The following is a 52,860-nucleotide window of genomic DNA, read 5'->3' on the forward strand; positions in this document are numbered from 1 at the left end:
TCGGTTGAAAACGGCTTGGATGAGCTGTGGATAGGAGTGAAAGGCTAATCAAACCTGGAGATAGCTGGTTCTCCCCGAAATATATTTAGGTATAGCCTCAGGAATTGCTAGCAGAGGTAGAGCACTGGATGGGCTAGGGGTCCTACCAGATTACCAAACCCAACCAAACTCCGAATGCTGCTAAGTATAATCCTGGGAGTCAGACTACGGGAGATAAGTTCCGTGGTCGAGAGGGAAACAACCCAGACCGCCAGCTAAGGTCCCCAAATATGTGCTAAGTGTAAAAGGATGTGGAAACGCCCAGACAACCAGGAGGTTGGCTTAGAGGCAGCCATCCTTTAAAGAAAGCGTAACAGCTCACTGGTCAAGTGGGTCTGCGCCTAAAATGTAACGGGGCTCAAGCACATTACCGAAGCTGCGGTCCGCCATACTTCTGGCGGAGGTAGGGGAGCATTCCAGTAATCAGTGAAGGCAGACTGTGAGGACTGCTGGAGAAACTGGAAGAGATTATGCTGACATGAGTAGCGATAATGCCGGTGAGAAACCGGCACGCCGTAAGCCTAAGGTTTCCTGAGGAAGGTTAATCCTCTCAGGGTTAGTCGATCCCTAAGCCGAGGCCGAAAGGCGTAGGCGATGGAAAACAGGTTAATATTCCTGTACCACCAGATTAGCATTTGAGTGATGGGGGGACGTAGAAGGGTAGGCCATCCTACTGTTGGAATAGTAGGTTCAAGCTCGTAGGAGGATATTCCAGGCAAATCCGGAATATCATAACTCCGAGAAGCGATGAGGAGTCCATTTGGACATAAACTGGTTGAGCCCATACTACCAAGAAAAGCCTCTAGCGAGTTAATTTGGTGATCGTACCGCAAACCGACACAGGTAGGCAGGGAGAGTATCCCAAGGCGCTTGAGATAACCCTCGTTAAGGAACTCGGCCAATTGACTCCGTAACTTAGGGAGAAGGAGTGCCCACACTAGGTAAAGGAACTTGCTTCTAGAGCCGAAGTGGGTCGCAGAGAAATGGCTGTAGCGACTGTTTATTAAAAACACAGGTCTCTGCTAAGTCGTAAGACGATGTATAGGGACTGACGCCTGCCCGGTGCTGGAAGGTTAAGGAGAGATGTTATTTCCGTCTTTGGCGGAGAGAAGCTTCGAACCGAAGCCCCAGTAAACGGCGGCCGTAACTATAACGGTCCTAAGGTAGCGAAATTCCTTGTCGGGTAAGTTCCGACCTGCACGAATGGCGTAACGACTTCAGCACTGTCTCAACGAGGGGCTCAGCGAAATTGAAGCGGCGGTGAAGATACCGTCTACCCGCAACTAGACGGAAAGACCCCGGCACCTTTACTATAGCTTGACATTGGATTTTGGGATAGCTTGTGTAGGATAGGTGGGAGACTGAGAAATCCTGACGCTAGTCGGGATGGAGTCACCCTTGAAATACCACCCTGGTTATTCGGAAATTCTAACTCAGATCCGTTATCCGGGTCGAGGACAGTGTCTGGTGGGTAGTTTGACTGGGGCGGTCGCCTCCTAAAGAGTAACGGAGGCGCACGAAGGTTCCCTCAGGCTGATTGGAAACCAGCCGTAGAGTGTAAAGGCATAAGGGAGCTTAACTGCGAGACCTACAAGTCAAGCAGATGCGAAAGCAGGTCTTAGTGATCCGGCGGTCCCGAATGGAAGGGCCGTCGCTCAACGGATAAAAGGTACGCCGGGGATAACAGGCTTATCTCCCCCAAGAGTCCACATCGACGGGGAGGTTTGGCACCTCGATGTCGGCTCATCGCATCCTGGGGCTGAAGCAGGTCCCAAGGGTTTGGCTGTTCGCCAATTAAAGCGGTACGTGAGCTGGGTTTAGAACGTCGTGAGACAGTTCGGTCCCTATCTGTTGTGGGCGTAGGATACTTGAGGGGTTCTGTTCCTAGTACGAGAGGACCGGAATGGACGAACCTCTAGTTTACCAGTTGTCACGCCAGTGGCATCGCTGGGTAGCTATGTTCGGAAGGGATAACCGCTGAAGGCATCTAAGCGGGAAACCCACCCCAAGATTAGGTATCCCCTCCACCCAAGGGTGGACTGAAGACCCCTTGTAGACCACAAGGTTGATAGGTTGGATGTGTAAGTTCGGTAACGAACTCAGCTAACCAATACTAATAGGTCGTGAGGCTTGACCATAACCTTATTAAAAATTAATTTAATTTTTCGGTGGTTATAGCAGAGAGGATACACCCGTTCCCATCCCGAACACGGAAGTTAAGCTCTCTAGCGCCGATGGTACTGCTCTGGCAACGGGGTGGGAGAGTAGGTCACTGCCGAGAAATTATTTATGAAAGGCCATTTTAGGAACCTATAAGATGGCCTTTTTTTGTTATCCTTCTTTTTCCCTTTGATATTTACATTCCTTATTTAAACATTCAAGTATCGTCCTGTTGTTTTTTACAACCTTTTCTACCAGAAATGGAGATCCACAATCGGGACATTTATCAGGCACAGGTCTGTTCCAAAACATCAAGTTACAATCAGGATATTTACTGCATCCAAAGAAAAGCTTTCCTTTTTTTGACCCCCTCTCTACTATATCCCCATTGCAATCAGGCATTGAACATTTAATCCCAGTGCTTAACGGCTTGGCATTATCACATTTTGGATAATTCTGACAAGATAGGAATCTGTTTCCATAACGGGTTGTTCTGATTACAAAATTACTGCCACATCTTTCACACTTTTCAGCAGTTATTCCCTGTTGTCCGGCTTGAGAATCTCCATTTTTACTTTTAGAGACCCGCTTGGTGTTTTTACACTCGGGATATCCTGAGCAAGCAAGGAATTTACCAAATCTCCCATTTTTTATTGTCATAGATTTGCCACATTTTTCACACCTCTCTGCATTGGAAGACACCTCTTCGACTATTTCTCTTTTCTCTTTTAAAGGTCTTACAAACTTACATTTAGGATACCTTTTACAAGCATAGAATTTACCATATCGTCCTAATTTAATAACAAGATCACCATCGCATTGAGGGCACTTTTCTTCTGTCTTTTCATCAATTACATCTGACCTTTTAATTTCAACATCTTTCTCTCTGATCAACTCAATAAACGGGGTCCAAAATTGCTGTATGACTGGTTGCCATTGCGCCTTCCCCTTAGCTACCTGATCAAGGTCCTCTTCCATTTTAGCAGTAAAATTATAATCAACATATTTATTGAAATGGTTAACAAGTAACCTGTTAACGGTTATTCCGGTATCTTCTGGATGAAAATTCCGGTCTATTATCTTAACGTAATCTCGAATTAGAAGGGTGTTTATAATTGCAGCATAGGTAGAAGGACGTCCTATCCCGTATTCTTCTAAAATCTTTACCAGAGAGGCTTCAGTATAACGATAGGGTGGCTGGGTAAAATGTTGGTTAGGAAGGATCTCTATTAGATAAAGACTTTGTCCTTTTGTAAGATAAGGTAATACCTCCTCTTTCTCTTCCTTGTCAATGTCTCTGCTTTCCTCGTATACCTTCATAAACCCCGAAAATATTATTATCGAACCTGAGACACGAAATGTATGAGTTTTTTTTGCGGCTATATCAACAGAAACAGTATTTAGAACAGCTTTAGCCATTTGACATGCAATGGTTCGTCTCCAAATAAGTTTATATAACTTCCATTGATCGGAAGTCAAGAAAGCCTTCATATCCTCTGGTTTCTTTGCTAAATCAGTAGGTCTTATAGCCTCATGTGCCTCCTGTACATTTTTCGCCTTATTTTTAAAATAACGGGGGGTTTTCAATGCATATTTATCTCCAAAAAACTGGGCTATTATATCTTTCGCATGCTTTAGGGCACCTGAAGAAAGATTTACACTATCTGTTCTCATATAGGTAATTAAACCGACACTTTCCTCTTGAATTTCTATTCCTTCATAGAGTTTTTGAGCGATTGACATGGTTTTTTTTGCAGAAAAATGCAACTTTTTAAATGCCTCTTGTTGTAAAGTACTGGTAGTAAAAGGAGGGGGGGGGGATTTTGTAACCTCTTTTTCCTTTATTTCTACAACCTCATACTCTGCACTTTCAAGTTCTTTAATGATCCTTTTAGCAGACTCTTCATTACTGATTGAAAATTTACTTTGTTTCTTGCCATCTATCGCAACTAACGTGGCATTAAAGCTAGTTGCCGGTGTTGGTTCTTTTGCTGTTGAAAGCCTGGCAGTGACGGTCCAATATTCTTTGGGTTTAAATGCTTGAATCTCCTCTTCTCTCTCACAAATTAACCTTAGGGCAACAGATTGAACTCTTCCGGCAGAAAGCCCATAACGGACCTTTTTCCACAAAAGCGGACTCAGGTTAAATCCATAAAGGTAGTCTAAAATTACCCTGGCTTGCTGAGCATCTACCAAGGAGCGGATGACATGCCGAGGGGATTTCATCGCTTCTTGAATAGCGTCTTTTGTAATTTCATAAAAGGTTATTCTCTTGACTGAAGGGGAAGATGAACCCTTTCTTTTGCTGTAAGCATTTCCATTAGTTAGATTCAATATCTCCAACAAATGCCAGGCAATAGCCTCTCCTTCTCGATCCAAATCGGTAGCCAGGTAGAGATTTTCACATTTTTCTAATGTCTTCTTTATTTTAGAGATATCCTTCCTCCGCTGAGGCAATATCTGGTATTTTGGTTCAAAGTCATTTTCTATGGCTACAGAACCAGGCTTGCTGGGAAGGGCTCTTACATGTCCCATGGATGCCAAAACTATAAAATCCTTACCCAGGAATTTGTTAATAGTATTTGCTTTAGCAGGCGACTCAACGATAACCAGAGATTTAGGCATTTTTTCTCCAAGAAGTATATCCCCCCAAGAAAAGGTAATTCCAATGGGGTCTATGAGTTTCGTGCAAACATTTTCCCAGGTAGCTGGGTAATTAAGCCACTGAGCTCCAGGTTCAATAATATACTTGAAACCTCGTTAATATTTAATTTGCTTTTAGTAGCAACAGTATCGATATGTAAAGGGCCCTCAGTCAAAGCAGTCATGACCTGTTTGGCATCATTAGACAAATTCTCCTCTTTCCTAGCTCCTTCCTTGTCCTCTTTATAATCCCTGTATCGGGGTAAAACTTGTCTTGAACGAAAGCTGAAGATTGCACCCACAACATCATCAGCACTCTCTACTAACCTTGCTCCCTCTTTTATAAGCTTGTTTGTCCCTCTACTTCCCACAGACCCTATCTGCCCTGGAACAGCAAAGACCTTTTTACCCTGACTAACAGCAAACTTTGCAGTAATTAGAGACCCGCTCTTTACCCCAGCCTCCACAATTACCACCCCTAGGGATAGACCACTTATTATCCTGTTTCGATTTGGAAAGTTTACAGCATCAGGGGGTGTTGAAACTGGTAACTCAGTAATAACAGCTCCGTTCCGGCAAATCTTATTGAAAAGTTCCCTATTTTCAGGTGGATATATCACATTTATTCCACTCCCCAATACAGCAATGGTCCTTCCTCCTGCAGATAATGCCTCTTTGTGCGAAATGGCATCAATTCCCCTAGCCATACCGCTGACAATGGTTATTCCTTCTGCTGCCAGGTCATGACTTATAGACCTAGCAGCTAATTCCCCGTATCCTGATGGGGTTCGCGATCCAACAACAGCAACAGCAAAGTGATCATCCTTTTTAATTTCGCCTTTTACATAGATGATCGGTGGCGGATTATTGATCTTCATTAGATTCGCGGGGTAATCTCCGTCTTCCAAAGTCAATATCCGGGCATTGGTCTTCTTTGCCATCAATAGCCAATTCTCAACCAGGTCTCCTTGATCAAAGTTTTTAATTGCCAAAGCAGTTTCATGCCCTATTCCATCAATATTCATCAATTCCTGCAAAGATGCATCGAATACAAGTTCGGCTTTTTTGAAATAATCAATCAGCCTCTTATACAAAACGCAACCTATTCCAGGAACAAAACTCAGTCCTATCCCAAAAAAATTCTTATCCATTCTGCTTCTAATATTGGCAGCTTTGTAAAAAGTCCATATGTTCGCCTGATTTTTGAGTTTTTATGACTTCATCAATATAAGGACATTTCAGAAATCAATCGGTCTTTCTAAAAAAATAGGGATTAGAGCAATGCTTGCTGAAATCCCCATCCCCTAATTTTTATATCAGCCTTTTTTGCCGCATTATTAAAGGGACACATGCCTATATCTTTCAATTTTTGAATCAATAAATACCTGCTAACCTTATATTTGTCAAGGGAAAATTCCTGATCCCAGTACAATAGAAAGTAAACTCTTGTCTTTCAAATATGACTATGATAGTTTTTATAAACACGTCGGAACTGGGTCTAATATTTGGAAAAGGGTTTTAATGAAACTTACATGCCTCAAAGAGACACATAGAATAAGGAAAATGTCTTTGCGAGGAGCGAGTGAACCGAAGCCCTGAACGAAGTAAATGGGACGAAGCAAACTCAAAGGATGGGATTGCTTCATCCGCCTCTGGCGGATTCGCAATGACAGGAATAGGTGCATTTTCAAGTGAAAAGACCGGAACTACTTGCACCAGCAGGAAATTTAGAGAAACTCAAGACTGCTATTCATTATGGTGCTGATGCAGTCTATTTGAGCGGAAAATCATACGGTCTCAGAAACCTTGCCGGAAATTTTACCATTTCCCAAATGGAAGAAGGTATTAAACTTGCGCACAAAAAAGGGGTTAAAGTATACGTTACAGTCAATATATTTCCACGTAATGAAGATGTAGAAAAGCTTCCTGATTATTTAACTAACATGGAAGAACTAGGAGTAGATGCCATAATTGTATCAGACCCTGGAATTATTCTTATAGCAAGAAATTTAGTTAATTATGTTCCTCTCCACCTAAGTACTCAGGCAAACACTACCAACTGGCGAAGTGTGGAGTTCTGGAAAAATCAAGGGATTTCTCGTGTCAATCTGGCACGAGAACTCTCTTTCTCAGAAATTAAATATATCAGGGGAAAGGTAGACATAGAAATCGAGGTCTTCATCCATGGGGCTATGTGTATTTCATACTCCGGCAGGTGTTTACTCAGCAATTATCTTACTCACCGGGATTCCAACCGTGGGGAGTGCTCGCAACCATGTCGATGGAAATACATGCTTATGGAAGAAAGCCGTCCTGGTATTTATCTTCCAATCTTTGAAGACGACAGAGGGAGTTACATCCTGAGTTCTGAAGATCTTTGCCTCATAGAATATATACCAGATATGATAGATGCCGACGTAGATTCCCTTAAGATCGAAGGAAGGATGAAAGGAATAAACTATGTGGGAAATGTGGTAAGGGTTTATCGTAAGGCAATAGACGAATACCTCGACAATCCTGACAAATACGAATTTCGAAGGGAATGGCTGGAAGAGTTGAAAAAGGTTAGTCACCGCAATTATACGACAGGCTTTTTTTGTGAAAAATCTACTAAAGGGTCACAGAACTATTCGTCATCTTCTTATATTCAAACCCATAACTTGATTGGGGTAGTCAGAGGGGTCTCAGGAAATAACGAGATAAAGGTTGAGGTTAGAAACCAGATAAGATTGGGCGATGAGGTCGAATTTATCGGTAAGTCAGGAGAGATTAATCACCTTTTTTTGGAGAAAATAATAAATGAAGATGGCAAGATAATCGAGATTGCTCAGCCAAATCAGATTGTCATCTTAACAGTCAACTTTCCTACATCCGTAAGTGACCTTATTCTAAAACAAAAATAAATGGTCTGCTAATGGATATCTTCACACACTCTAAAACCAACAGATTGGTCCTTATCTGAGGTTGCTACAGTTTTTTGGCAATCTCAACATAATTTCTTGACTAGATTTCCGAATCTTTTACCATAGCGCAAACACTCATCACGGACATCTTCATTTGGGGTCCCGATCGACACAGGGCCATAGTGATTCCCTTTATGGTCACCATGTACAATCATGCCGTGGATGAGGAGTGCCTGAAGGATACTCATAATGGTGGTTTCATTCCCTCCGCCGACCATTGCAGATGATGTAAAGGCACCCCCAGCTTTCCCAGCCAATTTCCCAAAGCATTTTATGCTTCTGTCAATAAGGTCCTTTACCTCTGTTGACATAACTCCAAAATAGGTAGGACTGCCTATTATTATTCCATCAGATGAACAAAGGTCATCAATCGTTGTATCCTCAACTCCCTTTAAGTCAACCTCAATATCTTCAGATGAATTTAACCCCTCTCTGATATACTCAGCCATCCTCTTTGTATTACCCGATTTCGAAAAGCAGGTTATCAATACCTTCGGCATATTACCCTCCTTTCTCCTCATACAAAATTTCTTTGCCCCCTATTTTGCAAAAGACAGGGTTTTAATCCTGTAAACTCTTCCTGTAATAATTGTTATTAATGATCTCGTAAAAGTCGGATCTGCTGAATCCGTCATTTTGGGGACGCCTTTTTGTATATCTTAAGATTCAAGTATTTTTCGGGCAATTATCATCTTTTGTATCTCGCTTGTCCCTTCTATAATCTGGGTACATTTGGCATCCCTCATAAACCTCTCTACTGAATGGTCTCTCATATAACCATAGCCACCTAAAATCTGAACAGCATCGGTTGTCACCTTCATAGCCACCTCTGAAGCGAAGTATTTAGCCATTGAAACGGGCGTAGTCACATCTTCAACCCCTTTATCTATTAACTGGGCTGCTTCATATACCAGTCCCCTTGCCGCTTCTATTGATGTCACCATATCCGCAAGCTTGAACTGGACACCCTGAAACTGGGATATAGGCTGCCCAAATGCAAATCTGGTCTTTGAGTACTCAAGGGCATATTTATATGCCCCCTCAGCTATCCCTAAAGCCTGGGCTGCAATCAGTGGCCTAATCCTATCAAAGGTCTTCATCAGGACCTTAAACGCTTCACCCTCAGTACCAACCCGGTTCTCGACCGGAACCGACGCATTATCAAAGATGATCTCAGCAGCGGATATCCCCCGCATTCCCATCTTCTTTTCATCTTTTCCTACACTTACCCCGGGGAAACCCTTCTCAACTATAAATGCTGATATTCCCTTGGAACCCTGCCCTGGTCCGGTTACTGCAAAGGCAAAATGGTAATCAACCACAGCCCCCTGAGTTATAAAACATTTTGTTCCATTAACTATATAGTGTCTCCCATTCAAAACGGCTTTGCTACGAATGCCAGCTGAATCCGATCCTGCATGGGGTTCTGTAAGACACAAAGACATTAGCTTATTATCTGCCATCTTAGTGAGATATTTCCCCTTTTGCAATTCATCAGCATTAAGCATTAAAAGTGTTGTTGCATAACATACATAAGCTATCTGTGATACCGCAGGGGATACCTTATTTATTTCTTCCACAACAAGGCAGGCGGTGATTATGTCCCCTCCAAGTCCTCCATACTGCTCAGGAACAAGGAGTTTCAACACCCCCTGTTCTCTTAATATCTCTTCTAAATCTTTTGGATACTCCTCGTTTTCATCAATCTCTGCTGCTCTTGGCGCTATTTTATCAATAGAAATCTTTCTAACGGTTTCTACCATTGCCTGCTGTTCCTGATTAAAATCCATTATCTACCTTTCTCCTTTCCACACCTGTATTGAAATTATACACCCACTATTGTTGAGCATATAAAAAGAAAAAGAGGTTTTTAACACCGCCAGTTTGTTTTTAGATTTATTATCTGTCTCTTTGATCTCTCTTTAGTTTGGGTTCATCTGGATGGGGATAGGGATGATACCACCTATCTATTGGAAATATGCTAGAGAGTTTTTCTATGCCTTCTTTATGCTCTCTAATTAATCTGTCTTCAGTTTCATAGTCAAAACGATCATTTAACCTCTTTTCGATTTCCCCTCCTCGATCAGGTGGATTATCCAAATAATATTGAATAGTCTTCTTTAGGCCCTCTTTTGCCTTGAAGAGATCTTTATAGCCTAACTGGGCTTTAATCTTAGTTAAATCAATTACCCTGTGATGCAGTTGCCCTGTTTCACTTACTAATGGTCGAGCCCACATTCCATAGGGCATGGAAGGCGATGCAAGTTTTGCTGGCATGTCTATCAATTCCCATTCATGATCCATCATCCTTGAGATAGCTCCTATCCATTCCCTTAAACTCAAGGCATCTTCATCTGCTATGTTATAAACCTGCCCGGCTGATTTCTCCGGATAATCTACACATAACAACAATGCATAAGCCATATTTTCTGCATATCCTCTTGATTCGATAGTAAGTCCCCCATCAGGCACAATTAATTGCTTCCTGCCATCAAGTATACGACGCACTACACACCACTCAGCAGGGATAAGCTGCCTTGGACCATAAACCATGGGGAACCTCAGAACAGTACCATTATAGAAGCCTAAATGGTGGCCTTCTAATACCGCGAGTTCACTTTGTACCATCAGGTAGGAGAAACTATCAATTTCTGGGCCGGTAGTTAAAGGGGCATTTTCCGTAATAGGATAATGAAGTCCTTCTGGGTTTTGAGTAGGGTCGAACCAACCCCTGTACACAGCGACCCCCCCTGCACATATCAACCTTTCAGTTCTTCCCCTCATCACCTCTGCCACATAACGTAACCTTCCGTACATGGCTACCACCAAATCAAAGGTACGTGAACCTAATGTCTCGTTAAGGGTCTCCACAAAATGGGCATCTCCATGGAGATGCTCGATTTCAGAAGGAAGATCTATTTCGTGAGTTCCACGATGAAGAATAGTCACCTTATAGCCTCTATTCAATAATCCTTCCAATACAAATGGGCCTGTTGGACCGGTTCCTCCGACTACCAATGCCTTCATAAGAATCTCCTTATATTTTATTTCTGGTCACTATCGTCACCACCGAATTTGATATACCCCTTCCGCCTACATTGTGCTGTAACCCATAGCCGTTCTTTATCTTCACCTGCCGCTTCTCATTGATGCTGGGATCGCCGGAACCATTCGAGCCCCTAACATCTTCCCTCAACTGCCAGAACAACTCTGCTATCTGAGCAATACCTGTAGCACCCAACGGATGACCTTTGGACATGAGACCACCACTGGGATTGACCGCTACCTCACCATCAAGGTCAGATTTACCCTGCTCAATGAACTTACCCCCTTTACCCTTTTCACAGAAACCCAAATCCTCATAGTTGATTATCTCTGTAATTGAAAAACAGTCATGAACCTCTGCCACATCTATATCCTTCGGCTCTATACCAGCCATAGTATATGCCTGCTTCGCCGCCCTGACAGATGCTACAAACTCTGTAAAGTTCTCCTTCTCATGGACGTAAAATACATCGGTCCCCATCCCAAAACCAGCAACATATATGGGTTTGTCAGTATACTTTTCAGCCAAATCAGCCCTGCATATTATTGCCGCAGCCGCACCATCTGTCTGAGGACAACAGTCCAAAAGGTTCAATGGACTGCAAACCATGGGTGATTTGAATACATCCTCTATGGTTATCTCATATCTGTAGTGAGAGTACGGGTCGTATACGCCATTTTTGTGGTTTTTGACAGCTACCATAGCCATCTGTTCTTTGGTGGTACCAAATTCATGCATATGACGCATCGCCTGGGGAGCAAACATGGTCATTGCCGTCTCGCCCCGCTGAATCACAGGGTGTCCCTGGGCAGCCAGAGAAAGCATCTCTGCTGTTGATTTGTCCCGCATCTTCTCTGCCCCAAGTACTAATGCTACGTCATAGACGCCGGAAGCAACTCCAAGACAGGCATTCCTGAATCCATCACTTCCTGTAGGACAACCGTTCTCTATATGGCTGCAGGGAACTCCCGCAAGCCCGATATTCCCCACAAGGGATACCCCGGCAATGGTCTGTGTCCCATGGGCACCAGGCCTGCAATCGGCTATCCATGCAGCCTGAATGTCTTTAGGATTAAAACCTTTGTCTACGTTGCTGATGGCATTGAGGTAAGCTTCCTCAACCATAATCTCCCAGCCTTTGTCGAACAGCTCTCCAAACTTTATTATCCCTACTCCAACTATCGCTATCTTATTCCATCCCATATCTAGTACCTCCAGTATTCCATCTATTTTATTCTTATTGGCCTGAATACGTTTCCGTACAGGTTTACATTATCCTCGGAAGTCAATCTCCTCAAAACCAATTCTACCGGCATATCAATCTTTACTTCCTCAGGACTCATCTCTGTACCCAATGCCCTGTGTCTAACTCCGTCATCAAGATCAGCAATTATTATAGGTAAAGGAGATTCAAAACCTGCTGGCATGTAATAGTTTACACAGAAGGTATGTATCTTCCCTTTCCTGCTGAATACTACTTCTTTAAACTTTGTATTGCCGCACCTTATACAAATTTTTCTTTCAGAAGGCGGAAAGTTCACGTAACCACAGTTTAAACACCTGGCACCGATCAGTCTGTAAAGCTCGGCACTTGCCCTCCACATAAGAGGAGACAAGGGAGAAACTCCCAAATCCGCAGGTGATTCGTCTTTTTTCAGAACCCCTTTACTCCTCAGATACCGTGTATAATCCATATAGACCTTGCTAGCCAGATATGATTGATACGATTTACACCTGCCTTTTGCCTTCTCTATTGGTTCTCTTACGGTCAGGTAGAGGGCATCACTTGTCCCTGAACCATAGGATACAGCAAGAACCTTGTCTCCCGAAATTGCCCTGTCAAAAACCGATGACAGGCCTATAAACAAGCAAGCTGCCCCTGTATCTCCTATGTCATTAAATATGGACCCCAGCTTTGTCTGTTCAGACGTTAGCTTTAGCTTTCTGGCTATTTCCATGGGAAGTCTAGCATCAGGCTGCTGGAATACTATGTGCTGAAACTGGTCGATGGTTAATCCTGTTTTTGATAAAAGCCCCTTAAGGGAATTGTGTATGTGCTCTGTATAACCATACTGCCGGGTAAACCTCGGCTCATAGTCTCTTACATAGGTGTCTGCCAAGCTCCTCCAGTTATCTCTAAAGTTACCCGAATAGGTATAAACTTCTTCAAGATCGGCTATAGTATCCTTATCTCCAACTATAAAAGCCCCCGCTCCACCACCGAAGAACATTTCCATATTGCTCCCCGGTGAAGCCGGACGATAATCCGAAGCTATTACCAGACCATATCTAACCCTGCCAGACTTTACCGCATCAATACATGCCTTCAACGCCGCAATACCTGCCCTCGGGGTTGTGGTAAAGTCCATTACTTCAATATCCCGTTTTGCCCCCAATGTCTGAGCGATAACACCTATAGACGAATGCTCTATATTGGGAGGGGAATCAGTACCTAAATATATGGCATCTACCTCTCTGACATCAGCCAGCCCCGAATGTTCAATCGCATTGACAGAAGCCTCTACCGCCATTGTTATAACATCCTCGTTGTCATTAAGGGCAGCGTTTTCACCCCTCCCCCCGCCACCCCATACCTTTGCTATATCTTCTCTCTTAATGCGACATTTGGGGATATAAACTCCATAACCCACTATTCCTACTGCCATACTTACCTCCTTTACATTATTCAATAGCTAAACTGCTCTATCGATTAGATCTCAGAATTCCCCCAAAATGCTCAGGTATACTATGAGACCATTAAAAACTGTGTTTGTTTTGAAAAATGTCCCTTAGAGCCATTCATAAAACGGATGTTAAAGCAAAAAGGATTTTAATTTTTATCACAACAAAAAGGATTATTACAAGTATTTTTTACTAGTTTTTTTATCTATACTTATACGGCCATTTTTTCCAATAAACCTTTATCTTTTGCCAGCGACCATTGATACCATCTGGTTCAAAAATCAAAAACAAGATTATGATCAGACCAAAAACGATAGCCTTCAACTCCAGTATCCTTTCAGTGAGAAATGGTGCAGACCCTCTAAATAAATCGGAGAACATTCTTATACCCTCAGGTAACATGGTTACAAATATAGCTCCATATACAGAGCCCAGGATAGAACCCATACCTCCTATAATTATCATTGCAATATAGTCTATAGAGAGAGTTATCGGAAAATGTTCCGGGCTTATCTCTCTTGTATAGTGGGCATAAAGGCTTCCAGCTATTCCTACATAGAAGGAACTTATAAAAAAAGCCATGACTTTGAATCTAGCAATATTCACTCCGATAATTTCAGCAGCTATATATCTGTCACGGATGGCTACAAATGCTCGACCTGGTTTTGTCCTTGTCAGATTTTTAGCAAAAAGGACTGCTAAAGCAGTAATTGGCATTATGAGAAAATAGAATGAGAGATCCGACCGTATTGTATAACTAAATATAGTTGGTAGGGGAACACTGTGTCCTTTCGAACCACCTGTCATGCTTTCCCAATTGATAACTACAAATTGGCAGATAAAAACAAGGGCCAGAGTGGTCATGACCAGATATAGCCCCTTAAGTCTTAAAGAGGGTATTCCGACCAGCAATCCAGCAAAGGCAGTAATAAAGCCGGATAGAGGCATAGCCATCCAGAATGAAAGACCCACTTTTGCAGAAAGTATAGCCGAAGTATATGCCCCTATAGCGAGAAAAGCCGCCTGGCCAAAGGATATCTGCCCACAATAACCGGTTATTATATTGAGTCCTAAAGCACCAATAACTGCAATGGCTGTGATGTTTATTACATAAATCAGGTATGGACTGGCAGTAAATGGGAAAATTATTAAAAATACTATAAATCCTATAATCCAGTTTCTTATCCAGTTGGTCTGGAAGATTGCCATATCCTTGCTGTAAGACGTCTTAAAATTTCCGCACCCCATATTTTCTCCATTCCTGTTATTGTTTAAACTTCATAACTCGTAGCCACTTTCGTACGTTTCTCTAATTAAGTCCCTGTACATTTCCCTAATAGCCGTCCTTCTTACCTTTTGAGTGGCTGTCAACTCATCTTCATCATGGTCCAGTTCCTTGGTAATCAAATTAAATTTTTTAATTTGTCTATCATGTGCCAACGACCTATTTACCTCCCTTATTTCTTCTGCAATTAAATCATATACGGCAGAGTTCAAAGAGAGGCTTTTAAAAGTAGTATACGCTATCTTATTGTTCATAGCCCATTTTCCAACATTAGAAAAGTCTATCTGGATCAAGGCAATTAGATATTCCATCCCCTCTCCTACCACTACAGCCTCATATATATATGGACTGAATTTCAGTTTGTTCTCTATCTCATCCGGGGCTATAATTCTTCCGTCAGAGGTAATAAAAACGTCCTGTCTTCTGCCAAGGACGTGGAGATAACCTTCATCGTCAACATAGACAAGATCGTTTGTGCGCATCCATCCATCTCCCTTTGCAGATTGGGTAGCCTCCGGGTTTTTATAATAACCGGCAAAAAGGCTTTTCACCTTACACAACAACTCACCCTCCTGGGTAATCTTCCACTCTACACCGGGAAGAAATTTCCCAGCGGTTCCAATCTTTATATCCCTCCCCTGATGTGTTGCCACTATTCCTATCTCTGTCATACCGTAAAGCTCTCTTAACTTGATTCCGACAGCATAAAAGAATCGGTTCATCTCAGGGGCTACAGCCGCCCCTCCGGTATAGGCAATTCTCAACCTCAGAAATCCCATCTGATCTTTGATTGCCCTAAAGCATGCCAGGTAGGCTACAAAATAGAGAAACCGCCAATACCATCGTACCTTCCTTCGAGCCATTTCCATATCCGTCACCTTATATCCCACAGGCATAGCCAACTTGAAGGCTAACCTTTTTAACCATGTAGAATCCTGGACATTTATTTTGACTTCAGAACACAGTTTCTCGTAAATCCTCGGCACCGCCAGCAGGAGTGTTGGAGCGATTTCGTACATATTCTCCTGGACAGTCTCTGTACTTTCAGAAAAGTTGACGGTACACCCAAAGCACAAAGGGATAACAACAGACATGAGCCGCTCAATACCATGATTAAGAGGCAAAAAGGAGAGCACTATGTCTCCTTCTTTAACCGGATTGGCAGCCTGCAATCCATCGATCCAAGCCAGATAAATCCTGTGGGTAATCATAACACCTTTAGGTACAGAAGTCGTCCCCGAAGTGTAAAGCATCATACACACATCATCGGGTTTTACTTCATCAAGACGGTCATAGAAGATGGAAGGACTGGTCTCATATAATCTCTTCCCCATCTCCTCGACCTCGTTAAAACTCATTATAAAAGGGTCATTATAGTCCCTTAATCCTTTCATATCCATAACGATGCACTTCTTGAGATGGGGCTGTCTTTCCTTAAACTCCATTACCTTATCGGTCTGTTCCTGGTCCTCAGCAACAATAAACTTCGCTTCACAATGGTCCACGATGTATCTCACACCTTCAGCATAATCAATTGAGTATATACCCACAGAAATACCACCTGCAGATTGAATCCCTAAATCTGCGTACAGCCATTCCCGACAATTTTCCCCAATAATACATACATGATCACCTTTTTCCAGACCAAGACTTATAAGCCCCAGGGCAAAATTCCTGACGTGATCACCATATTCTTTCCATGTTATTTCATCCCAAACACCAAAATTTTTTTCCCTCAGTGCAACTTTTTTATTTCCATATTTCTCCACTTGGGCATGAAGTATATGCGGCAAGGTATCTTTTCTCATAGGAATTCTCCTATAGCAACCTAAACCCGTCTCTTATCACCCAAAACACTCGCAGACTCCGTGATGTCCCCAGTATTCACCAACAAAATATCCCCAAAGGGGGGATTCTTTTTCTGATTCTTAATAAGATCGTTCTTCGTTGAAAAGGGTATCTTATAATAATCTTCTGATTATCTATCAAACAATCCCTTTTTCTTCTAAATCTCTTATATCATCTTCAGTATAGCCGAAATTAGCCAATACCTCATTTGTATGTTGGCCCAGCACAGGTGGTGGCGTTTTAATTTTGCCCGGGGTTTCGGAAAATTTGTACGGGAACCCTATCTGTTTTATCGTACCCTCCACAGGATGGTCTGTCTCAAGAATCATCTCGCGGGCATTAACCTGGGGATCAGCAACAACCTCTTCCAGCGAATTCACGGGGCTTGCGCAGAAGTCTTTACCTCCCATTATCTCCAACCATTCTTCTCTCGACTTAGTCAAGAAAATACTACGCATCTCGGCCATTATCTCATCCCGCTTTTTCCCTGTGGCAAACTCAAAATCGACAAAATCCTCTCTGCCTATTGCCTTACACAAGTTTATCCAGAACTTCTTCTCCAGATTTCCGAGGAAGAGGTATTTACCATCTCTCGTTTCAAAGCAATTATACCACAAAGCATGACCGGTAATCTCCAGAGAACCACTACTTTCCCCTATTCCATACTCATACCCTGCGAAGTGATGGGCAAGGGGAATCGTATTATACGAGACCATACAGTCCGTCATGGAAACATCTATGTGCTGCCCTTTGCCCGTTCTATCCCTTGCCATCAGGCCCGCAAGGATAGCATAGGCTGAAAATATCCCGATGGACATATCGGCAATAGGTATCCCAGGGATAACGGGAGCACCCGTATGTCGTCCAGTAACACCAAGTATCCCGGCTACCGCGATGTAGTTTGCATCGTGTCCGGCCTTGTCTTTATACGGACCGGTCTGCCCATAGCCTGTTGATGAACAGTAGACCAGCCTCGGGTTTATCTCCTTTAAATCTTTATAACCAAGTCCAAAACCATCCATAATTCCAGGCCTAAAACTCTCAAATAAGACATCATATTTTTTGACCAACCGGTATACAATTTCTCTTCCCTTTTCTGTATTGAAGTTCAATGTCATACTCTTTTTATTACGATTGGCAAGGAGGAAAATATAACCCTCCTTCTTGTTCTTGGGAGGTAGCCACCTCATATAATCACCCTTCTCGGGCTCTTCAACTTTGAGGACTTCCGCGCCTAAATCCGCCAGCATCATGGTGCAATATTCAAAGGGCAAAAGCCTCGAAAAATCCAGAACTTTTATACCATCCAATGCGCCTGCCATATGTAAACTCCATTATCTTTAAAAAGGGTAAAAAGGTATCCAAAAAACCGAAATTCTTCCTTGGACGAAGGGGGTTACCTCACGCTTCAGCACGAGGTAACCAAGGCTTTTTTAGTTATATCTAAATTATAGCTTCAAACTTGAATCTTAATCGAGGGGTTTCTTCCAACTTGAGATGGGAACAAAAAATCCTTTCTCTACATCGGCCTTATAGATCTTGAAGAATTCATTTGGTTTGTGATTTGCAGAGCTATAGGTAAGGGGGCCTGAGAGGTCTTTCGTGCTGAAGTTTTTCATAGATTCAATAGCATTTACCAACCCCTCGTTAGTAAGATTGTTTTTTGCCCTTTTTATCCCCTCAGCAAGTATCATAGACAAGACCCATCCATCAGTATATGCCCTGTCCTTCCAGGTTGCACCAGAATCATATTTCTTAGTCACGCTTCTGAGTTCCTTAATCCCGGGGTTCTCCTCGTCCCAACCACTGAAACAATGAACTCCCCAGTAATTCCTGGCTGCTTCTTTGGCTGCTTTGATAAGTTGGTCCTGAGTTGCCCAGTAGGAACCAAAATAGTTAGGATTAAATCCCAATTTCTTTCCCGCCGTAACCAGTGTTATCGCCGCTGTGCTAATGTTATGAATGATTACACAGTTGACCTTTTCTCTCTTTAATTGTAATACCTGTGATGTAGCATCGAGGGCTCCCATACTCAGGAATATACCGGTTACCTCCACCCCATATTTTTTACCTCGTTCCTGGGCTACTTTGAGGCCTGGTTTAAATGCCTCGGCATCCGCAAGAACAATTCCCAGCCTCAAATCCTTAGGGTTTAACTCTTTGACTATATAGTCAACTAATAGCCTTATACCGTCTTCATATATAGGAGCATTAATAAATGTATAACGTTGAAAAGGATCAACAAGCTGGCCGGACTTGCTCAACGGTATTCTAGGTACCTTTTCTTCTGCTACCAGAGGAGTCAGGGCAATATCTGCTGCACTGGCACCAGACCCGAGAATGGCAAAGACTTTGTCTCTATACATAAATTTTTTAAACGCAGCAAAGTTTTGTGGTATGCTGTATTTTGTGTCCTCAATTATAAGGTCTATCTTTCTTCCATCGATTCCTCCCCTATCATTTACCCATCTGAAAAATATCTTATACCCCTCCAGGGATGGCCCCTGTATGGAAGCGGTCACTCCTGTTATGTCAGTTAAGACACCGATCTTTATTGTGTCTTTGCTCACTCCCCTGCTGGTTTCGGCTGAGAGTGGGTATGCCCCAAAAAGAATAAAACCCACAACCAAAATCAATACAATATTTTTTTTCTTTCTCATGCCTGTTCTCCTTTCGTAGCTGAGTACAATAAGTTTTGTAACTGGTTGTTTTGACTTGGCTTTATCACCCCCTCTCAAAATCTTTTCTATTTTTTATCTTCCGGCCAATCTTCAGTAGGAGCTGGTAAAACAACCGGCACCGGCTTTCCATTTTTCCAAAACTTCTCTACTATTGGATGCTTTTTAGCAGTAAGGAATTGTATTATATCCTTTGGGGAGATGGCATCATCTTCTGTAGCTATCTTTTCATAAACTTCTTCCGGGATTGCATCTGCGATCTGCTTCTTTAAGTCCTGATGAATCCACACAATTCTATCCCATCCTCCATCACCCATCTGAAACTTTTTAGATCTTACTGTTCCAATAGAGGCACCCATATATCCATGTCCCTGAACACCTCCGCACGCTTCCGCAGCCAATTTTGAAAAAGTCAGCCCTTCGCCCAGCGGGGTTATTCCCTTATAAGTCCTGTCAACCAAGCCTATCCCATCAACCTGAGGGATATAAAACAGCAACAATTCAAATCACCCTCACGAGGTCTGTGGGTATTTTATAGTGCTATATAAGTTTACCCTCTTTATCGTTTTATTGCTCTTGGCAAAGATATACTCATTAACCCCTTCATATTGACCATATGCTTCATTGATTTTTTTCCCTTTTGGAATTCTCACCAGGTAACCAAAAGGATCGATCTCCAACCCCACCTCTGCACCTTTATAGTTGATGATACCACAGAACGGCATCCGCTCCGGGGCTATCATACAGACATGATTTGGGGCAAAACCCTGGCAAAGGGTACAGCCAAAGAACTCATCAACATCATCATCCTCAATTCCAACCATCCTGCTCTCCTGGGCTTCCCATTTATGCCTGATGTCATTATCCACTATTTCTTTAATAAATTCTGCACCACCAACCTCCGGACTCCCTATTATTACTCTAGCTTCGATGGCCTCAATTATGGGAAATGCAGACTTTGCAAGGCCAAAGAGCAGACTCAAAAGTTCTGGCCAGGTAATTCGATCTGCGACATTTTTCCCGACACGAAACCATTGATTCGATCTGGCATTTACAGCCATAATCCCTTCCATTTGTTCCAGAAAATCACCTATTTGACGGAGAAAGAATTCATCATAATCTACCCTCATCTCCTTACCGTACATCTTTATAATCCATCCAAAGGGAAGGGAAGTTCCTGGTTCAACTTCATTGATGTCGGGGCCAACAATCTCAACTCTTCCATCCTGTACTTCATCAGGATCCGTCATTACTTCGATTGACTCAAAAATGCTTCCTGACCATTTGGGCCCACCATACTCAACATGATAATCATCCTTTCTGATTCTCTCACCTTGAAACCGAGGACCATACCCGATCCTGATATTTGCGAGAGCTTCTTCAATATCTTCACTAATCTGACAAACTCGTCCTTCAGGCCATTTAATCATCCTCAAACCTCCTTTTAACCGCTTAACCTCATCAATAAGGCTTTAGTCTAGAATATAACTAATACTTTTAAAACACAAACCACTCTAAGAATCTTCAGGCTTATAGCAATCTTAATAAATTTTTGAATTGAAAATCTCCCTTGTCTCTCTGCACAAAGACCGTCCATACGGTATATTACATCTCTAATTAATTCTTATGTGTTTGTCAAGTATTTTTTTGCTGTAGCCTGACAACAATATCCAATATCCTGATAATACTAGTGTGTATCGCCAACTTAATAAAAAATATTAATTTTTTTCTTGCACATTTTTTTTCTATATAATAGTATATGCAAACCGATAAATAAGGTATAGACCGTCTGGTCAGGCTATTAAACTCGTCGGGGGAATATATGGCGAAAAGAGAAGAAATTCTGGAAGCAGCAACCATGCTTTTTTATGAAAAGGGATACCAATCTACATCCATGAATGACCTGGCAAACGAGATGGGTCTGAGCAAATCCGCTATCTACCACTATTTCAGGAGTAAAGAAGAAATTTTAGTGGAAATTTATGAAAAAACCATTACAGATGCTACCAATGAACTTTCCAAACTGGCCACTTCTGATAAGTCTACCATTGACAAATTACGGGAGGCTATTATAAACCAAATAGAACATATTATGATTGAAAGACAATCCATGTTAAAAATATTTTTTCAGGAAGAAGAACAGCTTCCTGACAAGTTTCATAAATCTATAAAAAAGAGAAAAAGAGAATACAATAGACTGATAGAAGGCATTTTTACCGAAGGTATAAGTGAGGGCATATTTAAAAAAGGTGATCCTCAACTTTTCGTAAATGCCTTTCTTGGTATGTGTTTGTGGGTGTACAGGTGGTATAAGCCGAATAGCAAATACAAACCTGAGGATATTTCAAAATACTTTGTGAAACTAATAGAAGAAGGTTGTCTTACTCCTGATTTTAAAAGACTAACCAAAGAAACAGTCACTACGCCTTCAAATGGTGAGGATATTTCTGGAGGTGATTTTTCAGTTGAAAGTGTAATAAAAAGAATGCGTTATCATACTTCGATGATTGAAATATTAAACAGCCAATTAAACACTCTCTTAGAGGAGAAAATAATACAACACTAAAGCAGAAAGGATGTATACATAAAAGAAGATGCCCTCATTGGAGGAGTATTTTTTGTGAGCAATAATACTGAAAGGGAGGAAATCTATGTCAAAAAACAAGAAGTACCAGGTAGCTAAAGTTGGACATAAGGAGATCGACATAACAAAAACAGTAAGAGACATAAGAGGAGTGGAGGAAATAGTAAAAGAATCGATTGAAACTACCTGGTCAGAAAATCTGGTAAACCAGATGAAAGTATGGCTGACTCCATTTCCAAACCCAACAGACATGGCTGAGTGGGATAGAATATTATTGGAGAGGTATCCACCACTATATACAGTTATTGAAAAGAAATGTAACAACTGCTATATGGGAACGTGTGAGCTGGATAAGGGAAAAGGGGCATGTGGTTTGGACTTGGAAACTTATCAGGCAAAGTTATCACTGCAAACATCATGCAGAGGGCTTTCTATACAGCTCTCCTCAACGAGATACCTATTAAACCATTGTATAAAAGAGTTCGGCGAAAGAAAAAAGATAAAGTGGGGCAAAAATGTCGCTTACGGGATGATGAACGTAAATGCAATATGCGGTTTTACACCCAGAACTTTGAAAGAAGCAAACAGGGTAGTAACTTATTTAGAGGGTCAACTCTCAAGCCTACTATCCTCTGCCAGTGTTGGATATGAGGGAAATACAACAGACCTGGAATCCAAGGCTCTCCACGCTGGGTCACTTTTGTTGGTGGCATTGGATGTTAATGAGTTTTTGAAACATGCGTTTTTCAACTTCTGCTGGGGGCCAGACCGAGAACTGACGGAACTCCCAACGTTCCCTGACCCCACCACGCATACAGGCATAGGAACGGTAGACACAAGCAAATCAGTTATATTATTTTTGGGTTTTGACTTCTTACCGGCATGGAATGCTGTGAACTATATTAAAGCCAACGGTATGGAAGAGACTATAGAGGTTACTGGCATCGGGTCTGTTGGGCATGATCTCATACGGTTTTACGATAAGGCAAAAATCCTTACCTCCCCTGTCAAGACCAGTAAGGTATTAAGGATGGGGATACCTGATGTGATAGTAGTTGGTGACGCGTGTTGTAAGACAAATGTGCTGGAAGATGCAAAGAGGACGGATACAAAGGTTATCGCCACCAGTTTCAATCAGAATATGGGCTTAGTGAACAGGGTTGAAGAAAATGTGGATGATATTGTAAATGAGCTTTTGAGTGGCTCTCAGGCTGTATTGGTGACGGATCCAAAAAAGGCCGGTGAAGTAGCCGTCAAACTGGCTGGGAAAGTTAAATCCCTGAGGAAAAAAAGCTACCTCTTATCTAGCAAAGAAATAAAAAAATGGGCATCCAAATGTGATGGGTGTGATGCCTGCTTTAGAGTATGTCCAAATAGCCTTCATATAAGCGCTGCGTTAAAGGCAGCCTCGAGTGACAATACTGGAAGGCTATGTGAACTACATGATAAAAGCATTTACTGTGGCAAATGTGAAGAAGTTTGTCCCCAAAATATACCGATAATAGACATGATTATTGCTGCGGCACAGAAGGAAATAAGAGAGGATAAAGCTGTGATGAAGGCAGGAAGGGGGACTTTCGGCAATCTAGAAATAAGAGACTGGGCTATCACGATGTTTTCTTGTCCGGGTTCAGTAGTCATAATGGGATGCAATAACTATAAAGGGTCAGATATGGACATAGCTTATATTGCATCTGAATTAATATCAAATACCTACTCAGTTACAGTCGCCGGTTGCGTGGCATCTGACATTGCCAGGTATAAAGATAAAAAGACAGGGAAGTTTTTATATGAACTCTACCCGACGCTTTTCAACCCTAAGTGTCTGGTAAATACAGGTGGCTGTTCAGGTCAGTCCCATTTCACAACCGCTTTTTATAAGGTCGGCTATATGGGATTCAGGTCCCCCTACAGGGCTACCTACGCAATGCAATCAGATTTTACTACCAGATTTCCAAACGTACTCGTTATCTGGGGACCGGCATCAGACCTGATGTATACCCTGGCATCGGGTTATGCAAGAGCCGGTATCCCGGTAATCCTCGGACCCGGTGGTTTCAACTTTAAGCGATACCTGATGGGAAATAAGTATGATAGGAGCAAGTGGTGGGCACTCCATGGAAATACAGGGAAAAAGGGAGAAGTTGACCCATTGCCTGAACACATGATAGTACCTGTAGAAACGAAGGAAGAAGTCCTTGCACTTATTCCAAAGCTATGCTTCCTATTTCAGGATATGGAAACAGCCAGACAAACAAAATTCGATTTTTACCTTGATTATTATAACAATGCTTTTGGAGTTTTGCCAGATGACTGGCACCTATATGTAAGAAGGGAAGTTGAGATTCCATTGATAAAAAAGGTAAAAATCTTGCGCTTGCTCGAAGAAGAACACGGCTGGGAAATAGACAGAAAGAAAGGCAGGGTCATAAGGGCAAGGCACAGAGATGGCAGGTTGATCCCCATGGAAAAGTTCCTTGAAGAATACGGATTTCCTTCTGGTCAATACATAACCTTCATACCTCGACTGGTATATAAAGAAAGGGCAGATAGGGAATAAAACGCCACCATAGTTCACAGATCTGGGCAATACCTGTAGCATCCAACGGATGCCCTTTGGACATGAGACCACTACCGGGATTGAGCACTTGCTAAAGCGAAAGGAATACTAATTTACTTTTGATCTTATCCAGTATTCTTTTTGCCCAAACCAATTCTGATGCAAGTATACCCAAGCCAAGCGGTATGAAAAGGATTGCGGGACCAGGTAACACAATCATGGCAATACCCATCAGGAGGATCGTAAAACCAACTATTATGATGATCAGTCTTCTGGCTTGTTTTATGGTCTTAAGTATTGTGGGATCCATAAAGACTTAGGACAGCACTTTCCTTTTCGTTTTCCCCAAGTGTTGCAATTCATTATTGATGAAGTCATAAAAAGTCTGGAAATGCCACTCTTTGTCATTGCAAGCGAAGCGAAGCAATCTATAACTTAAACTCGTCTCTTATCATACAAAACACTTGCAGACTCCGGGATGTCCCCAGGATTCACCAATAAAATATTGGCGGTTAATCTGGTAGTCTCTTTTAATTCCGATACTAAAATATTCTCTAACTCATTTCGATTACTGACGTTAGAACACTCTATTTTGATTGCCAATTCATCCATCCGATGGGGTCTGTCGATTATGATTTGAAACCTCCCAAGCTCAGAATATTTTCTTAATACCCTCTCTATGTCCTGGGGATTGACAAACATACCTTTAACCTTGGCTATTTCCGATCTCCTGCCCAATATTCTCTTTAATCGTGGAGAGGTCCTGCCGCATGGACACGGTTGCAGATTGATGCCTTCTGTAATATCTCCTGTGCGATACCTGATAATCGGCATAGCTCTTCTGCAAACTTCGGAGGCGGCTATTTCGCCTGTCTCCCCCAATGGAACATGGACTCCAGTCTCAGGGTCTATTATCTCAACCACATAATCTTCGCTGATATGCATACCACCACCTTCAGGGCATTCTGCAGCTATAAGCCCAAGATCAGCCGTTGCGTAAAACTCTTTTACATCAGCATCGAATACCTCTTTAATCTTTTTTCTGGTTTCCTCTTTTCTAATGTCGCCAAAAATGATCACAAGCCTTACCGACAGGTCATTCCTGGGATCAATCTCCATCTTTAATGCTACATCGCACAAGTGTTCTACAAATGTCGTAAAACCTGCCAGAACAGAGGTATTCGTAGCCTTCATCGTTTCAATATGCATCCCTGACATACCGGGACCACCAGGGATTACCGTACATCCTATCTTCCTAAACCCTCCTGAAAGAATATCTCCTGCTATTACCCAATGAAAGGTCGTAGTCACATTTACTATGTCCTGTTTCCTGGCACCACAAACATAGAGACCTTTTGCAAATACCATGGAAAAACTATCAAAATCTTCATCAGTAAAAGGTATGTGTATTGGACCAGGTGCTACGTAAAGGCGAGTCAGATTGTCAGTATTTACCGCTAACAGATCTCCAAATGGAGGATTCTTTTTCTGATTTTCAATAAGGTCGTTCTTCGTTGAAAAAGGGATTTTATAATAATCTTCAATCGTTGCTATATCTAAAGGTTTTAAACCAACTGAATTAAATCTATCGCGGTAATAAGTGCAATTTTCATAGGCATGTTTGAGATGAGAGAGCAGCTTGTTGAACTGGTGTTCTCTCATCTCTTCCCTGGACATTTTTTCAATCAATGGATCCCAATATGCACCATCCTGATACATTCTTCCCCCTTTTAATCCTCTGATTATATTCTCGGTTCATCTCGTAAGTGGCTGTTTTCTTAACTTAGTTGACTGTCCTGGAAGGTTTTCTCCAGCTGGTAATCGGTATAAGAGTTACCTTATCTACATCAGCCTTGTATAGCTTCATGGAATCAAGTGCCTTATGGTTTTTTGAACTGAATGTTATCGGACCACAAAGACCTTTGGTATCAAAGTCCTTAATCGTCTCCAGAGAATCTACCAGTCTTTCGCCGTTCAAATCCCTGCCTGCTCTCTTCATAGCCTCAGAATATAACAACGCAGCAACCCAGCCCACGGTGTAATACCTGTTATGAGTTTTCCCGGGATGATATTTTAAAGAAATCTTCCTCATCTCAACTACCCCAGGACTATTATCGTCCAGAGGACTGAAAGAGTGTACTCCGATGAAATTCTTTGCTGCCTTCCCAGCAAGCTTAATCGTGTCCGCATCACACCCAAACATAGTTGCAAAAAAGGTGGCATCCAAACCATACTTCTTCGCATCCCTTAACAGGGCTGCTGCTATCTCAATAACAGCAAGTTGTATCACATAATCGGCATTCGCCTTTTTCAGGTTCATAACCTGAGATGCAGCATCTACCGCTCCAAAATTAAGCACCTGCTTACTAACCAGATTTAAACCGGTGAGTTCGGTATACCTTTCAACCGCCCGTAATAGTGTCTTCCCCGACTCATTATCCGTATACACAACGGCAATCCTCGGATTTTTAACCTTCAAATCTTTAGTGATATAATCGATCATTAAATATGCCTGTTCCTCATAGAGAGTCCCAAGAAGAAAGACATACCGCTTATAAGGATTTATCAGGGCATCTGATGGACTTGGACTCATACAGGGCATCTTCTCTTTCTCAATCTGGCTGAATAGAGCATATATCTCTGAAGTCGATCCAGGCCCCCAAAAGGCAATAATTTTATCCCTGTAAACCAACTTTTTGAAAGCTGCCAGAGCCAGGGGTATGGAAAGCCTGCTGTCCTCAGCAATTACATTTACCTTTCTCCCATGAATCCCACCCTGATCATTTACATATTTAAAATAGTCTCTTACCCCTTCAATCATGGGAAACCAGGTTGCAACGATTGGCCCGGTCATGTCGCCTATTACCCCAAATTTTATGGTATCCTTCGTAACCCCCCTTACCTCTTCAGCATAGGAGGAAACACCTCCTAAAAAAATCATGATTGAAACCAAAACAATAATTCTTAAAAAAATACATCTCACTCTCATAATGCTCTCCTTTTTTCTGTAGTGTAGAGTGAACCTCCCCGCAGCAAGCTGCGGGGTATCTAAAAAATGACTATTGAAACCCTTTAGCACAAGCTACAGGATATTATCAAGTTAAAACTTCAACCGCTTAAAAAACTCTAGCGAGGAAGCGGCTTTTTCCAGTCACTAATGGCGACCAGCATGCCATTATCAACATCAGCTTTGGAAAAGAAAACACTCTCTGCCCCTTCCCGGTCATCAGAACCCCAAGTAACCGACCCAGAGAGCCCCCACGGATCAAAATTTTTTATGGTCTCCATGGCATTTACAAGGCTTTCATTATTCAAGTCTTTTCCTGCCCTTTTCATACCTTCGACAAAAAGTATAGCGTTTACCCACCCGAAGGTATAATACTCGCTGCGGTACGGTTTATCGGTACCAGGACGAAGTTTCAAGGTTATCTCTCTCATTTTCTTAGCCCCCGGTGTATTGCTATACCATGATCTGAAGGCTTGTATCCCGACATACCCTTGAGCTGCATCCTTGGACAGAGCAATAGTATCCGCATTTGTTGACAGCATGGTTCCTAAAAAATTGGTCTCCAATTTAAGCTTCCTAGCTTCTCTTAACAGGAGAGAAGCCGGTGCAATAACGTGCTGAATTATTACAAAATCTGGTTTGTACCTTTTCAAATTCATAACCTGGGAGCTGGCATCCAACGAACCCATGTTCAATATCTCCTCGCGGAGTTCAACATTGAATACCTTTGCCTGTATCTGCGCCTCCCTCGCTGCTGACTTGCCAACTTCCACATCAGGATATACGATTGCTATCCTGGGATTAGGAAATTTGGCTTTCATATCCTTAAGTATATAATCGAACAGTATCTTAATCTGATTTTCATAAGAGCACACAAAATGAAAAACATATCTTTTGAATGGCTTAAACATGTGCTCAGCAGGGCTTATCATTACGGTACAAATCTTTTCCTTTTGAACCTGGGGGAGTAAAACCGTTGCCTCTCCTGTAGATGTAGGCCCGAAAATAGTAAATACATTGTCCTTGTAAAGGATTTTTTTGAAGGCCGCCATTGCCCTGGGTATCGAGTAACCGGTATCCTCAGAGACAAACTTTATCTTTCGACCGTGGATACCCCCCTGTTCATTGATATAGCGAATATAATTTTTGATTGCCTCTGAAATACCCTGGGAATCTTTTGCAATGGGCCCTGTGTCGGCGTTTAAATGACCCATTATGATTGTGTCCTTCGTCACCCCTTTTGCCTCTCCGGCATAACAGGGTACGCTTCCCAAAAAAACCATGATTGAAGCTAAGATAACCATTGTTAAAAAAATACCTCTGATCCTCATAACATCCTCCTCTTTTGTATATGCACTTTGTATTACTTATTCCACAGACTCAACGCAAAGGTTTATCTGTTATCATCTATTGCTTTTTCGTCATGTTGTCTTTAATGTATTGGGCAATATCCGTTGCAGGGGAACCAGGCCCAAAGGTCTTTCCAACACCCATATTTATCAGCTCCCCTACCTCATCATCAGGGATTATCCCCCCTAATATAACCAGTATATCTGCTCTTTTGTTCTCTCTTAAACCTTTTATTATCTCAGAAGTAATGTATTTATGCCCTCCAACTGAAAAACTCACGCCCACAACATCCACATCCTCCTGTATGGCAGTGCTTACTACATCCCCAGGATGGACAAACCTGGTAAAGATAACCTCCATCCCCAATTCCATCAGCTTCCTCGCCAGATACCTAACTCCCCTGTCATGCCCGTCAAACCGCGCAATCGTTAATAAAACCCTGATCTTCTCTTCTCTCATCGATATAACCTCCTATGCCCACCCGAATACTTCTTTTAAAACACCTTGCAACTCTCCAAGGGTAGCCTCTGCTCTAGCTGCATCAATAACCGCAGGCATTAATTCTCCGCTATGCTCAGGCCATGTTTCGTCTACCATCACTGCCACTTCTTTAAGCCTCTTCAATGCCCCTTCCAATTTTTTGTTGTCTCTTTTCTCTTTGTATTCTTTAAGCCTTCGTATGGCCTCTTCCTCTATCTCCGGATATTTAAAGACCGGGACTTTCTGTTCTTTCTCGGTTACATATTTGTTCAACCCTACAATTGTCTTCTGCCCACTGGCTACTTTCTCCCGCCACTGATAGGCAGATTTGGTAATTTCATCTTTAAACCAGCCCGACTCCCAACACTTCCTGAATCCTCCCTTTTCATCTATCAGTTTTATAATCCCGAAGACCTCCTCTTCCACTTTGCCGGTCAGCCATTCTACATAGTAGGAACCAGCCAGTGGATCTGAAACGTTGGGTATGTTTGTCTCATGGAGGATAATCTGCTGGGTCCTCAAGGCAAGGATGTGGGATTCTTCGGTAGGGGTAGACAATGCCTCCAGGTATGAATTCGTCTGTATGGAATTTGTACCTGAAAGTACGGCTCCCAATGTCTGAAGTGTTGTCCTTATAACGTTGTTTAAAGGCTGCTGGGCAGTTAAGGTAACTCCGGATGTCTGGCTATGCATCCTCAGGTGCAATGACCTTGGATTTTTGCAGCCAAATCTCTCTTTATTAACTTTTGCCCAAACTCTTCTCATTGCCCTGACTTTGGCAACCTCCTCAAAAAAATCACCTGCCTGGGCTATCTGAAAACCAAACCTGGGTAAAAACTCATCTGGATCAAGTCCTGCCCTTATACATTCTTCGGTAAGAGCTATCCCCGCTGATATGGCATAACCCGCCTCCTGGACGGCATTGCCTCCTGATTCTTCCACGTAATAGGACGTGATATTGGTATGATTCCACTGGGGCATATTCCTGCAACAGTATTTTATAAACTCAGCCATAAGCTTAAAGGCACTTTTGGGAGGAAAGGCAACGTTCCCGAGAAAAGCAAAAGACCAGAGCCAGTTCATGCTGTTGCCATAAACTTTAGTTATGGGAATCCCTCTCTTTTCAAGATAAGCAATGTACATTGCTATCTCTACCAGGGTAGCACGGCAGATGTTCTGTACAACTGATACTTTGGTAAGGTCTATATCATGAAAGAGACGGTCAAAATCATCCTGGGTTGCAAAATGACATCCTGCAACCCCCACTCTCCCTGTTACCTCCGGGTCATCAGGATCGTATCCTGCTTTTGCTACCAGATCAAACACAAGATTGTAGGCATCTTTACCAAAATACCCCCTCGCCCCCATCTCTTTTAAAAGATCCATCCTCTCACGAGTTTGCTCTGGCAAACCATAGCCTAAAACCAGGTTGTTAAACCAGGGTGTAAACTGATACTGTACAGGGTATATGCCCCTTGTATAAGGATAAATACCCGGCATCTCAGGACGAAAACCAATCTCTTCTAGATCCTTTGCCGTATACACAGATTTTACAGGAATATCCGAATCTGTAACAGCTTTAAATTCTTTATCTTTGTAAAACCTGTCATATAGCTCTTTCCACTCTCTCTTTAACCTCTCCTCCTCTTCTAGAAACTCCTTCTCAAACATCAATCGGTACCCTCCTTTCTATATTTAATAAAATTTTGGCATTCCTCCTTAAGAGCCTATAATCTTTTTAACTGATTAGTGTAGAATTCTAGCTGCCTGATTGTATGCTGCCAGATTTTGGGGTCTTTTGTCGCCACAAATAAGCTGGTGGCCCCGTTAAGGGAGATGAAAATAAAGTTTGCAATTTCCTCGAGATTCAACCCTTTCTTCAATAATCCTGCATCTGCTGCTTCTTTCAACCAACGGTACAGCAGGTTTGAGAATCCTTCGAATCCTTTCGAGATCTTATCTGTCATACTTACAGAATGTCCACAAAACTCGAAAAGCATGGGCACAAAAAAAGCCCCTTTTTTGAAAACCTTTGCTCCAAGGAAGTCCTTCAGAATGTTTTCTGTGAGTTTCCCTATTCGATCAACCGGGTTTGAGATATCCCTGGTTCCTCTAAACGCCTTACTTCTCCAGATTTTGACAGCTTCGTCATAAACTGCATACCAGATTTCTTCCTTACTCTTAAATTGGCCATAAATCCCACCTTTTGTTAAACCTGTTGCCTGAACGATATCTGTCATAGATGTATTGTAGTATCCCCTTTCTGAAAAAAGTCGCAGCGACTTTTTTATGATACCTTTTCTTGTTAGTATCCCCTTCTCTTTTTTCATAACGGCAAATTATACCAACCAGTTGGTTTTTTATAACATTATAATAAGTAAAAGTTATTTGAGTTGTCAAGCTCTTTTTTTCAAAATTTTCCTTGAAAATACTTGCTATCTCTGATAGGCTAACCTGAGCATTTATAGAGACTTTCCTTTCTTTTTTTGTTCCCTAGAAGTAACCTCTTTTAAAGGAAAAATATCATGCACCATCCATACTTCAGTGATCAAAGCAATTTAAATGGCTGATTAAACAGCCTTTTATATAAGACTACATAAGAAAAACATAAAGGGGGAGATGTATAGATGAACTCTAACGTAAAAAAGCTTTTGGATTTAAGGGAGCGCAAGGGCAGGATTTTTCAGATGGGAGGTTCAAAGAGCATAGAAAAGCAGCATGAGCGCACTAAATTGACCGCCAGAGAAAGGATTGATCTCCTGTTCGATGCGGGCACATTCATGGAGGTTGATGCACTGGTAAAGCACAGGTGTACCCTTTTTGGCATGGAAAGCAAGGAAGTCCCTGCCGATGCGGTAGTTACCGGAAGTGGAAAGATAAATGGAAATAATGCCTTTGTTGCAGCCGAGGATTTTACGGTTCTGGCAGGGACATTTGGGGAGATGCATGGGAAGAAGATATGTAAAGTCATTGACGCAGCGGCAAAATGCGGTTCCCCTTTCATCCAGATAATCGACTCAGGGGGAGCGAGGTTACAGGAAGGTCAGGACTCCAGCGAGATATATGCTCAGCTGTTTAGAAGGCATACGCTGTACTCAGGTGTAATTCCTCAGATCACCCTTTTACTGGGCAGTTGTGGCGGAGGGGCTGCATATGGTCCCGCGTTAAGCGATTTTATCATTATGGTGGATGGTATCAGTCGCATGTACATGGGTGGCCCTGCCTTCGTAAAGACCATGCTTGGAGAAAACAAGACAGAGGAGGAGCTGGGTGGAGCGAAGCTTCACAGCGAGATAACCGGATTATGTGATTTTGTTGCGAAGGACGACAGAGAGGCGATTGGGATAGCCAAAGAGATTTTGAGTCTGCTGCCTTCGAACAATCGGGAGAAGCCTCCTGTTATCGAGACAGGGGATGATCCCAATCGCATTAATAAAGGTATCATGGATATCCTGCCGGAGGATTCCAGAGTCCCCTTTGATATGTACAGGATAATCAGAGAGATTGTTGATAACGGGTACTTTCTCGAATACAAAGCCAGGTTTGCAAAGAATATGATAACGTGTTTTGCAAGGCTCAACGGCCAGCCCGTTGGTATCCTGGCCAACAACTCCATGGTTATGGGAGGCGTGATAGATGTCGGTGCTGCGAATAAACATGCCCGTTTTGTGAGGATCTGTGATGCCTATAATATCCCTGTAATCCATATACAGGATTCGCCAGCAGTAATGATCGGGCAGAACGAGGAGAAGCGGGGAATAATAAAACACGGTTCGAAGATGCTCCACGCCGTTACCGAGGCTTCAGTACCCAAAGTAACCCTTGTCATCAGGCATTCCTACGCCGGGGCACAACTATGCATGTGCAATGTACCTCTGGGGGCTGATTTTGTTTTCGCCTGGCCCACGGCTGAAATAACCCTTGTTGGTCCGGAAACAGCGGCGAGTATCCTCTTTGCTAAGGAGATTGCAGGGGCAGATGATCCCAAGAAGTTAGAAGAGCAGCGGATAAAGGAATACAGGGATGTGTGGGTTAACCCATATATGGCAGCCGAGAGGGGATATATTGATGATGTAATAGAGCCTGAGGCATCCAGGGCTGTACTGATAAACACCCTTAACTTGCTGAAAGATAAGGTAGATGAAAAGCCATGGAAGAAACATGGTATTATCCAATTGTAAGTTTATATGTTACCTATGGTCTGTTGCCCAAATCCCTTTTCGTTTGTCCAAAACGTTTTTTGATGACCGCTCAAAGGAATTTCTGTTTTGGCAACAGCCCCTAAATATTTACTCAGTAGGATAAGGAGGTGCGGAATGGATTTTAGTTTTACCAAAGAACAGGAAAGCCTAAGGCAGGAAGTCCGGGACTTTCTTGAGGCAAAGGTAAGAGATGGAGAATTCCAGGTCAAGAGCAATGGTTGGGTTGAAAGCCATTCACAGAAATTTTCTAAAGACATGTCCAGTAGAGGCTGGATAGGAATGACCTGGCCTAAAGAATATGGGGGGCATGAACGAAGCTATATAGACAGGGCAATAGTTATGGAGGAGATGCTTACCTATCAGGCACCTATTGGTTTTCATTTTCTGGCCGACAGACAGGTTGGTCCTGCCATAATCCATTTTGGCAATGATGAACAAAAGAAAACCTACCTGCCAAAGATAATAAATGCAGACATATCCATAGCCATCGGTTTGAGCGAACCCAATGCAGGATCAGACCTGGTGTCGGTAAAGACTACTGCAATAGAACAGGGGGATTTTTATATAATAAACGGACAAAAGGTCTGGACCACTGGTGGCCACAGGGCTGATTACATCTGGTGTCTGGTAAGGACAGACTTGAATGCCCCCAAACACAAGGCATTGAGTGAGTTTATAGTGGACGTTAAAACTCCCGGTATAACTATACGTCCTATCATAAACATGGCAGGGATCCACTCATTCAATGAAATATTCTTTGAGGACGTTAAGGTACCTAAAGAGAATCTTGTTGGCCCAAAGAATCGTGGATTTTATCAGCTTATGGCGCAGGTGGACTATGAGAGAGCGGGGCTTGAACGCCTCATGCAGAACTATCCGCTCTTTAAGAACCTTGTGGAATATGTAAAGAATGAAAAGAGAAACGGCAAAGCTCTGTCAAAGGACCCCTTCATAAGAAACAAGCTGGCTGAACTGGAGGTTGAATACCAGATAGGAAGGCTCTTTTGCTATCACGTTGCATGGACACTATCGCAGGGACGTATTCCCAACTACGAGGCAGCCTTGTGTAAGGCATTTTGTACCCAGTTTGAACAGCGTTTGAGTGATGCCGCAACAAGCGTCCTAGGGCTTTATGGCCAGCTCATGCCTGGTTCTGAATATGCTCCCATGGATGGTGATGCAGCGGATTCATATCTGTGGAGCGTTTCCTATACCATACAGGGTGGGACATTAGAAGTACTGAAAAACATTGTGGCTACCAGAGGGCTTGGACTGCCCGTAGCAAAATCTTAAGTTCTGATAAAACCACAGGAGGTTAAATAAATGGATTTCAGCCTTAATGAAGAACAAGAGATACTCAGGAATATGGCTCGGAACTTTCTTACCAAGGAATGCCCTAAATCCTTTGTAAAAGAGATGAACGAAGATGAGAAGGGATACTCTCCTACCTTGTGGAGCAAGATGGCGGAGTTGGGGTGGATGGGATTTATCTTTCCTGAAAAATACGGGGGTATGGAAGGAAACTTCTTGGACTTAAGTGTTCTCATGGAAGAGATGGGCAGGGCGTGTTTACCAGGTCCCTTCTTCTCAACGGTTATCCTTGGGGGGATAAGCCTTTTGGAAGGCGGAAATGAAAAACAAAAAGAGAGATTCCTCCCCAAAATAGCCAGAGGAGAGATAATATTGACCCTTGCCGTTACAGAGGCTTCCGGGAACTATGAACCTGAGGGCATAGAAACCAGATTTATCAAGACAAATGAAGGGTATACCATAGATGGGACCAAAGTATTTGTACCCGATGCCCATATAGCCGATTATATTCTTGTAGCTGCAAAGGCAAAAGAGAGTAAAGGCAATAATGGTATCGCCCTTTTCATCGTAGATACCAAAAGCCATGGTATCACTGTCACTCCTCTTAAAACAATCTCAGGAGACAAACAGTGTGAAGTAAGATTCGAAGGGGTAAAAATAAAAGAAGATGCCCTCATTGGAGGACTGAATAATGGATGGTCTATTATTCAGAAGATCTGGCCCAAGATAGTGGTGGCCAGGTGTGCCGAGGTGGTTGGCGGTGCCCAGGAGGCACTGGAGATGACCATAAAATATGCAAAAGAAAGAGAACAGTTTGGACAACCCATAGGGACCCTTCAGGCAGTTCAGCACTACTGTGCAGATATGGTAGCTGACGTTGATGGATGCCGTCATATAACATATCAGGCTTCATGGATGCTCAGCTGCGGGCTTTCCTGTGACAAAGAAGTAGCAATGGCAAAGGCATGGTGTAGTGATGCCTTCAGAAGGGTTACTGCCAAAGGACACCAGATTCATGGGGCCATTGGGTTTACTGAGGAACACGATTTACATCTCTACTATAAAAAAGCCAAGACGTGGGAACTCTTCTACGGAGACAGTAATTTTCATCGGGAAATAGTTGCACAGCAGATGGGACTGTGAGGCTTTCTGTATAAAGAACCCCGTGCTTCTGCACGGGGTTCCCGACTTTCTTCCCCCCTATCTCGGCTCCTTACCAAAAATGTTTACAAGCACGGTAGTCCCCAGACCGCCAAGATTATGGGTACAGCCTATTTGAGCATCTTTTACCTGTCTTTCTCCTGCCTCTCCTCTTAAATGCCACCAGAGTTCACAGATCTGGGCAACACCTGTAGCACCTATAGGATGCCCCTTTGCCTTAAGTCCTCCACTCGCGTTACATGGCTTGCTGCCACTAAGCATAGGGTGACCCTCTTCTATCCATTTGCCGCCTTCGCCTTTTTTACAGAAGCCCATATCCTCATAGGTAATTAGCTCTGTAATGGTAAAACAGTCATGGAGTTCAGCCAAATCAACATCATCAGGCCCAATGCCTGCCATCTTATAGGCTTCTTTGGCAGCGGCCTGTGTTGCCGGAAATTCTATGAAGTTCTTTTTCCACGGTTGGTACATAGGATCAGTTGCCAGCCCTGTCCCCATGAAATACAGTGGCTGATCCGTATACTCTCTTGCTCTATCCTGCCTTGTTAGGAGAATTGCTGCTGCTCCGTCGGTTGTAGGACAGGCATCAAACAGCCCCAAAGGCCATGAGAGAAGGGGAGCATTCAATGCCTGCTCCACAGTTATCTCAAAATTGAAATGGGTATAAGGGTCTAAAGTACCGTTGTGATGGTTCTTTACAGCTATCATGGCAAGGTGGTCTCTCTTCGTACCAAATTTATCCATATGGGCTGTGGCAAGGGAGCCAAACCTTTGAGGGGCTGATGCCCCCCTGGGGTGCCACCATGCATGATACATGACACCGGTTTGGGCGATAAGGGAATCTCTCGATGGTATGTCCCTCATCTTTTCCGCACCGACTACCAAAACCAGATCGTACACCCCGGATGCTACAGCAAAGGCAGCATTTCTTACAGCATCACTGCCCGTACAGCACGCATTCTCCATTCTACTTACAGGCCTTGGAAAGAACCTTATGGGTTCTGCCAGTCCTGCTCCCGTAAGTATCTCTCTCCGAAATCCGGTTCCGGGGATACATGTTCCCAACCACCCCGCTTCTATATCTTTCTCATCTATTCCTTTATCAACGCTTTTTAAACATGCCCTGTAGGCACCTACTATCATATCCTCATAGCTCTGATCAAACAGTTCCCCGAATTTAATCATTCCAGCGCCAACAACGGCTACTGGCAATCCTTTTTGCTTCGCCATAAAAAAGTCCTCCTATTCTTTTACCGGTCTGAACTTATACCCATACCTTACCAGCCCCAATTCCTGACCACATCTCCTGAAGACAAGCTCCACTTTACCACCTACTTTAACATCCTCTGGTTTGCAGTCCGTCATCATTGAGGAAACATTGCCGCCATATTGCCCCTTTGCCCCTTCCATCTTTGCCGTACAAATTGGTATGGGAGCCTGTTCAGGACTTACCGCTACCACATACTGGAAATTGAAGGTTAATATTTTACCTCTTCTGGGAAGGGGAACTTCTTCAAATTCCTCTCCCCTGCAGTCAATACAATAATGCCTCCTGGGGAAATTCAACGAACCACATCCTTTACATTCCAATGCCTTCAGCTTTAATTCATACTCCTTTTCTCTCTCTCCGGAAGGCTGGGTTACAATGGCTGACATAGGTTCAGGAAGTCCCTTTACCTTGAGTATGCCGATGGTCTTTTGATAAGTGTAATAATCTATATATTCCTTATTTTCCAGGTAACGCTTAACAGGGGTTACCCTATCCCTTTTTGTATTTATATCTTCTGAGACGAGGAGAGAAAAGGCATCACTCCCTGCCCCTGAACCATAAGATACCAGAAGTATCCTCTCACCGGGTTCAGCCTGATCAAGAGCTGCCGCAAGTTCAAGGAAAGCAGAGCTGGAACCCGTGTCCCCGCAAAGAGGAGAAACAATGGACGAAGGCATCTTAACGGACTTTATCCCCAGTTTCTTGGCAGCCGAGGCAGGAGACTGGCCATCGGGCTGGGTAAAGGCTGCGTACTGAAAGTCACTTCCTGCCTTTTCTGCCTTCTTGAAAAATCCTTTGCCGGCATCAACGATAATCTTTGAATAACCAGCAAAACGCTCGTACCTTGGGTCATCATAACGGTTTACAAATTGATCACCATCACTCCTCCATGTGCCGGTAAAACTGGTAGAAAGGGAATACGAATATTCAAATTCCGCTATCTTACCATCGCTGCCCAATATACACGCCGCAGCTCCAGCTCCCAGGGAGTGCTCCAGAGAATCGCCAGGCACTCCCAATTGCCAGTCTGTCCCTATCACCAGCCCATATTTCCCTCTTCCCGCCTCTAAAAAGTCCATACACGACCTGAGGGCGATTGTACTCGACTTTGTGGATCCACCAAAGTCGGCAATAGAAGCACTTTGAGACATACCTAAAGTCTCTGCTATGATTACAGCTATAGACTTACTGATGTATGGACTGGATACAGAACCTACATACAAAGCATCTATCTCCGACAGGGTCACTCCCGCATGGGCAATAGCATCCTGGGCAGCCGCTACTGCCATGGTGGTAGCATCCTCGTCGAAGCCTGCCACGGATTTTTCATTAATCCCGGGGGCCCTGCCCCCCCAAACCTTGGATATGTCTTCCCTCTTCAACCTGTATTTTGGGATATACACCCCATAACCTACTATACCAACGGACATAGCAACCTCCTATCTGTCTATTTCTTTCGGACATTTTCATTAATATACTTTATGATATCATCCATAGAGGCACCAGAAATAAAAACCTCATCAACCCCCATTTCTTTAAGTTTTGGGATATCCTGTCTGGGAAATACCCCGCCTAAAATAACCAGTACATCTGCGATATTTTTCTCCCTCAAAAGGTTTATAATCTTGGGTGTGTGGGTAAGCTGCTCCCCGGAAAGAAAACTCAATCCTATGACATCTGCATCCTCCTCTATCGCTGTCCTGACAACCTTTTCCGGAGTTTGAAACGCCCCCATAAAGATCACTTCCATACCTGCATCCCTGAGTGATCTGGTTACCACTTTTATCCCCCTATCATGGCCATCCAAACTAACCTTTGCCATTACAACCCTTATCTTTCTCTCAGGTTCCATACCTTCCCTTTCTCTATTGCCAATTATCGATTTATATTTACCCAAGCAAATTCCTGGAAACAACTACCCTCTGTATCTGGTTTGATCCATCATATATCTGTACCGACTTTGCGTCCCGCATCCTCCTCTCCACTGGATACTCCTTTGTATACCCATAGCCACCCATAATTTGAACAGCATCTGTGGTCACCTTCATTCCCACATCGGCGGCATAGCACTTGGACATACAAACCAGGGTCTCTATATTCTTAAAACTCTCCCCATCTGTATCCATAGCATATGCCGTTCTGTATATAAGGGATCTGGCGCTTTCTATCAATATCGCCATGTCAGCAAGCATAAACTGGACAGCCTGAAAACTGGCTATTGGTTTCCCAAATTGAAACCTCTGTTTTGCGTACTCCACCACATAATCCAGGGCACCCTGGGCATTACCCAGTGCCGTACATCCTGCTCCCCATACACGCATCATGTTTGCAATATTGAGCAGTAAGCCCCAACCCTTATTAACCTCTCCAATGAGATTGTCTTTAGGCACCCTTGCATCTTCAAAAATCAGTTCAACAGTACCGGTACCAGCAAACCCCATCTTTTGTTCTTTCTTGCCTACCCGAAAACCGGGCGTGTTTTTATCAACCATAATCACGCTGATGCCCTTTGTCTTTTCTCCTCCGGTTCTCACAAAAACCAGATGGAGTTCTGCGACCTCACCGGTAGTTATAAATGCCTTTGAACCGTTTATAATGTAATGGTCTCCATCCAAGCTAGCCTTTGTTTGCAGAGAACCGGCATCAGAACCATGGTTTGGTTCTGTCAGGGCAAAAGAGCATGCCTGCGTTCCCTGTTCAAGCCTTTTAAAAAACCTAACCTGTTGAGATTCCGTAGCCGCCTTCAATAGTATCTGTAAGGCAGCACCTGTGGTAACCAACATTTGGGGTGCAGAGGCATAAGCCTTTGCAAGCTCCTCTACAATAAGACAGAGGGTTGTGGTATTGGCATCAATACCCCCATACTTTTCAGGGAGAACCATCTTAAAGAGGTTGTTCTCTTTATAGACCTCTACATAGTCCATAGGAAATTTATCGGTTTCATCTATCTCAGCCGCTCGCGGCGCAATCTTTTCCTTTGCGATCTTCCTCACCATATCACGGATCATCTTCTGCTCTTCAGTCAGTTGAATCATTCTCTCCTCTTACACATCCATATAGGGTTCAAGGGATCAAGGGGTCAAGGATTCAAGTGAAAGAAACTTATTAAAATAACTTAGAAAACCCGCCAAAGGCGGGAACCCTAGAATCCTTGAACCCTTTATTTGGTTTACTAAAACTTGCCCAGCAGGTTTCTAGATATGATTACCCTCTGAATCTGATTGGTCCCGTCGAATATCTGTACACCTTTTGCGTCCCTCATCATGCGTTCCAGAGGGTAGTCTTTCGTGTAGCCATACCCCCCAAGTATCTGAACAGCATCTGTCGTAACCTTCATTGCCGTATCAGTCGTAAAACACTTCGCCATGGAAACCATAGACTCAATCTTGTTAACGGATTCTGTTCCCTGATCAATCATCCATGATGCCCGGTAGATCAGTGAGCGGGCTGCTTCTGTCAGTATTGCCATATCGGCAAGCATGAACTGAATAGCTTGAAAGCTGCCAATAGGCTTTCCAAACTGAATCCTTTCCCTGGCATATCCAGTCGCATATTCAAGTGCCCCTTCAGCAATTCCCAGAGAGGTGGATGCAGCTCCCCACGTTCGCATCAGGTTGCCATACTCCGTGAGCATCTTCCATCCCTGTCCTTCTTCTCCCAGCAGGTTTTCCTTCGGGACCCTTGCGTCCTCAAAGATGAGTTCTACAGTGGGATTCCCCCGAAGACCCATCTTATTTTCCTTCTTTCCAAAACTAAACCCGGGGGTCCCTTTCTCCACTATGAATACACTCATACCTTTAGCCCTCTGCCCTGGCCGAGTCATAGCAAAAACCAGATAAAAATCCGACACCTCACCTGTGGAGATAAATATCTTGTTTCCATTAAATACGTAACTATCCCCATCCAGAATAGCCTTAGTTTGAATAGATGCCGCGTCAGATCCGGAATTGGGTTCAGTCAGGACAAAGGCGCATATCTTATCAGCAGAGGCAAATTTGGGAAAGAACCTATTCTTTTGTTCTTCATTACCACCCCGCACAAGTACGTTCAAAAGTGCCTGGGTTGTAAATACCGTCAGTCCACATGCAGGGGACACCTTTGCAATCTCTTCTATAACTATACAAAGGGTTGTGTTATTGGCATTCACGCCCCCGTATTCTTCAGGCAAAACCAGATTCAAAAGCCCGTTCTCTCCAAAAACCTTTGCAATATCCCATGGAAATTCATCTGTTTCATCTATCTCAGCTGCCCTTGGAGCTACCTTATCCTTCACCAGTTTCCTAACCATTTTCTGCATCATCTTCTGCTCTTCTGTAAAATGAATCACGCTTTTAACCTCCCAACTTAATTAAACCACCTGCAAACCCATAGCCCTGGAGATAACCGTCCTCTGCATCTGGGAAGACCCTGCACTTACTGTGATTATCCTCGAATCCCTGAAATGCCGTTGCATATCGTATTCAAGAGAATATCCGTATCCACCCATTATCTGCATACCCTGGTTGGATAATCTGGCATATGTCTCAGATCCAAAAAGCTTGGCCATACTCACCTCTTTCATACACGGTATACCCTGATCATACATCCATGCAGCTCTGTATGTAAGCAAGCGGGCAGCATCGACTTCAGTCTGCATGTCTGCCAGCATGTGACCTATAGCCTGAAAGGTACCGATGGGCCTGCCAAATTGTACCCTCTGCTTTGAATGCTCCAGCGCCATATTTACAACAGTTTGGGAACTCCCTATAAATGTTGAACACCCATAGAGTCTTTCCAGCTCAAGCCCTGAAAGTAGTATCTTCCATCCGCTGTTTAACTCCCCCACCATGTTTCCCCTGGGAACCCGGACATCTTCGAAGAATACCTCATTGGTATGAAGCATCTTTCTTCCCAAGGTCTTTATCCTTCTTATTTCAACTCCAGGAGCATTACTGGGAACAAGTATAAGGCTTATACCTTTGTGTTTAGGAAGGTCCTTGTCCGTTCTTACATAGACACTCATAATGTTGTTCTTTGCATCGGCTGCTGTCTGGAAGGTCTTCTGCCCGTTTATAACCCAGCTGTCCCCCTGCAGAACCGCCGATGTCATGAGGGAAGCAGCATCAGATCCTGCATTAGGTTCTGTTATAGAGATGGAGAGCCTGATCTCGTTTTTTATCATCTTAGGTATATAAAACTTTTTCTGCCCCTCGTTCCCATTTTCCAAGATGTTCAACCCACAGAATATACTGATACCGAATCCTGCAGCTATTTCGTAGGAAAACCGGGACATCTCCTCTCCCACAATCACAAAATCTACAGCACCTAATCCGCTCCCATCATATTCTTCAGGAAAGGGCAGGCCAAACCAACCCAGTTTTGCCATCTTCCCGTAAAGCTCATACGGATATTGTTCTTTTTCATCAAGCTCTCTCACATATTCCGGAGGGCATTCCCTTTCCATAAAATCCCTTACACTCTCTTTCAGAATATTTTGTTCTTCCGTAAATCCAAATTCCATATCCTATCTCCTTTTCAAATTTGTTATATGAGATAAAAAGGGGGACATCGTCACTTCATTCCCAACAGATTCCTTGCAACTACCAATCTCTGTATCTGATTGGTACCGTCAAATATCTGAACGCTCTTGGCATCCCTCATCATTCTCTCAACAGGGTAATCCTTAATGTACCCGTACCCACCCAAAACCTGGACTGCATCTGTTGCTACCTTGATTGCTGTATCTCCAGACAGACATTTTGACATAGAAACCATGGAACCTATTTCTGTAGCCGACCCTTCTCCCCTGTCAATCATCTGGGAAGTTCGATACAGGATGGAACGGACAGCCTCTGTCTGTATGTGCATATCAGCCAACATAAACTGTATAGCTTGAAGGGAAGCAATGGGTTTCCCAAACTGGTATCTCTGTTTTGAGTATTCAACAGCATAATCCAGGGCACCCTGGGCAATGCCAAGTCCCATAGCCGAAGCACCGTAGAGTCTCATCTGATTGGCTACCTGAGCCAGTATCTTCCACCCCTCTCCCTCTCCGCCCACAATATTCTCTTTTGGTACCTTGGCATTTTCAAATATAATATCCGCCAGAGGATCCCCCCTTAATCCCATTTTATTTTCCTTCTTCCCCATAGAAAAGCCCGGGGTATCCTTTTCAATAACAAATACCGATATCCCCTTTTTCTTATCAAGGGTTTTCACCCTGGCAAAGACGAGATAAAAATCAGAGACTATAGCGTTCGATATAAAACACTTTCTGCCATTCAGCACATAGTAATCCCCTTCTAATACCGCGTTTGTCTTCATAGCGTTGGCATCAGAGCCTGCCTCCGGTTCTGTTAAGGCAAAGGCACTTATTTTATCACCCTGAGACAATCTTGGAAAAAACCTGTCCTTCTGTTCAGAGGTAGCAGCACGTACAAGTATATGGATGAGGGCTCCGCTGCTGAATACAATGCAGGAACAGGATGCTGATACCCTTGCTATCTCCTCCATGACAAGACAGAGGGTCGTTGTATCTGCTCCAACCCCACCGTATTCATCGGGAAGAACCAGTTTAAGTGTTCCATTCTGTTTGTACAGTTCCACGATATCCCAGGGAAACTCATCTGTTTCATCTATCTCTGCTGCTCTCGGAGCAATCTTTTCTAAAGCTATCCTTCTTGTAGCATTACGAATCATCAACTGCTCTTCGGTAAAATTTAACATACTATGTCCTCTTAACAATATTTCGTTATTCTGTATTCTGTCATTCCGTACTTGACCTTGTATCGAGTACGGGGCAGGCACGGAATCCAGTCTTTTAGTTTTCTGGATTCCTGCTTTCGCAGGAATGACTATTGAAACCCTGCAGCAAGCTCCAGGGAATTATCAAGTTAAAAATCTGCATTCAATATTAGAACCCCTTAAAATTGGGTTTTCTCTTATTCAAGAATGCATCCATGCCTTCTTTTGCATCCTCTGTTGCAAAGAGCCCACACATGGCATCAACAGCATAGCTCAATTCTTCTCCGTGGAGATCCCTATTAACGGATGACTTGATGAGCTCTACGGCTAAGGGAGCCTTGGACATGATTTTCTTGGCCATCTCCATTGAGGCATCCATAAGCCCTTCATGAGGCACTACCTTGCTTATCAGCCCTATTCTCAGTGCCTCTTCTGCAGATATCTGGTCACAGGTCATAGCCAGCTCCTTTGACTTCGCTCTGCCAACCAACTGGTGTAACCTGATTATGGCAAAACCCGGAGCTAGACCAATAGCCGCTTCGGGCACACCAAATTTTGCCTTTTCAGAGGCAATAATTATATCGGAGGAGATGGCAACCTCCAGTCCGCCACCTAAAGCAAGACCATTTACAGCAGCAATAACCGGCTTTGGATACTTTTCCATGAAGGCTAAAAAGGGTATAACATCTCCCATGAATCTGCGAATACTAGCCATATCAAACTTAAAACCGCTTATGTCCGCCCCTGCACAGAAAGCCCTGTCAGTTCCTGTAAGGACTAAAACCCTTATCTCTTTATCTTTGAGGGCCTCGTCATAAGCCACTTTAAGGTCTGCCCGAAGTTGGTTACTCAAGGCGTTTAACCTCTCAGGGTAATTCATAGTTATAATTGCAACACCATCCTTTTTTTCATACAAAACCACCTTTAAATCCATAAAAAATCCTCCTTTTAAAATAGAAGCAAGAAAATAAAAAACAAAATGAAAAGGAAATATCTATGCTCTTCACTCAGTTTAAAATCCATCACCAGCTAATGAGATATCACATCCCTTTAAATTCCGGCTCTCGCTTTTCCACAAAAGCCGTCGATCCTTCCTTGTGGTCATCTGTCTCGGAGCAAAATCCCTGGGTGTATATTTCATACTGCAAAGTGGTCTCCAGATCAAACTTATCAAAGGCATCGTATATGGAACGTTTAGCGATACTTACGGCAAGAGGGGCTCTATTGGCTATCTTCATAGCCATCTCTCTCGTAACAGTTTCTAACTCTTTTTCTGGAACCACTTTATTTACCATTCCTATGCGTAAAGCCTCCTCTGCATCTATAATGTCACCGGTAAAAACAAGCTCGCAGGCCTTCTTTGTGCCTACTAATCTGGATAGCAGGTAACTTCCTCCATAATCCTGCACAAGGCCTACCTTAACGAATGCCTGACCAAACCTGGCCTTTTCTGAAGCAATGATAATGTCACATGCCAGTGCCATATTACATCCTGCCCCTACAGCAACACCGTTTACCATTGCAATAACAGGAATATCCATTTTTCTGATCTTAAGGGGGTTTTTCAGGAGCATTTTTAAACCAGCCCTTCTCTCTGCAACCTTCATGCCTATTCTGCCTTTCTGTGCACTCACATCGCCACCTGCACAAAATGCCCTTCCTGCCCCTGTAATTATCAGAACCCTTATTTCACTGTTTCCTGCTACTTCGTCCAGTTTCTGTCCAAATAATGCCTGGGCAGGCCAATCCAATGCATTGAGCCTATCAGGACGATTAAGGGTTATAGTGGCAATATTCCCTTCCTTTTTTAACAAAATGCTTTCTTCTGCCATTTTATCCTCCTTGAACAAAAGTAACACTTAGCTCATAATTTAGCCTATAACAATAAAAAAATGAATCGTTATTCATTATATACAGAAAGAACATCTATATTGCAAGAAAATATTTTTCAAGAAAAAAACGGGTGACTTAGCACTTCAAACGGGTCGTAGGTGTATCCAAAGCCCATGCGCATAGTTCCAAGTATTTCGCCAGTAGTAGCATAGGCATTAACAGCCTCTATGATGAAAGGAAGCAGGTTTTCTCTCTCTCTTTTCTTAGCTACCTCATTCAATATCTTCAAGGTCTTCCTGACCTTATCATTATCTCTGGTCTCTCTCAGTTCCTTAAGGGCAGCTTCCCGCTTCTCTGATACCTCAGACGGAGTCTTGTGATAGTCTCCCTGCAAATCCTCTTCAGGTGGAAGCGTGAATTCATTCACACCAACTATTATCCGCTCCCTGCTCTCTACCTCTTTTTGATACTGGTATGCAGCCTTTTCCATCTCCTGATCTATCCACCCCTTCTCAATGGCAACAATCATACCTCCCATATCATCAATATTTTTCAATATCATCATGGCCTCTTCCTCTATCCTGCTGGTCAAAGACTCCACGTAGTAAGACCCTGCCAGCGGGTCAGCTACGTTGGCAACCCCTGTTTCACAAGCCAGAATCTGCTGTGTCCTGAGTGCCAGTCTGTGAGACTCCTCCGTAGGGATAGCTATGGGTTCGTCGTAAGAACAGCAGTGAAGGGATTGAACCCCTCCCAGGACTGCTGCAAGCGCTTCATATGCAACTCTTATTACATTATTCAAGGGTTGTTGGGGTACCAGAGAACACCCTGCTGTATGAACGCCGAATTTAAAGGTAAGTGACTTCGGATTCTTTGCCCTGAATCTCTCTTTCATGATCTTAGCCCACATCCTTCTTGCCGCCCGGAGTTTTGCTATCTCTTCAAAAAAGTCAATATGGGCACTGCAGTAAAAGGCAATCCTCGGCCCAAATTCATCAACATCCAATCCCCTTTTCAGGACATTTTCTATATAGGCTATTGCCATGGCAAATCCAAAGGCGATTTCCTGAGCAGCATTTATACCGGTCTCTCTAAGATCATAGAGGTTAACGTTGGTGGTATACCAAAGGGGCATATGCTTACTGCAAAATTCTATGATGTCAGCCGATGTCTGTAAACACAGATCCACATGATTTGTACTTGGAGAATAACCGCAATACCTCCCTTTTAACGGCTCATTCTGTATTGTCCCCCTTAATTTAGCCAGGTCAATTTCCCTTTTTCGGGCAATAGCAACATACTGGGCTACCACTATGGGTGAAACCGTAGTCGAAACATTAAAGGACATACTTACCTTTTCGAGTGGAATCCCTTCAACCATCTCCTCCATATCTTTGAGAGATGAAAAAGGCGCACCTACAGCACCTGCCTCTTCTTTAGCCATAGGATGGTCAGAATCCACACCCATAGCAGTGGGAAGATCGTTGATGATATTTATACCACTCTGCCCTTGATCTATCAGATACTTTACCCGTTCATTGGTGTCCTTTGGGGTACCAAAGCCCGCAACTTCCCTCTTGGTCCAAACCCTGCCCCTGAACATTGTTGCGTGAATACCCCTGGTAAAAGGATAATCCCCAGGGTTACCTATCTCCTTTTCATAACTGACATATTGGGTGTCTTCAGGTGTGTACACTTCCTTTACTGGAAAACCTGACCATGTTTTTAACCTTGATGCCCCTTCGGAATAGGCCTTTGCAAGTTTTTCAAACTTATCATCCATCATGACTCCTCCATTCATTATGATTGCATTCACTTTTTGTTAACCCTCTCAATATAACCCCGGGTTCGGGTATCGATCTTTAGTACGTCACCTTCTTCTATAAACAAAGGCACTTGAATGATAACCCCGGTTTCCAGCGTAGCAGGTTTGCTCCCCCATGATGCCGTATCGCCCCTTAACCCAGGACCGGTTTTGGAAACGGTCAGTTCTACAAAGATCGGAAGCTCAACACCAATAGGTTGATTGTTGTGAAAAAGGATACCGATAACGATATTCGCCGGCTCGTCACGCCAATGCATTCATTTTATTTAAAAGCGGTTCTATGTCAAGTAAATAAGATGAACAAAACCACCACTGGAGGATGGGTAGCAGATGAATGACGGAACATAATTATACACAAAAAGGTGTTGATTTCTCTTCCAGAAATTGATAGATTTTTCAGGACAGTTTAATCACAGAATCTGGATTATTGAAGCTGCTAATTTTAGAGGGCATCTGATTATTATGGACTTTTTAATAAATATCAGTCGGGATTTTCGAATTGCAGACTTCTTTGATATCGCTATCATGGTCGTCTTTTTTTATATTATAATGCTTTGGTTTAAGAGAACGGTTTATCGCTTTGTTTTCATTGGAATCAGCATTCTGGGACTGGTATACATGCTAGCGCGGTTCTTTCAACTCTATGTCACCGTATTTGTTTTACAAGGTTTTTTTGCTATACTTCTTATTGCCATAGTAGTAATATTTCAAGAAGACCTGCGCAGGATCTTTGAAAGAATGGTCATGTGGCGACTGCTTAGAAAAAGACGATCTACGGTATCGACTCACGAGGAGATCGATATCCTCAGTAGGGCCGTGAATAAACTCGCTCTCAGGCGTTTTGGAGCATTAATAGTCCTTAAAGGCAATGATCATCTAGACCGGCACTTGAAAGGAGGATTCCTTCTGGAAGGAAAGCTGAGTGAACCACTATTAGAGAGCATCTTTGACCCCCATTCCGTTGGACATGATGGCGCAGTAGTTATCGAAAACAATCGGGTTACTAAATTCGGTTGCCACCTACCTCTTTCTTTCAATACACTTAAGATCGGGAATCTGGGATTACGACACACCGCTGCTTTAGGACTGACAGAGCGTTCAGATGCCCTGTGCATTGTCGTATCTGAAGAACGAGGAACTATCAGTATAGCCAAGGAGGAACTGCTTGAGAGGCTGGAAAACCCTGAACAGTTGATAAAAAACCTTGAACTATTCTATCAGGAAAGATTCCCGGGGAAGCAAACAAAAACGCGGTTGAGTTGGCTACGGGAAAACTCTCGAGAAAAAGCCATAGCCATTCTTCTATCCTGTGGTTTGTGGCTGGCCATTGGTTATCAGACAGGAAGCGTGCGTCGCGACTTTGTTGTCCCTATTGAATATCGAAACCTTGCACCTGATTTGATTATAGAAGAACCGAAACCAAAAGAGGTTACAGTAACATTGACAGGGTCAGAACAGGCATTCAATCTTCTGAATCCACAAATGCTGAAGATATCACTGGACATGTCCAGAGTCCATGAGGGAAATCAAAAGCTAGTTCTTGAGAGGAATAATTTGCGATACCCTCCAAATCTATCAGTAATGCGAATTGAGCCAGGTAGGATTCAAATCACTGCTTACAGGCTGGTCCCCATAGATATTCCTGTCAGGGTACAGACATTCGGAAAGCTTCTTCACGAACTAGCTCTTCGACAAATCGTGGTTACTCCCAGGTTAGTTAGGGTTATGGCTTTACCGCAAAGCAAAAAAGATGTTGAAATCCTGACAGAACCCATTGATCTAAATAACATCAACGGCTCTATAACTCTGAGTCCCAACCTGGTATTTCCTCCAAATATTCAATTTATGAACAACAAACAACCACAAGTTCGGGTCACCTTCAAGGTCGAGCAAAAGCAATAGAAAAAATTAGATGATATTTAACCGTTAAAACAGACTTGCAAAAGTTCAGTCAATATACTAATTGGAGGCAACAAAACAATGCTAAATAAGATCGATATAAATAAGTATAAGGTTCCCTTTGAAAAGTTGCGTTGGATCTGCCCCTCGGAATGGTTCGACTTCAATTGCACCAACCATGTTAAACCACTTAAAGAATTTATTGGTCAGGATCGGGCATTGGATTCAATCAATTTTGGATTGGATGTAAAAAGCCAGGGATACAATCTTTTTTTAACTGGTCTAACAGGAACAGGTAAAGCTACAACCATAAAAACCTGTATAGAGGAGTTTATAACAAAGAAACAGGGTGAAGGGATAGAGTTTAAACCTGAGGATTGGTGCTACGTCTATAACTTTTCTGACCCGGATCACCCAAAGGTACTTAAACTACCCCAAGGATATGGAAAATCCTTCAATACTCAGATGGAGAAGCTCCTTAAAACCCTGCAAGAAGAGATACCAAAGGTATTTAGTAGCGAGGACTACAATAAACAGAAGCAAGGGGTAATGGAAAATCAACAGAAGGAGTATCAGGATGCGCTGAATGAGCTGGATATGGAAGCGAGAAATCATGACCTTATGGTAGAAATGACTTCAATGGGAGCAGTGGTTGTCCCTGTACTTGAAGGGAAACCGATGTCCAGGGAAGATTTTTTAGCCCTCAAAGAAGAAGAAAGGGGAGCTATTGAGGCAAAACGTCGGGAACTAATGAAACTGGTAGACGAAACTATGGGCAGGTTCCGAGATTTGAACAAGAAAACAGAGGAAAAAATTAAGGCAATCAAGCGCAAAGCGGGCGAATTCACCATATCCGGTCTATTTAATGAATTGTTTGAAGCTTACAGTGAATACCCTGATCTGATAGGTTTTCTTGAAGAGGTTAAGGAATATACGTTAGACCATCTGGACTTATTTACCAATGCCCTTGTATCACCCCAAATTCAAGGGGCTCTTTTTTCTTCTCAGGTAGATCCCTTTACGGAATACAGAGTCAATCTATTTGTAGATAATAGTGCCACCAGTGGTCCTCCCGTGATTATTGAAACTAACCCCAATTGGTTTAACATGTTTGGTAAGATTGAAAGAAAAGCTTTTATGGGTACTTATGTAAGCGATCATACTATGATTAAACCGGGGGCTGTTCAATTGGCAAATGGCGGTTATCTGATTTTGAATGTCCGTGATGTCTTGTTAAACCCAGGGGTGTGGGAGGGCATCAAAAGAATAATCAGGAATAAGGAAGTTAAGGTGGAAGAACCCTGGGAACAATACGGGTTTTTTACACCTCAAGGTATGAAGCCTCAACCAATACCTATAGAAATTAAGATGGTATTGATGGGTGAAGACTATGTTTATCAACTACTTTCTGTTTACGATGAAGATTTTTGGGAAATGTTTAAAGTAAAGGTGGACTTTAACTACCAGGTAAACCGTACAGATGAAAATATGGCAGCTTATGCATCTTTTATACGCCAGTGCTGTGATACGGAAAAATTGCTGGCATTTGACCGCACAGGTGTAGCCAAAATACTGGAATATGCAGCCAGGGCAGTAGCCGACCAGGAGAAGCTATCGAGCAGATTTGGTCAGTTAAAGGATTTGATTATTGAATCCAATTACTGGGCTAAGAAGGCGGAGGGTTCGATGATTACCGGTGAACATGTGGAAAAGGCAATGAGAGAAAAGGTCTACCGATATAACTTACTTGCTGAGCGAATACGTCAGCTTATAGTCGAAGGAACCCTTATGGTTGATACCGAAGGGGCTGTTGTAGGACAGGTTAATGGACTATCTGTCTATGATCTGGGAACATTCAGCTTTGGACGGCCTTCCCGTATTACCGCTAAAACCTTCTTTGGAAGAAGTGGAGTCATCAATATAGAGAGAGAATCCCAACTCAGCGGGCATACTCATGATAAAGGTGTACTCATATTGTCTGGTTACCTTGGATGGAAGTATGCCCAGGATAAGCCTTTATCTCTTTCAGCAAGCCTTTGTTTTGAGCAATCCTATACAGGTGTTGAGGGAGATAGTGCATCTTCTACGGAGCTTTATGCTATCCTGTCCAGCCTCTCTGGATTACATATAAAACAGGGGATAGCCGTTACTGGTTCAGTAAATCAGAAAGGCGAGATCCAGCCCATAGGTGGAGTAAATCAAAAGATCGAGGGATTCTTCGATGTTTGCAAGTTAAAAGGTTTAACAGGAGAGCAAGGGGTTATCATTCCTTACCAGAACGTCAAGAATCTTATGTTACGAGAAGATATAGTAGACACGGTACGCGAGTGCCGATTTAATGTCTACGCAGTAAAAACTATAGATGAGGGAATTGAGATATTAACAGGAGTACCTTCGGGAGAAAAACAGACAGATGGCTCTTATCCTGAAGGTACTACAAATCATCTGGTAGATAAACGCCTGAAAGAATTGGCTGAAGGGTTAAAAAAATTCTATGCTTCTGAGGAAATTAGCGAGAAAAAATGAAGAACCTCAAAAAAGATAAATCACAGGAGTGAAATACCTTGACTTGATTTAAAAGTTATTGTAGGTTTTACAAACCGGATAATCAATTAATTAAGAAAGGGGACTAAAATGATGAAAATAAGGGCTCAATTAAAAAACTACTTCTTGGTTATCTCTTTAAGTCTCTTCTCCCTCTCTCTGATCTCCCTTGTTCCTTCAACAGAAGCGAGGGCTGATGACATCGAATTTCAAACCGGGATTACACAATCTTACTTTGAGAAATTCAGTAAGGAATTAGGTGCTGCATTGAGTTATAAGGCATTGTCTCCTGCTGAACCATTGGGGACACTGGGTTTTGATATCGGTCTTGAAATAACAGCTACTGATATTGAAGAGGGGGCAGATTATTGGAACAAAGCTACCAAGAATGCTGATATGCCCAGTATGATCCCCTTACCCAAACTATATGTAAGAAAAGGGCTTCCTTTTAATATAGATGTAGGAGCCATTTACAGCAAGGTTCCCAATTCTAATATTTCACTCTTGGGAGCTGAGGTTAAATACTCCATATTGAAAGGCTCAATGACTACACCTGCTGTTGCAATCAGAGGAACTTACACTCAGCTTCTGGGAGTAGATCAGCTAGACTTCAAAACCTATGGGGCTGATATCTCAATAAGTAAAGGGTTCCTAAACATAACCCCATTTGGTGGAATTGGGGCAGTATGGATCTCCAGCGAACCAAAAAGTCTGCCTGCCGGAATAAGTTTAAACAAAGAAAATATTACTGCAATGAAATATTTCGG

General features: G+C 43.0%; 37 protein-coding genes, 2 rRNA genes and 2 pseudogenes (1 of these 41 running past the window's edge). 11 read left to right on the plus strand and 30 right to left on the minus strand.

All coding sequences use genetic code 11. The features are described 5' to 3' along the window. Both AB1401_01110 and rrf read left to right on the plus strand, forming a co-directional pair. A 23S ribosomal RNA gene (locus tag AB1401_01110) occupies window positions 1–2,177 on the plus strand (it extends 845 nt beyond the left edge of the window). 26 nt (window positions 2,178–2,203) lie between these two features. Next, window positions 2,204–2,320: ribosomal RNA gene (gene rrf, locus AB1401_01115) — 5S ribosomal RNA — on the plus strand. 50 nt (window positions 2,321–2,370) lie between these two features. Here the strand turns inward: rrf and topA are convergent. Further along, window positions 2,371–4,824 (minus strand): type I DNA topoisomerase, encoded by a 2,454-nt coding sequence (gene topA, locus AB1401_01120; GenBank protein ID MEW6614057.1) that lies wholly within the window; start codon window positions 4,822–4,824, stop codon window positions 2,371–2,373. Between the two features lie 50 nt (window positions 4,825–4,874). Then, a complete protein-coding gene (gene dprA, locus AB1401_01125) occupies window positions 4,875–5,993 on the minus strand; it encodes a DNA-processing protein DprA (GenBank protein MEW6614058.1) in 1,119 nt (372 codons plus the stop codon). Window positions 5,994–6,533: 540 nt separating this feature from the next. On the opposite strand from dprA, the gene AB1401_01130 reads away from it, so the two are divergent. Beyond that, a complete protein-coding gene (locus AB1401_01130) occupies window positions 6,534–7,745 on the plus strand; it encodes a U32 family peptidase (protein MEW6614059.1) in 1,212 nt (403 codons plus the stop codon). Between the two features lie 83 nt (window positions 7,746–7,828). Here the strand turns inward: AB1401_01130 and AB1401_01135 are convergent, their stop codons facing one another. The 10 genes and pseudogenes from AB1401_01135 to cdhC form a co-directional block, all read right to left on the minus strand. Beyond that, entirely contained in the window at window positions 7,829–8,305 is a 477-nt protein-coding gene (locus AB1401_01135; protein ID MEW6614060.1) for an NAD(P)H-dependent oxidoreductase, read from the minus strand. A 159-nt stretch (window positions 8,306–8,464) separates the two neighbouring features. After that, window positions 8,465–9,595, minus strand: coding sequence for an acyl-CoA dehydrogenase family protein (locus AB1401_01140; GenBank protein MEW6614061.1), 1,131 nt, complete (start codon window positions 9,593–9,595; stop codon window positions 8,465–8,467). Between the two features lie 109 nt (window positions 9,596–9,704). Further along, window positions 9,705–10,832, minus strand: coding sequence for an NAD-dependent epimerase/dehydratase family protein (locus AB1401_01145; protein ID MEW6614062.1), 1,128 nt, complete (start codon window positions 10,830–10,832; stop codon window positions 9,705–9,707). 10 nt (window positions 10,833–10,842) lie between these two features. Continuing rightward, on the minus strand, window positions 10,843–12,054 hold the full coding sequence (locus tag AB1401_01150) for a hypothetical protein (protein MEW6614063.1): 1,212 nt from the start codon (window positions 12,052–12,054) through the stop codon (window positions 10,843–10,845). Between the two features lie 23 nt (window positions 12,055–12,077). After that, the gene (locus tag AB1401_01155) at window positions 12,078–13,517 is read right to left on the minus strand and encodes a hydroxymethylglutaryl-CoA synthase (protein ID MEW6614064.1); all 1,440 of its coding nucleotides are present in this window, start codon (window positions 13,515–13,517) and stop codon (window positions 12,078–12,080) included. Between the two features lie 217 nt (window positions 13,518–13,734). Beyond that, the gene (locus AB1401_01160) at window positions 13,735–14,781 is read right to left on the minus strand and encodes a branched-chain amino acid ABC transporter permease (protein MEW6614065.1); all 1,047 of its coding nucleotides are present in this window, start codon (window positions 14,779–14,781) and stop codon (window positions 13,735–13,737) included. Window positions 14,782–14,811: 30 nt separating this feature from the next. Beyond that, a complete protein-coding gene (locus AB1401_01165) occupies window positions 14,812–16,626 on the minus strand; it encodes an AMP-binding protein (GenBank protein ID MEW6614066.1) in 1,815 nt (604 codons plus the stop codon). A gap of 177 nt (window positions 16,627–16,803) precedes the next feature. After that, window positions 16,804–17,988, minus strand: coding sequence for a CaiB/BaiF CoA-transferase family protein (locus tag AB1401_01170; GenBank protein ID MEW6614067.1), 1,185 nt, complete (start codon window positions 17,986–17,988; stop codon window positions 16,804–16,806). Between the two features lie 147 nt (window positions 17,989–18,135). Continuing rightward, the gene (locus tag AB1401_01175) at window positions 18,136–19,326 is read right to left on the minus strand and encodes an ABC transporter substrate-binding protein (protein ID MEW6614068.1); all 1,191 of its coding nucleotides are present in this window, start codon (window positions 19,324–19,326) and stop codon (window positions 18,136–18,138) included. Window positions 19,327–19,412: 86 nt separating this feature from the next. Next, window positions 19,413–20,774: pseudogene (gene cdhC, locus AB1401_01180) on the minus strand (CO dehydrogenase/CO-methylating acetyl-CoA synthase complex subunit beta). A gap of 392 nt (window positions 20,775–21,166) precedes the next feature. Here cdhC and AB1401_01185 point away from each other — a divergent pair. Together AB1401_01185 and AB1401_01190 are read left to right on the plus strand one after the other, a co-directional pair. Continuing rightward, a complete protein-coding gene (locus AB1401_01185) occupies window positions 21,167–21,910 on the plus strand; it encodes a TetR/AcrR family transcriptional regulator (protein MEW6614069.1) in 744 nt (247 codons plus the stop codon). Window positions 21,911–21,995: 85 nt separating this feature from the next. Continuing rightward, the gene (locus AB1401_01190; protein ID MEW6614070.1) at window positions 21,996–24,488 is read left to right on the plus strand and encodes a hypothetical protein; all 2,493 of its coding nucleotides are present in this window, start codon (window positions 21,996–21,998) and stop codon (window positions 24,486–24,488) included. Between the two features lie 91 nt (window positions 24,489–24,579). Here AB1401_01190 and AB1401_01195 read toward each other — a convergent pair whose 3' ends face one another. From AB1401_01195 to AB1401_01225, 7 genes are all read right to left on the minus strand, one after another. Further along, on the minus strand, window positions 24,580–24,798 hold the full coding sequence (locus tag AB1401_01195) for a PGPGW domain-containing protein (GenBank protein MEW6614071.1): 219 nt from the start codon (window positions 24,796–24,798) through the stop codon (window positions 24,580–24,582). Window positions 24,799–24,923: 125 nt separating this feature from the next. Then, window positions 24,924–26,207, minus strand: coding sequence for a hypothetical protein (locus AB1401_01200; protein MEW6614072.1), 1,284 nt, complete (start codon window positions 26,205–26,207; stop codon window positions 24,924–24,926). Between the two features lie 64 nt (window positions 26,208–26,271). Next, window positions 26,272–27,477: an ABC transporter substrate-binding protein gene (locus AB1401_01205; protein MEW6614073.1), complete on the minus strand. Its 1,206-nt coding sequence runs from the start codon at window positions 27,475–27,477 to the stop codon at window positions 26,272–26,274. A 137-nt stretch (window positions 27,478–27,614) separates the two neighbouring features. Then, complete coding sequence (locus tag AB1401_01210) at window positions 27,615–28,826, minus strand: ABC transporter substrate-binding protein (GenBank protein MEW6614074.1); 1,212 nt, start codon at window positions 28,824–28,826, stop codon at window positions 27,615–27,617. A gap of 76 nt (window positions 28,827–28,902) precedes the next feature. Beyond that, complete coding sequence (locus tag AB1401_01215; protein ID MEW6614075.1) at window positions 28,903–29,304, minus strand: cobalamin-dependent protein; 402 nt, start codon at window positions 29,302–29,304, stop codon at window positions 28,903–28,905. Between the two features lie 12 nt (window positions 29,305–29,316). Next, a complete protein-coding gene (locus AB1401_01220; GenBank protein MEW6614076.1) occupies window positions 29,317–30,996 on the minus strand; it encodes an acyl-CoA mutase large subunit family protein in 1,680 nt (559 codons plus the stop codon). A gap of 56 nt (window positions 30,997–31,052) precedes the next feature. After that, complete coding sequence (locus AB1401_01225; protein MEW6614077.1) at window positions 31,053–31,655, minus strand: TetR/AcrR family transcriptional regulator; 603 nt, start codon at window positions 31,653–31,655, stop codon at window positions 31,053–31,055. A gap of 297 nt (window positions 31,656–31,952) precedes the next feature. Between AB1401_01225 and AB1401_01230 the strand changes: the two genes are divergently transcribed. From AB1401_01230 to AB1401_01240, 3 genes are all read left to right on the plus strand, one after another. Then, complete coding sequence (locus AB1401_01230; GenBank protein ID MEW6614078.1) at window positions 31,953–33,506, plus strand: acyl-CoA carboxylase subunit beta; 1,554 nt, start codon at window positions 31,953–31,955, stop codon at window positions 33,504–33,506. Window positions 33,507–33,641: 135 nt separating this feature from the next. Next, window positions 33,642–34,820 (plus strand): acyl-CoA dehydrogenase family protein, encoded by a 1,179-nt coding sequence (locus AB1401_01235; GenBank protein MEW6614079.1) that lies wholly within the window; start codon window positions 33,642–33,644, stop codon window positions 34,818–34,820. Window positions 34,821–34,850: 30 nt separating this feature from the next. Continuing rightward, window positions 34,851–35,981: an acyl-CoA dehydrogenase family protein gene (locus AB1401_01240; protein MEW6614080.1), complete on the plus strand. Its 1,131-nt coding sequence runs from the start codon at window positions 34,851–34,853 to the stop codon at window positions 35,979–35,981. A gap of 57 nt (window positions 35,982–36,038) precedes the next feature. On the opposite strand, the gene AB1401_01245 is transcribed toward AB1401_01240, so the two are convergent. From AB1401_01245 to AB1401_01295, 11 genes and pseudogenes are all read right to left on the minus strand, one after another. Next, window positions 36,039–37,229 (minus strand): thiolase family protein, encoded by a 1,191-nt coding sequence (locus AB1401_01245; GenBank protein ID MEW6614081.1) that lies wholly within the window; start codon window positions 37,227–37,229, stop codon window positions 36,039–36,041. A gap of 12 nt (window positions 37,230–37,241) precedes the next feature. Next, a complete protein-coding gene (locus tag AB1401_01250; protein MEW6614082.1) occupies window positions 37,242–38,699 on the minus strand; it encodes a hydroxymethylglutaryl-CoA synthase in 1,458 nt (485 codons plus the stop codon). Window positions 38,700–38,716: 17 nt separating this feature from the next. Continuing rightward, window positions 38,717–39,121, minus strand: a complete 405-nt coding sequence (locus AB1401_01255; GenBank protein ID MEW6614083.1) for a cobalamin B12-binding domain-containing protein — start codon at window positions 39,119–39,121, stop codon at window positions 38,717–38,719. 37 nt (window positions 39,122–39,158) lie between these two features. Beyond that, window positions 39,159–40,304, minus strand: coding sequence for an acyl-CoA dehydrogenase family protein (locus tag AB1401_01260; GenBank protein ID MEW6614084.1), 1,146 nt, complete (start codon window positions 40,302–40,304; stop codon window positions 39,159–39,161). Window positions 40,305–40,441: 137 nt separating this feature from the next. Continuing rightward, window positions 40,442–41,593, minus strand: a complete 1,152-nt coding sequence (locus AB1401_01265; GenBank protein MEW6614085.1) for an acyl-CoA dehydrogenase family protein — start codon at window positions 41,591–41,593, stop codon at window positions 40,442–40,444. A 24-nt stretch (window positions 41,594–41,617) separates the two neighbouring features. Further along, window positions 41,618–42,769: an acyl-CoA dehydrogenase family protein gene (locus AB1401_01270; protein ID MEW6614086.1), complete on the minus strand. Its 1,152-nt coding sequence runs from the start codon at window positions 42,767–42,769 to the stop codon at window positions 41,618–41,620. Window positions 42,770–42,819: 50 nt separating this feature from the next. Continuing rightward, a complete protein-coding gene (locus tag AB1401_01275; protein ID MEW6614087.1) occupies window positions 42,820–43,974 on the minus strand; it encodes an acyl-CoA dehydrogenase family protein in 1,155 nt (384 codons plus the stop codon). A 187-nt stretch (window positions 43,975–44,161) separates the two neighbouring features. Then, entirely contained in the window at window positions 44,162–44,926 is a 765-nt protein-coding gene (locus tag AB1401_01280) for an enoyl-CoA hydratase-related protein (GenBank protein MEW6614088.1), read from the minus strand. A 106-nt stretch (window positions 44,927–45,032) separates the two neighbouring features. Further along, the gene (locus AB1401_01285) at window positions 45,033–45,824 is read right to left on the minus strand and encodes an enoyl-CoA hydratase (GenBank protein MEW6614089.1); all 792 of its coding nucleotides are present in this window, start codon (window positions 45,822–45,824) and stop codon (window positions 45,033–45,035) included. Window positions 45,825–45,940: 116 nt separating this feature from the next. After that, entirely contained in the window at window positions 45,941–47,611 is a 1,671-nt protein-coding gene (locus AB1401_01290) for a methylmalonyl-CoA mutase family protein (protein ID MEW6614090.1), read from the minus strand. A gap of 26 nt (window positions 47,612–47,637) precedes the next feature. After that, a pseudogene (locus AB1401_01295) lies at window positions 47,638–47,883 on the minus strand (elongation factor P). A gap of 229 nt (window positions 47,884–48,112) precedes the next feature. Between AB1401_01295 and AB1401_01300 the strand changes: the two are divergent. From AB1401_01300 to AB1401_01310, 3 genes are all read left to right on the plus strand, one after another. Beyond that, window positions 48,113–49,552 (plus strand): diadenylate cyclase, encoded by a 1,440-nt coding sequence (locus tag AB1401_01300; GenBank protein ID MEW6614091.1) that lies wholly within the window; start codon window positions 48,113–48,115, stop codon window positions 49,550–49,552. Window positions 49,553–49,630: 78 nt separating this feature from the next. Then, window positions 49,631–52,075: an ATP-binding protein gene (locus AB1401_01305; GenBank protein ID MEW6614092.1), complete on the plus strand. Its 2,445-nt coding sequence runs from the start codon at window positions 49,631–49,633 to the stop codon at window positions 52,073–52,075. Window positions 52,076–52,183: 108 nt separating this feature from the next. After that, a partial coding sequence (locus tag AB1401_01310) for a hypothetical protein (GenBank protein MEW6614093.1) occupies window positions 52,184–52,860 on the plus strand: 677 nt, incomplete at its 3' end.

The organism is Thermodesulfobacteriota bacterium, from assembly GCA_040757775.1.
In the GTDB taxonomy this organism is placed as follows: Bacteria; Desulfobacterota; UBA8473; order UBA8473; family UBA8473; genus UBA8473.

Excerpts from the sequence above, each read along its gene's own strand:
- AB1401_01220 (MEW6614076.1), bottom strand. The coding sequence starts at position 30,996 with ATGTTTGAGAAGGAGTTTCTAGAAGAGGAGGAGAGGTTAAAGAGAGAG.
- topA (MEW6614057.1), bottom strand. The coding sequence starts at position 4,824 with ATGCCTAAATCTCTGGTTATCGTTGAGTCGCCTGCTAAAGCAAATACT.
- AB1401_01280 (MEW6614088.1), bottom strand. The coding sequence starts at position 44,926 with ATGGATTTAAAGGTGGTTTTGTATGAAAAAAAGGATGGTGTTGCAATT.
- AB1401_01160 (MEW6614065.1), bottom strand. The coding sequence starts at position 14,781 with ATGGGGTGCGGAAATTTTAAGACGTCTTACAGCAAGGATATGGCAATC.
- AB1401_01195 (MEW6614071.1), bottom strand. The coding sequence starts at position 24,798 with ATGGATCCCACAATACTTAAGACCATAAAACAAGCCAGAAGACTGATC.
- AB1401_01245 (MEW6614081.1), bottom strand. The coding sequence starts at position 37,229 with ATGGCGAAGCAAAAAGGATTGCCAGTAGCCGTTGTTGGCGCTGGAATG.
- AB1401_01250 (MEW6614082.1), bottom strand. The coding sequence starts at position 38,699 with ATGTCCGTTGGTATAGTAGGTTATGGGGTGTATATCCCAAAATACAGG.
- AB1401_01145 (MEW6614062.1), bottom strand. The coding sequence starts at position 10,832 with ATGAAGGCATTGGTAGTCGGAGGAACCGGTCCAACAGGCCCATTTGTA.
- AB1401_01140 (MEW6614061.1), bottom strand. The coding sequence starts at position 9,595 with ATGGATTTTAATCAGGAACAGCAGGCAATGGTAGAAACCGTTAGAAAG.
- AB1401_01225 (MEW6614077.1), bottom strand. The coding sequence starts at position 31,655 with ATGAAAAAAGAGAAGGGGATACTAACAAGAAAAGGTATCATAAAAAAG.
- AB1401_01150 (MEW6614063.1), bottom strand. The coding sequence starts at position 12,054 with ATGGGATGGAATAAGATAGCGATAGTTGGAGTAGGGATAATAAAGTTT.
- AB1401_01185 (MEW6614069.1), top strand. The coding sequence starts at position 21,167 with ATGGCGAAAAGAGAAGAAATTCTGGAAGCAGCAACCATGCTTTTTTAT.
- AB1401_01170 (MEW6614067.1), bottom strand. The coding sequence starts at position 17,988 with ATGGCAGGCGCATTGGATGGTATAAAAGTTCTGGATTTTTCGAGGCTT.
- AB1401_01210 (MEW6614074.1), bottom strand. The coding sequence starts at position 28,826 with ATGAGGATCAGAGGTATTTTTTTAACAATGGTTATCTTAGCTTCAATC.
- AB1401_01230 (MEW6614078.1), top strand. The coding sequence starts at position 31,953 with ATGAACTCTAACGTAAAAAAGCTTTTGGATTTAAGGGAGCGCAAGGGC.
- AB1401_01190 (MEW6614070.1), top strand. The coding sequence starts at position 21,996 with ATGTCAAAAAACAAGAAGTACCAGGTAGCTAAAGTTGGACATAAGGAG.
- AB1401_01275 (MEW6614087.1), bottom strand. The coding sequence starts at position 43,974 with ATGTTAAATTTTACCGAAGAGCAGTTGATGATTCGTAATGCTACAAGA.
- AB1401_01205 (MEW6614073.1), bottom strand. The coding sequence starts at position 27,477 with ATGAGAGTGAGATGTATTTTTTTAAGAATTATTGTTTTGGTTTCAATC.
- AB1401_01290 (MEW6614090.1), bottom strand. The coding sequence starts at position 47,611 with ATGATGGATGATAAGTTTGAAAAACTTGCAAAGGCCTATTCCGAAGGG.
- AB1401_01260 (MEW6614084.1), bottom strand. The coding sequence starts at position 40,304 with ATGATTCAACTGACTGAAGAGCAGAAGATGATCCGTGATATGGTGAGG.
- AB1401_01175 (MEW6614068.1), bottom strand. The coding sequence starts at position 19,326 with ATGAGAAAGAAAAAAAATATTGTATTGATTTTGGTTGTGGGTTTTATT.
- AB1401_01215 (MEW6614075.1), bottom strand. The coding sequence starts at position 29,304 with ATGAGAGAAGAGAAGATCAGGGTTTTATTAACGATTGCGCGGTTTGAC.
- AB1401_01155 (MEW6614064.1), bottom strand. The coding sequence starts at position 13,517 with ATGGCAGTAGGAATAGTGGGTTATGGAGTTTATATCCCCAAATGTCGC.
- AB1401_01240 (MEW6614080.1), top strand. The coding sequence starts at position 34,851 with ATGGATTTCAGCCTTAATGAAGAACAAGAGATACTCAGGAATATGGCT.
- AB1401_01255 (MEW6614083.1), bottom strand. The coding sequence starts at position 39,121 with ATGGAACCTGAGAGAAAGATAAGGGTTGTAATGGCAAAGGTTAGTTTG.
- AB1401_01285 (MEW6614089.1), bottom strand. The coding sequence starts at position 45,824 with ATGGCAGAAGAAAGCATTTTGTTAAAAAAGGAAGGGAATATTGCCACT.
- AB1401_01135 (MEW6614060.1), bottom strand. The coding sequence starts at position 8,305 with ATGCCGAAGGTATTGATAACCTGCTTTTCGAAATCGGGTAATACAAAG.
- AB1401_01235 (MEW6614079.1), top strand. The coding sequence starts at position 33,642 with ATGGATTTTAGTTTTACCAAAGAACAGGAAAGCCTAAGGCAGGAAGTC.
- AB1401_01305 (MEW6614092.1), top strand. The coding sequence starts at position 49,631 with ATGCTAAATAAGATCGATATAAATAAGTATAAGGTTCCCTTTGAAAAG.
- AB1401_01165 (MEW6614066.1), bottom strand. The coding sequence starts at position 16,626 with ATGAGAAAAGATACCTTGCCGCATATACTTCATGCCCAAGTGGAGAAA.
- dprA (MEW6614058.1), bottom strand. The coding sequence starts at position 5,993 with ATGGATAAGAATTTTTTTGGGATAGGACTGAGTTTTGTTCCTGGAATA.
- AB1401_01200 (MEW6614072.1), bottom strand. The coding sequence starts at position 26,207 with ATGTATCAGGATGGTGCATATTGGGATCCATTGATTGAAAAAATGTCC.
- AB1401_01300 (MEW6614091.1), top strand. The coding sequence starts at position 48,113 with ATGGACTTTTTAATAAATATCAGTCGGGATTTTCGAATTGCAGACTTC.
- AB1401_01270 (MEW6614086.1), bottom strand. The coding sequence starts at position 42,769 with ATGGAATTTGGATTTACGGAAGAACAAAATATTCTGAAAGAGAGTGTA.